General features: G+C 73.7%; 51 protein-coding genes and 3 pseudogenes (1 of these 54 cut by a window edge). 26 read left to right on the top strand and 28 right to left on the bottom strand.

The features are described 5' to 3' along the window. A protein-coding gene (locus tag ABZZ38_RS19825; RefSeq protein WP_356741460.1) for a LysR family transcriptional regulator crosses the window boundary here: on the top strand, positions 1–15 show its end. 891 nt of this gene lie to the left of the window's left edge; the window shows 15 of its 906 coding nt (coding positions 892–906); the start codon falls outside the window, past its left edge; the stop codon is at positions 13–15. A gap of 398 nt (positions 16–413) precedes the next feature. On the opposite strand, the gene ABZZ38_RS19820 is transcribed toward ABZZ38_RS19825, so the two are convergent. Then, entirely contained in the window at positions 414–884 is a 471-nt protein-coding gene (locus tag ABZZ38_RS19820; protein ID WP_356741457.1) for a Rieske (2Fe-2S) protein, read from the bottom strand. A gap of 64 nt (positions 885–948) precedes the next feature. After that, complete coding sequence (locus tag ABZZ38_RS19815) at positions 949–3,078, bottom strand: prolyl oligopeptidase family serine peptidase (RefSeq protein WP_356741455.1); 2,130 nt, start codon at positions 3,076–3,078, stop codon at positions 949–951. A gap of 40 nt (positions 3,079–3,118) precedes the next feature. Here ABZZ38_RS19815 and ABZZ38_RS19810 point away from each other — a divergent pair, with 40 nt between their 5' ends. The 7 genes from ABZZ38_RS19810 (at position 3,119) to ABZZ38_RS19780 (ending at position 9,154) form a co-directional block, all read left to right on the top strand. After that, positions 3,119–3,964 carry a HipA family kinase gene (locus ABZZ38_RS19810; protein ID WP_356741453.1) on the top strand — a complete coding sequence of 282 codons (846 nt, stop codon included), beginning with the start codon at positions 3,119–3,121 and terminating at the stop codon, positions 3,962–3,964. Beyond that, positions 3,961–4,344: a DUF3037 domain-containing protein gene (locus ABZZ38_RS19805; RefSeq protein WP_356741451.1), complete on the top strand. Its 384-nt coding sequence runs from the start codon at positions 3,961–3,963 to the stop codon at positions 4,342–4,344. Before ABZZ38_RS19810 ends, ABZZ38_RS19805 begins: the two co-directional genes overlap by 4 nt. A 169-nt stretch (positions 4,345–4,513) precedes the next feature. Beyond that, complete coding sequence (gene fabG, locus ABZZ38_RS19800; protein WP_356741449.1) at positions 4,514–5,275, top strand: 3-oxoacyl-ACP reductase FabG; 762 nt, start codon at positions 4,514–4,516, stop codon at positions 5,273–5,275. A gap of 19 nt (positions 5,276–5,294) precedes the next feature. Then, complete coding sequence (locus ABZZ38_RS19795) at positions 5,295–6,062, top strand: SDR family oxidoreductase (protein WP_356741447.1); 768 nt, start codon at positions 5,295–5,297, stop codon at positions 6,060–6,062. A gap of 117 nt (positions 6,063–6,179) precedes the next feature. Next, positions 6,180–7,757, top strand: coding sequence for an ABC transporter substrate-binding protein (locus ABZZ38_RS19790; protein WP_356741445.1), 1,578 nt, complete (start codon positions 6,180–6,182; stop codon positions 7,755–7,757). A gap of 68 nt (positions 7,758–7,825) precedes the next feature. After that, the gene (ung, locus tag ABZZ38_RS19785; RefSeq protein ID WP_356741443.1) at positions 7,826–8,512 is read left to right on the top strand and encodes a uracil-DNA glycosylase; all 687 of its coding nucleotides are present in this window, start codon (positions 7,826–7,828) and stop codon (positions 8,510–8,512) included. A gap of 198 nt (positions 8,513–8,710) precedes the next feature. Next, the gene (locus ABZZ38_RS19780) at positions 8,711–9,154 is read left to right on the top strand and encodes a hypothetical protein (RefSeq protein WP_356741529.1); all 444 of its coding nucleotides are present in this window, start codon (positions 8,711–8,713) and stop codon (positions 9,152–9,154) included. 124 nt (positions 9,155–9,278) lie between these two features. Here ABZZ38_RS19780 and ABZZ38_RS19775 read toward each other — a convergent pair whose 3' ends face one another. From ABZZ38_RS19775 to ABZZ38_RS19765, 3 genes are all read right to left on the bottom strand, one after another. Next, complete coding sequence (locus ABZZ38_RS19775; RefSeq protein ID WP_356741441.1) at positions 9,279–9,764, bottom strand: hypothetical protein; 486 nt, start codon at positions 9,762–9,764, stop codon at positions 9,279–9,281. An 88-nt stretch (positions 9,765–9,852) separates the two neighbouring features. Further along, positions 9,853–10,392, bottom strand: a complete 540-nt coding sequence (locus tag ABZZ38_RS19770) for a DinB family protein (RefSeq protein ID WP_356741439.1) — start codon at positions 10,390–10,392, stop codon at positions 9,853–9,855. Positions 10,393–10,423: 31 nt separating this feature from the next. Beyond that, on the bottom strand, positions 10,424–11,092 hold the full coding sequence (locus ABZZ38_RS19765) for a TetR family transcriptional regulator (RefSeq protein ID WP_356741436.1): 669 nt from the start codon (positions 11,090–11,092) through the stop codon (positions 10,424–10,426). A gap of 86 nt (positions 11,093–11,178) precedes the next feature. Between ABZZ38_RS19765 and ABZZ38_RS19760 the strand changes: the two genes are divergently transcribed. Both ABZZ38_RS19760 and ABZZ38_RS19755 read left to right on the top strand, forming a co-directional pair. After that, positions 11,179–12,408 carry an FAD-dependent monooxygenase gene (locus tag ABZZ38_RS19760; protein ID WP_356741434.1) on the top strand — a complete coding sequence of 410 codons (1,230 nt, stop codon included), beginning with the start codon at positions 11,179–11,181 and terminating at the stop codon, positions 12,406–12,408. Positions 12,409–12,418: 10 nt separating this feature from the next. Continuing rightward, positions 12,419–13,324, top strand: a complete 906-nt coding sequence (locus ABZZ38_RS19755; protein WP_356741432.1) for a Gfo/Idh/MocA family oxidoreductase — start codon at positions 12,419–12,421, stop codon at positions 13,322–13,324. Here the strand turns inward: ABZZ38_RS19755 and lnt are convergent. The 5 genes from lnt to ABZZ38_RS19730 form a co-directional block, all read right to left on the bottom strand. Beyond that, on the bottom strand, positions 13,248–14,840 hold the full coding sequence (gene lnt, locus ABZZ38_RS19750) for an apolipoprotein N-acyltransferase (protein ID WP_356741429.1): 1,593 nt from the start codon (positions 14,838–14,840) through the stop codon (positions 13,248–13,250). The genes ABZZ38_RS19755 and lnt overlap by 77 nt on opposite strands. A 44-nt stretch (positions 14,841–14,884) precedes the next feature. After that, the gene (locus ABZZ38_RS19745) at positions 14,885–15,343 is read right to left on the bottom strand and encodes a nuclear transport factor 2 family protein (RefSeq protein WP_356741425.1); all 459 of its coding nucleotides are present in this window, start codon (positions 15,341–15,343) and stop codon (positions 14,885–14,887) included. Between the two features lie 84 nt (positions 15,344–15,427). Next, the gene (locus tag ABZZ38_RS19740) at positions 15,428–15,643 is read right to left on the bottom strand and encodes a hypothetical protein (protein WP_356741422.1); all 216 of its coding nucleotides are present in this window, start codon (positions 15,641–15,643) and stop codon (positions 15,428–15,430) included. Positions 15,644–15,919: 276 nt separating this feature from the next. Continuing rightward, positions 15,920–16,795, bottom strand: coding sequence for an undecaprenyl-diphosphate phosphatase (locus ABZZ38_RS19735; protein ID WP_356741418.1), 876 nt, complete (start codon positions 16,793–16,795; stop codon positions 15,920–15,922). Positions 16,796–16,925: 130 nt separating this feature from the next. Beyond that, complete coding sequence (locus tag ABZZ38_RS19730) at positions 16,926–17,639, bottom strand: TVP38/TMEM64 family protein (protein ID WP_356741414.1); 714 nt, start codon at positions 17,637–17,639, stop codon at positions 16,926–16,928. A 495-nt stretch (positions 17,640–18,134) separates the two neighbouring features. Between ABZZ38_RS19730 and tuf the strand changes: the two genes are divergently transcribed. Together tuf and ABZZ38_RS19720 are read left to right on the top strand one after the other, a co-directional pair. After that, entirely contained in the window at positions 18,135–19,322 is a 1,188-nt protein-coding gene (tuf, locus tag ABZZ38_RS19725) for an elongation factor Tu (protein ID WP_356741410.1), read from the top strand. A 106-nt stretch (positions 19,323–19,428) separates the two neighbouring features. After that, on the top strand, positions 19,429–20,283 hold the full coding sequence (locus ABZZ38_RS19720) for a fused MFS/spermidine synthase (protein ID WP_356741408.1): 855 nt from the start codon (positions 19,429–19,431) through the stop codon (positions 20,281–20,283). Here ABZZ38_RS19720 and ABZZ38_RS19715 read toward each other — a convergent pair. Both ABZZ38_RS19715 and ABZZ38_RS19710 read right to left on the bottom strand, forming a co-directional pair. Continuing rightward, positions 20,245–21,570, bottom strand: a complete 1,326-nt coding sequence (locus ABZZ38_RS19715) for an MFS transporter (RefSeq protein WP_356741527.1) — start codon at positions 21,568–21,570, stop codon at positions 20,245–20,247. The two genes, ABZZ38_RS19720 and ABZZ38_RS19715, sit on opposite strands and share 39 nt — an antisense overlap. A gap of 86 nt (positions 21,571–21,656) precedes the next feature. After that, positions 21,657–22,748 (bottom strand): hypothetical protein, encoded by a 1,092-nt coding sequence (locus tag ABZZ38_RS19710; protein WP_356741406.1) that lies wholly within the window; start codon positions 22,746–22,748, stop codon positions 21,657–21,659. A 94-nt stretch (positions 22,749–22,842) separates the two neighbouring features. Here ABZZ38_RS19710 and ABZZ38_RS19705 point away from each other — a divergent pair, with 94 nt between their 5' ends. From ABZZ38_RS19705 to ABZZ38_RS19695, 3 genes are all read left to right on the top strand, one after another. Further along, entirely contained in the window at positions 22,843–23,295 is a 453-nt protein-coding gene (locus tag ABZZ38_RS19705; RefSeq protein WP_356741403.1) for a DUF4442 domain-containing protein, read from the top strand. A gap of 167 nt (positions 23,296–23,462) precedes the next feature. Next, on the top strand, positions 23,463–25,931 hold the full coding sequence (locus tag ABZZ38_RS19700; RefSeq protein ID WP_356741401.1) for a glycoside hydrolase family 3 C-terminal domain-containing protein: 2,469 nt from the start codon (positions 23,463–23,465) through the stop codon (positions 25,929–25,931). A gap of 103 nt (positions 25,932–26,034) precedes the next feature. Further along, positions 26,035–26,730, top strand: coding sequence for a DedA family protein (locus ABZZ38_RS19695; protein WP_356741399.1), 696 nt, complete (start codon positions 26,035–26,037; stop codon positions 26,728–26,730). 198 nt (positions 26,731–26,928) lie between these two features. Here the strand turns inward: ABZZ38_RS19695 and ABZZ38_RS19690 are convergent, their stop codons facing one another. Continuing rightward, positions 26,929–27,459 (bottom strand): gamma carbonic anhydrase family protein, encoded by a 531-nt coding sequence (locus ABZZ38_RS19690; protein ID WP_356741397.1) that lies wholly within the window; start codon positions 27,457–27,459, stop codon positions 26,929–26,931. Between the two features lie 139 nt (positions 27,460–27,598). Here ABZZ38_RS19690 and ABZZ38_RS19685 point away from each other — a divergent pair, with 139 nt between their 5' ends. Further along, positions 27,599–28,366, top strand: coding sequence for an acyltransferase (locus ABZZ38_RS19685; RefSeq protein ID WP_356741395.1), 768 nt, complete (start codon positions 27,599–27,601; stop codon positions 28,364–28,366). A 12-nt stretch (positions 28,367–28,378) separates the two neighbouring features. Here ABZZ38_RS19685 and ABZZ38_RS19680 read toward each other — a convergent pair. After that, positions 28,379–28,834 (bottom strand): annotated as a pseudogene (locus tag ABZZ38_RS19680) (hypothetical protein); the annotation flags it as partial. Positions 28,835–28,942: 108 nt separating this feature from the next. Between ABZZ38_RS19680 and ABZZ38_RS19675 the strand changes: the two are divergent. Continuing rightward, on the top strand, positions 28,943–29,515 hold the full coding sequence (locus tag ABZZ38_RS19675) for an XRE family transcriptional regulator (protein WP_356741393.1): 573 nt from the start codon (positions 28,943–28,945) through the stop codon (positions 29,513–29,515). Positions 29,516–29,559: 44 nt separating this feature from the next. Further along, positions 29,560–30,118, top strand: a pseudogene (locus ABZZ38_RS19670) (YbaK/EbsC family protein). Positions 30,119–30,127: 9 nt separating this feature from the next. On the opposite strand, the gene ABZZ38_RS19665 reads toward ABZZ38_RS19670, so the two are convergent. Continuing rightward, on the bottom strand, positions 30,128–30,535 hold the full coding sequence (locus ABZZ38_RS19665; protein ID WP_356741391.1) for a CoA-binding protein: 408 nt from the start codon (positions 30,533–30,535) through the stop codon (positions 30,128–30,130). A 146-nt stretch (positions 30,536–30,681) separates the two neighbouring features. On the opposite strand from ABZZ38_RS19665, the gene ABZZ38_RS19660 reads away from it, so the two are divergent. The 3 genes from ABZZ38_RS19660 to ABZZ38_RS19650 are packed head-to-tail and all read left to right on the top strand — an operon-like array spanning position 30,682 to position 35,585. Beyond that, complete coding sequence (locus ABZZ38_RS19660) at positions 30,682–31,308, top strand: YigZ family protein (protein ID WP_356741389.1); 627 nt, start codon at positions 30,682–30,684, stop codon at positions 31,306–31,308. Between the two features lie 42 nt (positions 31,309–31,350). Further along, a complete protein-coding gene (locus tag ABZZ38_RS19655; protein ID WP_356741387.1) occupies positions 31,351–32,520 on the top strand; it encodes an exonuclease SbcCD subunit D in 1,170 nt (389 codons plus the stop codon). After that, on the top strand, positions 32,517–35,585 hold the full coding sequence (locus tag ABZZ38_RS19650; RefSeq protein WP_356741385.1) for an SMC family ATPase: 3,069 nt from the start codon (positions 32,517–32,519) through the stop codon (positions 35,583–35,585). The genes ABZZ38_RS19655 and ABZZ38_RS19650 overlap by 4 nt, the downstream gene beginning before the upstream one ends. On the opposite strand, the pseudogene ABZZ38_RS19645 reads toward ABZZ38_RS19650, so the two are convergent. The 4 genes and pseudogenes from ABZZ38_RS19645 to ABZZ38_RS19630 form a co-directional block, all read right to left on the bottom strand. Continuing rightward, positions 35,575–35,730, bottom strand: a pseudogene (locus tag ABZZ38_RS19645) (Lrp/AsnC ligand binding domain-containing protein); the annotation flags it as partial. The gene ABZZ38_RS19650 and the pseudogene ABZZ38_RS19645 overlap by 11 nt on opposite strands. 19 nt (positions 35,731–35,749) lie before the next feature. Beyond that, the gene (locus ABZZ38_RS19640) at positions 35,750–36,625 is read right to left on the bottom strand and encodes an ATP-grasp domain-containing protein (RefSeq protein ID WP_356741383.1); all 876 of its coding nucleotides are present in this window, start codon (positions 36,623–36,625) and stop codon (positions 35,750–35,752) included. Further along, complete coding sequence (locus ABZZ38_RS19635) at positions 36,622–38,358, bottom strand: DUF885 domain-containing protein (protein WP_356741381.1); 1,737 nt, start codon at positions 38,356–38,358, stop codon at positions 36,622–36,624. Before ABZZ38_RS19635 ends, ABZZ38_RS19640 begins: the two co-directional genes overlap by 4 nt. Before the next feature lie 32 nt (positions 38,359–38,390). Next, positions 38,391–38,903, bottom strand: coding sequence for an Lrp/AsnC family transcriptional regulator (locus ABZZ38_RS19630; protein WP_356741379.1), 513 nt, complete (start codon positions 38,901–38,903; stop codon positions 38,391–38,393). Positions 38,904–38,962: 59 nt separating this feature from the next. On the opposite strand from ABZZ38_RS19630, the gene ABZZ38_RS19625 reads away from it, so the two are divergent. Beyond that, complete coding sequence (locus ABZZ38_RS19625) at positions 38,963–40,177, top strand: PLP-dependent transferase (protein WP_356741377.1); 1,215 nt, start codon at positions 38,963–38,965, stop codon at positions 40,175–40,177. Here the strand turns inward: ABZZ38_RS19625 and ABZZ38_RS19620 are convergent. The 5 genes from ABZZ38_RS19620 to ABZZ38_RS19600 all read right to left on the bottom strand — a co-directional run bounded on the left by ABZZ38_RS19620 (position 40,110) and on the right by ABZZ38_RS19600 (position 48,634). Next, positions 40,110–41,519 (bottom strand): GNAT family N-acetyltransferase, encoded by a 1,410-nt coding sequence (locus ABZZ38_RS19620; RefSeq protein WP_356741375.1) that lies wholly within the window; start codon positions 41,517–41,519, stop codon positions 40,110–40,112. The genes ABZZ38_RS19625 and ABZZ38_RS19620 overlap by 68 nt on opposite strands. Before the next feature lie 76 nt (positions 41,520–41,595). Next, on the bottom strand, positions 41,596–44,331 hold the full coding sequence (locus ABZZ38_RS19615; RefSeq protein ID WP_356741373.1) for a DUF6493 family protein: 2,736 nt from the start codon (positions 44,329–44,331) through the stop codon (positions 41,596–41,598). After that, on the bottom strand, positions 44,328–45,704 hold the full coding sequence (locus tag ABZZ38_RS19610; protein ID WP_356741370.1) for an SWIM zinc finger family protein: 1,377 nt from the start codon (positions 45,702–45,704) through the stop codon (positions 44,328–44,330). The genes ABZZ38_RS19615 and ABZZ38_RS19610 overlap by 4 nt, the downstream gene beginning before the upstream one ends. Before the next feature lie 154 nt (positions 45,705–45,858). Then, positions 45,859–47,478: an alkaline phosphatase D family protein gene (locus ABZZ38_RS19605; RefSeq protein WP_356741368.1), complete on the bottom strand. Its 1,620-nt coding sequence runs from the start codon at positions 47,476–47,478 to the stop codon at positions 45,859–45,861. A 325-nt stretch (positions 47,479–47,803) separates the two neighbouring features. Beyond that, on the bottom strand, positions 47,804–48,634 hold the full coding sequence (locus ABZZ38_RS19600) for an alpha/beta fold hydrolase (RefSeq protein WP_356741366.1): 831 nt from the start codon (positions 48,632–48,634) through the stop codon (positions 47,804–47,806). 156 nt (positions 48,635–48,790) lie between these two features. Between ABZZ38_RS19600 and ABZZ38_RS19595 the strand changes: the two genes are divergently transcribed. Next, the gene (locus ABZZ38_RS19595; protein ID WP_356741364.1) at positions 48,791–49,687 is read left to right on the top strand and encodes an RNA polymerase sigma-70 factor; all 897 of its coding nucleotides are present in this window, start codon (positions 48,791–48,793) and stop codon (positions 49,685–49,687) included. A gap of 275 nt (positions 49,688–49,962) precedes the next feature. After that, complete coding sequence (locus ABZZ38_RS19590; protein WP_356741362.1) at positions 49,963–50,718, top strand: GntR family transcriptional regulator; 756 nt, start codon at positions 49,963–49,965, stop codon at positions 50,716–50,718. Positions 50,719–50,795: 77 nt separating this feature from the next. On the opposite strand, the gene ABZZ38_RS19585 is transcribed toward ABZZ38_RS19590, so the two are convergent. Next, positions 50,796–51,953, bottom strand: coding sequence for an ROK family transcriptional regulator (locus ABZZ38_RS19585; RefSeq protein WP_356741359.1), 1,158 nt, complete (start codon positions 51,951–51,953; stop codon positions 50,796–50,798). Positions 51,954–52,187: 234 nt separating this feature from the next. Between ABZZ38_RS19585 and ABZZ38_RS19580 the strand changes: the two genes are divergently transcribed. Continuing rightward, entirely contained in the window at positions 52,188–52,625 is a 438-nt protein-coding gene (locus ABZZ38_RS19580) for a hypothetical protein (RefSeq protein WP_356741356.1), read from the top strand. A 209-nt stretch (positions 52,626–52,834) separates the two neighbouring features. On the opposite strand, the gene mug is transcribed toward ABZZ38_RS19580, so the two are convergent. From mug to ABZZ38_RS19565, 3 genes are all read right to left on the bottom strand, one after another. After that, on the bottom strand, positions 52,835–53,437 hold the full coding sequence (gene mug / locus ABZZ38_RS19575) for a G/U mismatch-specific DNA glycosylase (RefSeq protein WP_356741353.1): 603 nt from the start codon (positions 53,435–53,437) through the stop codon (positions 52,835–52,837). Positions 53,438–53,456: 19 nt separating this feature from the next. After that, positions 53,457–54,890, bottom strand: coding sequence for an adenylosuccinate lyase (gene purB / locus ABZZ38_RS19570; protein ID WP_356741525.1), 1,434 nt, complete (start codon positions 54,888–54,890; stop codon positions 53,457–53,459). 65 nt (positions 54,891–54,955) lie between these two features. After that, positions 54,956–55,762 (bottom strand): SGNH/GDSL hydrolase family protein, encoded by an 807-nt coding sequence (locus ABZZ38_RS19565; RefSeq protein ID WP_356741350.1) that lies wholly within the window; start codon positions 55,760–55,762, stop codon positions 54,956–54,958. A gap of 113 nt (positions 55,763–55,875) precedes the next feature. Here ABZZ38_RS19565 and ABZZ38_RS19560 point away from each other — a divergent pair. Further along, the coding region (locus ABZZ38_RS19560; RefSeq protein ID WP_356741345.1) for a hypothetical protein at positions 55,876–56,080 on the top strand (205 nt) is incomplete at its 3' end.

Below are 56,080 nucleotides of genomic sequence, written 5' to 3'. Positions count from 1 at the left end.
GCGGCGGGCAGCTGACCCGCCGGCCGGGCGCCCGAGCCCGGCGCCGGGAGGCATCGGCTGCTGCCGGACATACCGCCGCCCGCCGGCGCCTCCCCGCTGCCGGGGCGCCGCCCGCATGGCCCGGCTGTCCGGGGCCGCCCGGTGTGCTGCCGGTCCAGCGGCACACCGGGCGGTCGTCCGGATCGCCGAGCCCGTGCCGGGCGGCCTGCGCGGCGTCGTCGTGCGGTGCCGCGCGGCGGCCTCCCGACGTCGGCACGGACGGACGTGCGATGGCCGGGGCGGACCTCATCGTCGGGGATCCCCTCCGTGCACCCCCGCGACGACGTCCGTCCCGCCGCCCCGTCCTCGGCTTGTCCCGGGTGGAGCCGCCGCTGCCCCCGGCCCGAGGGGACGTGGCCGCGGCGGCCCCGGGGTCACACCAGCTTGATCGAGTCGCCGTCGACCGTGATCGACGCCGCCGCCAGCGGAGCCGTGGCCGGACCCGCCTTGACGCTGCCGTCGGACGCGTCGAACGTGGAGCCGTGGCAAGGGCAGTTGATGACCCCGTCGGCGACGTCCTTCACCGCGCACCCCGCGTGGGTGCACTTGGACGAGAACGCCTTGAACTCGCCCGCCTTCGGCTGCGTCACCACCACTTCGCCGAAGACCTTCCCGCCGCCCTCCGGGATGTCGGCCGTCTTGGCGAGCACCTGGCCGCCGCCCCCGGCGCCTGAGCCGGTCGTGCCGCCGGTGGCGCCCCCGCCCGCCGGCTGCCCGGCAGCGGACTCGGCCGGGCCGTCCGAGCCCCCGCACGCGGTGAGCACGGCCGCCAGCCCCGCGCCACCCGCCGCCGCGACGACGGTACGGCGCGCCACCGCCCTGGTGGTCCCCTGCGATCCGGTCATTCCGGCTTCCCTTCCACGATGGTCGTGCTGTCACCAGGGGGTACGGGACGGGAGCGCCGGCCGTTCACCTGCGCAACGACGTTTTCAGGAACTCGACTTCGAGCAGCAGCTGGTTGCCCACCGCGTCCTCCTGGGCGACGTGGTGGGTGGCGCCGGAGAGCGGCAGGACCGTGTGGGGCCGTCCAGCGGCGAGCAGGGCGGCGGAGAACCTCAGCGTGTGGGCGGCGACCACGTTGTCGTCGGCGAGTCCGTGGATCAGCAGCAGCGGCCGGGACAACCGGTGCGCGTACGGGATCAGGGAGGAGCGTTCGTAGGCGGCCGGGTCGACGTCCGGGTGACCCAGGAAACGCTCCTCCCAGTGGGTGTCGTACAGCCGCCGGTCGGTCGGCGCCGCGCCCGCCACCGCCGCGTGGAAGACGTCGGGGCGGTGGAGCACGGCCCCGAGGGCGAGGTAGCCGCCGTACGACCAGCCCCGGATCGCCACCCGCTCCAGGTCCAGGTCCGGATACGCCTCGGCCGCCGCGTGCACCGCGTCGACCTGGTCCTCCAGAGGCGCGGTCAGCCGGTCACCGCGGATCGCGGTCTCCCACGCGCGCCCGCGCCCCGGCGTTCCGCGCCCGTCCGTGACCAGCACGGCGAATCCCTGCTCCGCGAACCACTGCGCCACCGCGCCGGGCCAGCCGCCGGCCCGCACGGCCAGCTGCAGCCCGTACCCGGCGTACGGGCTGAGCAGCACCGGCAGCCTGCCCGAGCCCGGCTCGTGCCATGACGGCAGGTGGAGGTGGCAGCGCAACTCCCGCGCGCCGAGCGACAGCCGGACGGGCCGCGGCGTGACCAGCGGCGTCTCGGCGAGGACGGCGATGCTCCCGGCCGGCTTCCCGCCGCGCAGCACGGTCACCGTGCGCCCGTCGGGCGTGCTGCTGTCGAGGACGACGGTGTCACCGCCGATCGCGGCCGTGTGGACGCCCGGCTCCTCGCTGACGCGGCGGAACCCGCCCTCCGGGTCGTACGCCCACACATGTGTCTCGGTGGGCTCCTCACTCGCGGTGAAGTACACCCGCTCGCCGGCCGTCCCGAGCACGGCGCGGACGTGGAGACCCGGGGGAGTGCAGGTGTCACCGACGCGCAGTCCGCGTACGTCGTCGCGGTACCGGGTCACGACCGGCGTGCCGGTACCGGTCCGGTGCGGTGCGCCCGGTGTGATCTCCGTCCACGCGAGGTCGCGGTGGTGGTGCAGGGGCAGCGTGCCACCGGTGGCCGGGTCGATGGACAGGAGCTGGGCCGTCCGCTGGTCACGGGTCTGGACCTCGACGAAGGGGCCGCACCCGTCCCAGCCGGCGGCCGTGACGTACTCGAACCGGCGATCCGTCCAGACACCGGGGAGGTGGAGTTCCGGGTCGGCCTCGGCGGGGGTCCGGACGGCTGTCCGCTCTCCGTCCGGGCGGAGGATGTGCAGCGACAGCTCCGCGTTGGCCGTACCGGCGGCCGGGTACCAAAACGCCCTCGGTGGCTTCGCCGGATCCGCCGGGTCGCCGAGATACCACCGCCGCACGCGCGCGTGGTCCGCCCGTACCACCAGCAGGGCATCCCCGTCGGGCGACCACCAGTGGCTCCGTGGCCGCCCGATCGACTCCGCCGACACATGGTCGGACAACCCATAGGTGACGTCCGGCCCCTCCGGCGCGGCCAGCGGCCGGTCCTCCGTCCCGTCGGCGCGGACGACGTGAAGGGCGCCCCCGGTCACGTACGCCACCAGCGACCCGTCCGGAGAGGGGCGCGGATCCACGGCCGGCCCCGCCGTCGGGACGCGCCAAGGGGAGCCGCCGTCCGTCCGCACCGCCCACAGCTCGCCGCCCAGCGTGAACACCGCCAGGCGCGCGTCCCGGTCGCTGGCGTAGCCGACCACACCGGTCGAGGTCACCCGGGCGCGCTCCCGTCGCACTCGCTCCGCCTCCGGTACCTCCTCCTCCCGGGCACCGGCCGACGCGGCGGGATCGGCCAGGAGCCGCTCCCCGCCGTCCTCGTACAGCCACAGCCGCCCGACCGTGTCGGAGCCCGAACCGGTCCGTACGAACAGCACCCGCGCGCCGTCGGGAGAGACGGCGAACCCGCCGGGAACACCGAGCGAGAAGCGGCGCGTACGGGCGAACTGGCGGGGGAATCCCGGCGCGTGCACCGGGGCGATGGTGGGCATGGGGCAGAGCATGACAGGCCCGCACACGTAACCTGGAGGGATGCTCTCCGAAGTCACAGCGACCCGCTACGTCACGCCCCTGCGTGAGGGCGGCTCGCTCCCCGGGATCGTCGAGGCGGACGACCTCGGTACGTACGTCATGAAATTCACCGGCGCCGGTCAGGGCCGCAAGACCCTGGTCGCCGAGGTCATCTGCGGGCAGCTCGGCCGCCGGCTCGGGCTGCGCGTCCCCGAGCTGGTCACCATCGAACTCGACCCGGTCATCGGCCTGGGCGAACCCGACCAGGAGGTCCAGGAGCTGCTCAAGGCGAGCGGCGGGCTGAACCTCGGCATGGACTACCTCCCGGGTTCGATCGGGTTCGACCCGCTCGCCTACGAGATGGACCCCAAGGAGGCGGGACGGGTCGTCTGGTTCGACGCGCTGATCAACAACGTCGACCGCTCCTGGCGCAACCCCAACATGCTCGTGTGGCACGGCGAGCCCTGGCTGATCGACCACGGCGCGACCATGATCTGGCACCACAACTGGCCCGGCGCGCAGAGCTCCGCCGCCAAGCCGTACGACGCCACCGACCACGTCCTGGCCACCTTCGCTCCGGACATCGCCACCGCTGCCGCCGACCTCGCCCCGCTCGTCACCGAGGAACTGCTGACCGAGGTCGCGGCCGACGTGCCCGACGCGTGGCTGGTCGACGAACCCGGCTTCGAGACCGCCGACGCGCTGCGCCGCGCATATGTGGAGGCGCTGCTGCCGCGCGCCGCCACCATCCACGAGCGGATCACCCTCGGCGAGCGGACGGCGCGCAGGCCCTCCCAGGCGCCCGGCTGGCTGACCGACCACCTGACGCCCTGGCCGCACCCCACCAGGAAGGGCACCGAGAAGTGAGCGACCGGCACGTCTTCGAGTACGCGCTGCTGCGCGTCGTACCCCGCGTCGAGCGCGGCGAGTGCTTCAACGCGGGTGTGGTGGTCTACTGCCGCGCCGCGTCCTTCGTGTGCGCCCGCACGCACCTGGACGAGGGCAAGCTGAGCGCGCTGGACCCGCGGGCCGACGTGGTCGGCGTACGGGCCGCCCTGCACGCCGTCGAGGAGGTCTGCGCGGGCGGTGAGCACGCCGGACAGGCCGCGCGCGACGACGCCGGGCGCCGGTTCCGCTGGCTGATCGCACCGCGCTCCACGGTCGTCCAGCCCGGTCCGGTGCACACCGGTCTGACGACCGATCCTCAGGGCGAGGTCGAACGGCTGCTCGACCTGCTGGTGCGCTGAACCGGGCGGCCGCGCCGCGCCGCGTGATCGGAGGCACCCGGTGGGCCGTTGACACCGGGTGCCAGGGCTTCTAGCGTCTCGTCTGCTGAAGGTACTAAGCGGTCGCTCACCGGCATGGACGTGTCGGGGAGCCGCATCCACCAGGGATCCAAGGGCGAGGAGAACCAGCATGTCCACCACAGAGCAGCGCGTCGCGGTCGTGACCGGGGCGGCGCGGGGCATCGGCGCCGCCACCGCCGTCCGACTGGCGGCCGAGGGCCGCGCCGTCGCCGTACTCGACCTCGACGAGGCGGCCTGCAAGGACACCGTCGAGAAGATCACCGCGGCGGGCGGCAGGGCCATCGCCGTCGGCTGCGACGTCTCCGACAGCGCCCAGGTGGAGGCGGCCGTCGCGCGCGTCGCCGCCGAGCTCGGCGCGCCCACGATCCTCGTCAACAACGCGGGCGTCCTCCGTGACAACCTGCTCTTCAAGATGAGCGAGTCCGACTGGGACACCGTGATGAACGTGCACCTCAAGGGCGCGTTCCTGATGGCCAAGGCGTGCCAGAAGCACATGGTCGACGCCGGTTTCGGCCGGATCGTGAGCCTCTCCTCGTCCTCGGCGCTCGGCAACCGCGGCCAGGCCAACTACGCCGCCGTCAAGGCCGGACTGCAGGGCTTCACCAAGACCCTCGCCAAGGAGCTCGGCAAGTTCGGCATCACCGCCAACGCCGTGGCCCCCGGCTTCATCGTCACCGAGATGACCGCGCAGACCGCCGCGCGCGTGGGCATGGGCTTCGAGGAGTTCCAGGCAGCCGCCGCCACCCAGATCCCGGTGCAGCGGGTCGGCCGGCCGGAGGACGTCGCCCACGCGATCGCCTTCTTCGCGGGCGACGACGCCGGCTTCATCTCCGGCCAGGTCATGTACGTGGCCGGCGGCCCGCTCAACTGACGCGGAAGGGATCACGGACATGACCGCACAGGAACTCCCCGAGCTGTCCGGAAAGGTCGCCCTCATCACGGGCGCCAGCCGCGGTATCGGGTACGGCATCGCGGAGGCGCTCGTCGCGCGCGGCGACCGCGTCTGCATCACCGGCCGGGGCGAGGACGCCCTCAAGGAGGCCGTCGAGCGGCTCGGCGCCGACCGGGTGATCGGCGTCGCCGGCAAGGCCCACGACGAGGCCCACCAGGCGCTGGCGGTGGAGCGCACGATGGAGGCGTTCGGCCGCGTCGACCACCTGATCAACAACGCCGGCACGAACCCGGTCTTCGGCCCGATCGCCGAGCTCGACCTGGGCGTGGCCCGCAAGGTCTACGAGACCAACGTGATCTCGGCGCTCGGCTTCGCGCAGCAGACCTGGAAGGCGTGGCAGAAGGAGAACGGCGGCTCGATCGTCAACATCGCCTCGGTCGCCGGCGTCTCCGCCTCGCCCTTCATCGGCGCGTACGGCATGAGCAAGGCCGCCATGGTCAACCTGACGCTCCAGCTCGCGCACGAATTCGCCCCGGCCGTCCGGGTCAACGCGATCGCCCCCGCCGTGGTGAAGACGAAATTCGCCGAGGCCCTTTACGAGGGCCGGGAAGCGGAGGCGGCGGCTGCTTATCCGCTGGGCCGGCTCGGTGTCCCGGCGGATATCGGCGGCGCCGCCGCATTCCTCACCTCCGGGCAGTCGGACTGGATCACCGGTCAGACTCTCGTCGTCGACGGGGGAATTTTCCTGAATGCCGGAGTCGGCTGAGGCGAATTGTCTCTGATTGACCGCTGATCGCCCAAGTGCCCCGCCGGGCCACCGCATTGACCTGGCGGGGCCCTGCGGTATGGTCGGCCGACCCATGGCTGAATGAGGAGCGTGCGCGTGTTCAACCGGACCAGTCTGCAGGCCGCTGCAGCCCTTGCGTCCATATCCCTTCTGGCGGGCTGCGGTCTCTTTTCCGACGAGGGCGCCAATGGGGAGAACAAGATCGTTGTAGGTACGACGAGCGCTCCCAGTACGCTCGACCCCGCAGCCGCGTGGGACGGTTCATGGGAGTTGTACCGCAATGTCTTCCAGACGCTGCTGAGCTTCCCGACCGGGACCACGACTCCTCAGCCCGACGCCGCCGAGTGCAGGTTCACCGACGCGTCGAGCAGGGTCTACCAGTGCCAGCTGCGGGACGGGCTGACCTTCTCCGACGGGGGCAAGCTGGACGCGCAGGCCGTGAAGCACTCGATCGACCGGATCCGGAAGATCAACGCGAAGGGCGGCCCGAACGGACTGCTCGGCTCCCTCGACCGGGTCGCGACGAACGGTGACGCCACCATCGTCTTCCACCTGAAGGAACCGGACGCCACGTTCCCCTTCATCCTGGCCACCCCCGCGATGTCGATCGTCGACCCCAGGAAGTACCCGGAGGACAGCCTCCGGGAGGACGGCGAGCTGACCGGATCCGGCCCCTATGTCCTCGAATCGTATGAAGAGGGCGTCAAGGCCGAACTGTCGAAGAACCCGACCTACAAGGGCTTCGCCAACCACAAGAACGACGGCGTCACCATCCGTTACTTCGGTGACTCCGACGCGATGGTCACCGCCCTGAAGAAGAAGGAGATCGACGCCACCTACCGCGGTCTGACCGCGGACGAGGTCGTCGACCTGCGGGAGAAGAAGCCCGCCAACGAGGGCCTGCAGCTCGTCCAGTCCACCGGCGCCGACATCCGCTACCTGGTGTTCAACGCCAAGGACCCGTCGGTGAACAAGCTGCCGGTACGGCAGGCGGTCGCCCAGGTCGTCGACCGCAACGCGCTGGTGGCCAAGGTCTACCGGGGCACCGCCGAGCCGCTGTACTCGATGGTCCCCAAGGGCATCGCCGGCCACACCACCGAGTTCTTCGACCGTTACGGCGAGCCGGACGTCGCCAAGGCGAAGAAGATCCTGCGCGAGGCGGGGATCGACACCCCGGTGCCGCTGACGTTCTGGTTCACCACCGACCGGTACGGCTCCGCCACCGCGCCCGAGTTCGCGGAGCTCAAGCGGCAGCTGGACTCCTCCGGGCTCTTCCAGGTGACGCTCAAGAGCAAGCCCTGGAAGGACTTCCAGGCGGGCTACCAGAAGGGCGAGTTCCCGGTCTTCGGCCGTGGCTGGTTCCCCGACTTCCCCGACCCGGACAACTTCATCGCGCCGTTCGTCGGCAAGGAGAACGTCCTCTCGACGCCGTACGAGCGGCCCGAGATCACCGACCAGCTGCTGCCGCTCTCCCGGCGCCAGAGCGACCGCGGAGCGGTCACCAAGCAGTTCGAGAAGGCCCAGGAGATCCTCGTCGACGACGTGCGGCTCCTCCCGCTGTGGCAGGGCAAGCTGTACGTGGCGGCGAGCGAGGAGATCGCGGGCGGCGAGCGGGCCCTGGACCCGCAGACCGTCATGCAGATGTGGGAGCTGCACCGGAAGGCCAGCTGGTAGGACCGGTTGTCAGTGGTCGCAGGTAGGTTCTGTGCCCGACAGGCGATCACACACCGGAGGTTGTTGACGTGACCGACACCGACATGCTGCCCGAGTCCTGGCGCGGCGTCCTCGGCGACGAGCTGCAGAAGCCGTACTTCAAGCTGCTCACCGAGTTCGTCGAGGAGGAACGGGCGAAGGGGCCGGTCTACCCGCCGCGCGAGGAGGTGTTCGCCGCCCTCGACGCCACCCCGTACGACCGGGTCAAGGTCCTCATCCTGGGCCAGGACCCGTACCACGGGGAGGGCCAGGGGCACGGGCTGTGCTTCTCGGTGCGGCCGGGCGTCAAGACGCCGCCCTCCCTGCGCAACATCTACAAGGAGATGCGGGAGGACCTCGGACACCCGGTGCCGGACAACGGCTATCTGATGCCGTGGGCCCGGCAGGGTGTCCTGCTGCTCAACGCCGTCCTGACGGTGCGGGCCGGCGAGGCCAACTCCCACAAGGGCAAGGGCTGGGAGAAGTTCACGGACGCGGTGATCAGCGCCGTGGCGTCCCGGCCCGACCCGGCCGTCTTCGTCCTGTGGGGCAACTACGCGCAGAAGAAACTGCCGCTGATCGACGAGACGCGGCACGTGGTGGTGAAGGGGGCCCACCCCTCGCCGCTCTCCGCCAAGAAGTTTTTCGGCTCCCGCCCGTTCACGCGCATCGACGAGGCGATCAAGGCGCAGGGGCACGAGCCGATCGACTGGCGCATCCCGAACCTGGCCGCCTGACGGCGCCTGCCCGCCGGGACAGGGGCCGGTCTCGTGGACCGGCCCCTGCCCCGGCGGACCGGTCCCACGGGGGCGGGGCGCGAACCTCCCCGGCCTGACCGGGAATGTCGGTGGCTGCGGCTAGCGTCGGAACACGACCGACGAGCGGAGGCCGCAGTGCGCGAGCAGCAGCAGGAGGAGGCGTCCGAGGACGCCGTCATGACGAGGATCGGGCAGGCGATGATGCTGCTCCACGGCGGGGACCGCGAGGAGGCGCGCAACCGCTTCGGGCAGTTGTGGGAGCAGATCGGCGAGGACGGGGACCCGCTCCACCGCTGCACGCTCGCGCACTACATGGCCGACGCCCAGGACGACCCCGGCGACGAGCTCGCCTGGGACCTGCGCGCGCTGAACGCGGCGGAGGGACTCGGCGAGGAGCGGCTGGCCCGCCACGACGCCGCCGTGGCGCTGCGCGCGCTGTACCCCTCGCTCCACCTCAACCTCGCCGCCGACTACGCGAAACTCCACCGCCCGGACGCGGCCCGCGCCCACCTCGACCGCGCCCGCGCCGCCTCGGACGCCCTGGACGACGACGGGTACGGCAACGGCGTCCGCGCGGCCATCGAGCGCCTGGACCGCAGGCTGCGGGGCGCCGGGGGGTGACCGGTGGCGGGGGCTCGCGCGTCGGCCCGTGCTCCGGGACGGTGCGCGTGCCGCCGGCGCCGCGCGGGCATGCCTGTGCCCGTGCTTCGGGGCCGGGGCGCGGGGAACGGCCGGGCCCGGGCGGTCAGTGGCCGTAGGCCTCGCTGCAGAGGCGGGCCTCCTCACCGCTGCCGTCCCAACCGCCGTAGCCCTCGTCCAGGGCGCAGGCGTCCGGGACGGTGAGGGGTACGGACGGCAGCGCCGGCGGGCGGACCCCGGGGAGCTGCTCGCGCAGCTCGTCGGCGGACGGCACGCGCGGCGCGCGAGGCACACCCGGCGCGCGCTCCTCGCGGCCCTCCGGCGCGGCGGCGCCGGACGGGCCCCGGTGCGCGGGGCGGTCGGGCTCCCCGGGCGGGCGCGGCGCCGGGGACCCCGTCGGCGACGGCAGGGCGGCCTCCAGGGCGTCCCGCGCCGGGCCCTCGACGATCTGCGGCGCGACGTCCCGCGCGGGACGGCTCGCCTCCGGGGCGGCTGGTGCGGGACCGGCGGGCGGATTCACCGACACGCAGCCGGAGACGGCCGCCATCGCCACGGTGGCCAGGACCTTCGCTGTGGTTCTCGTTCGATGCACCCCGTAACTGTGGTGGTTCCGGGGTGCGTTCGGGATCCCTACCCGCGGTTATTGATCCACACGGGTGATGGGTGTGACGGGCGGATGATCAGTCACCCGTCGCGCCGTCGATCCGCTCCCGCAGGAGGTCGGCATGGCCGTTGTGGCGCGCGTACTCCTCGATCATGTGGGTGTAGATCCAGCGGAGGTTGAACGGTTCGCCGCTGCGGTGCCTGCCGATGGCCCGGTCGTCGAGCGAGCGGGTGGCGGCGAGCTCCCGGGCGCGCGCGATCTCGGCCTGCCAGGTGGCGTGGGCCTCCTCCCAGGTGTCGGTCGCGGCGGGGTGGAAGTCCCCGTCCGGGTCCTCCTCCGAGTAGTGGATCGGCCCGGCGTCCTCGTCGGCCAGGGTCCGCCGGAACCAGCCGCGCTCCACCTCCGCCATGTGCCGTACGAGACCGAGCAGTGAGAGCTCCGACGGCGGCGCGGACGCCTGCCTCAGCTGCTCGTCGCTCAGCCCCTCGCACTTCAGCGCCAGGGTCGCGCGGTGGTACTCCAGCCAGCCCTCCAGCATCTCGCGTTCACCGGCGAGCCCGGAGGGCTCCGTGCGCTCGGTCCGGTCGGGTCGTTCCGTTGTCGTCATGGCGGGCATCCTCGCCCACCCGCGCCGGGCCCGCCAGCGGTTAACGGCCCAGCATGCCGCGCAGCAACTCGTCGAACCCCGCGCGCAGTTCCTCCCTGCTCGGTACGGCCGAGTGGAACGAGCCCACGGCGCAGGAGAACATCAGCCCCTCGCACCACGCCACCAGCGACAGCGCGTGCCGCTCCGGCTCGCCCGAACCGGACGCCCGCATCAGGGCGACGAGCGGGTCCCGGAACCGGCGGCCGGTCGTGTCGTAGAAGGCGCGCAGCTCGGGCCGCCGGGTGGCTTCGAGCCCCAGCTCGTACCGGGCGACGAGAAGGTCGCCGTGACGGGTCAGATAGCGGTGCAGGGCGAGTGAGAGCGTGTCGAGCAGCGCGTCCAGCCCGCCGTCCGGCGCGGGCGCAGCGTCGGGCCCGCCCGGCGCGAACAGCGCGTCCGTGGCGAGCATCTGGGCCTCACGCTCGGCCAGTCGTCGTACCGCCGCCTCCAGCAGGGCCTGCCGGGTGCGGGCGTGGTTGGACGTCGAGCCCTGCGGCAGCCCGGCCCGCTCGTCCACCGCCCGGTGGGTCAGGCCCCGCATGCCCCGCTCGGCGAGCAGGGCGAGGGCGGTGTCGGCGATCAGCTCGGCGCGCCGCGAGACGCGTACGGGCGCGGACGGGCCGGAGCGGCCGGAGGAGGCGGACGGGCCGGAGGTCGGGCGAGGGGTCATGCGGACAAACCTACCGGCGTGACTACACCTGTAGTAACGTGACCCACGGCGTCACTACAGATGTAGTCCCGTTCCCCGGAGGAGCCATGGACCACCGCACCGCCCCATCCCGAGCCGTCGTCATCGGCAGCGGCATCGGCGGACTGACCGCCGCCGTGGCCCTGCACCAGCGCGGCTGGCACGTCACCGTCCTGGAGCGCGCCGCGTCGCTGCGGCCCGTCGGCGCCGGCATAGGACTCGCGCCGAACGCCCTGCGGGCCCTCGACGTCATCGGCCTCGGCGACGAGGTCCGCGCCCTCGCCGTCTGGCAGGGCGACGGCGGCATGCGCACGCCGGGCGGCCGCTGGCTCGCCCGTACGAACGCCCGCGCGGCGGCGGACCGGTTCGGCGGGCCGCTCGTCGCGGTCCACCGCGCGACACTGATCGACACCCTCGCCGCCCGCCTCCCCGACGCGGCCATCCGCACGGCCACTCCCGCATCGCTCGCCGACCCGGGCGCGCCCGACGGCTCCCGCGCCGTCGTCACCACACCCGGCGGCGCCCTCGAAGCGGACCTCGTCATCGGCGCCGACGGCATCGACTCCGCCGTGCGCGGCGCCCTCTTCCCCGCCCACCCGGAACCCGCGTATACCGGGCTCACCGCGTGGCGCCTGCTCATCCCGGCCCCCGAACGCCCCTTCCACCCCCACGAGACCTGGGGCCGCGGCGCCCTGTGGGGCACCCAGCCCCTCAAGGACGGCCGGGTCTACGCGTACGCGGCGGCCGTCGTCCCCGCCGGAGGCACGGCACCCGAGGGCGAGAAGGCCGAGTTGCTGCGCCGCTTCGGCACCTGGCACCACCCCGTGCCGGCCATCCTCGCCGCGGCCGACGACGGGCGCGTCCTGCGGCACGACATCCGCCACCTCGCCACCCCCCTGCCCGCCTTCCACCGCGGCCGGACTGCGCTGCTCGGCGACGCCGCCCACGCCATGGCCCCCACCCTCGGCCAGGGCGGCAACCAGGCCATCGAGGACGGCATCGTCCTCGCCCACCACCTCGCGCCCGGGAGCGACATCGCCGCCGGACTCGCGGCGTACTCCGCCGACCGCGTGCCCCGCACCACCGCCATCGTCCGCAAGGCCGCCCGGATCGTACGGCTCCAGACCTGGACCAGCCCCCCGGCCGTCGCCGTGCGCCACACCCTGATGGCGCTCGCCGGACTCGCCGGGCCCGGCATCGCCCTGCGCACCTTCGACGGCATCGCGGACTGGCACCCGCCGCAGCGCACCCCCGCCCCCCGGACATACGATCGCCGGGACCGTCAGGCACTTCGATAGGGAGACCCCCGTGAAGATCGGCTGTATCGGGCTCGGCGACATCGCGCAGAAGGCGTACCTGCCGGTGCTCACGACCCTGCCCGGCGCCGAACTGCACCTGCAGACCCGCACCCCCGCGACGCTCACCAGGGTCGCCGAAACCCACCACGTGCCGGCCGGGCGACGCCACACCGACCTCGACTCGCTGCTCGCCGCCGGGCTCGACGCCGCGTTCGTGCACGCCCCGACCGCCGTCCACCCCGAGATCGTCACCCGGCTCCTGGAGGCGGGCGTCCCCACGTACGTCGACAAGCCGCTCGCGTACGACCTCGAGGACTCACGCCGCCTGGTGGACCTCGCCGAACTGCGCGGCGTCGGCCTCGTCGTCGGCTTCAACCGCCGCTACGCGCCCGCCTACGCGCAGTGCCAGGACCACCCGCGCGAACTGATCCTCATGCAGAAGAACCGCGTGGGCCTGCCCGAGGACCCGCGCACCCTCGTCCTCGACGACTTCATCCACGTCGTCGACACCCTGCGCTTCCTGCTGCCCGGCCCCGCCGACCACATCGACGTACGCGCCCGGATCCGCGACGGGCTCATGCACCACGTCGTGCTCCAGCTGTCCGGCGACGGCTTCACCGCCATCGGCATGATGAACCGGATGAGCGGCTCCACCGAGGAGGTCCTCGAAGTGTCCGGCCAGGACACCAAGCGGCAGGTCGTGAACCTCGCCGAGGTCATCGACCACAAGGGCCAGCCCACGGTGCGGCGGCGCGGCGACTGGGTGCCCGTCGCCCGTCAGCGCGGCATCGAGCAGACCGTGCTCGCCTTCCTCGACGCCGTCGCGGCCGGGAAGGCGCTCACCGCCCGGGACGCACTGCGGACGCACGAGCTGTGCGAGCGGGTGGTACGGGACGCCCTGGACCAGGCCGCCTGAACGACCGTACGGCCCCGGTGGCGCACAGCGCGGACAGAACGGCGAGCGCCCCGTACACCGGCCAGTCCCCGAGGCGCGCGTACGGCGTCGTCGCGCTCGCCAGGGGGACGTCGTACACGGCGGACGCACTGCGCTCCGTACCGAGCGGGGCGCCGATCACCTCGCCGCCGGGCCCGTGGACCGCGCTCACCCCGGTGAGCGTCGCGTGCACCATCGGCCGCCCCGTCTCGGCGGCCCGCAGCGCCGCCAGCGACGCGTGCTGCTCCGGAGCCCAGCTGTCCTGGAACGTCGAGGTGGCGGACTGGGCGATCAGCAACTGGGCCCCGCCGCGGGCCAGGTGGCGGCTCATGTCGGGGAACGCCGACTCGAAGCAGACCAGCGGGCCCAGCCGCAGCCCCTCGTCCCCGACGGTCATCACCACCGGCCCGGCCCCGCGCCTGCGGTCCTCGGTCGCCGCCTTGCCGACCGACGTGGCCCAGCCCAGCACCGAGCGGAACGGGACGTACTCACCGAACGGCACCAGCCGCATCTTGTCGTAGCGGTCACCGGTCGGGCCGTCGGCGCCGACCAGGACACTGCTCTTGTAGATGCCCGGGCGGTCCGAGCGGCGCGCGTCGACATTGACCAGCAGCTCCGCCCCGACCTGCCGGGACAGCGCGGCGAGCCGGCGCGCGAAGTCGGGCCGCGCCGCCAGGTCCGCCCCGACGCTGCTCTCGCCCCACACCACCAGGTCCACGTCCTGGCCGGCCAGCTCGCGCGTGAGCTCCTCGCCGCGCGCGAACCGCCGTTCGGCGCCACCGACCCCGTTGATGACCCCGGGCTGGACCACCGCCACCCGGACCTCCCCGGCCGGCTGCGGGCTGCGTACCCACAGCCACGCCGATCCCATGGCGACCGCGCACACCACGAGGCCCGCAACAGCCGCCGTACGCACGGAGGGGACCGACACCCACACGGTCACCGCCGTGTTGACCGCCACCACCAGCAGGCTGACCAGCCAGACGCCGCCCAGCGACGCCACGCGCAGCGCGGCGTCCACCTGCCACTGACTCGCGCCGAGCAGACCCCAGGGCCCGCCCAGCCCCTCCCACGACCTGACCAGCTCCACCAGCAGCCAGCCGGACGGCACGACGGCGAGAGCGGCGAGCGCCCGTGCCGGAGACGGAACGCCCGCCAGCATCAACCGCACCACCAGGCCCCACGGCGCCCACAACAACCCGAGCAGCGCGGCCAGCACCACGATGAACACATGCAGACTCGGCATGAGCCAGTGGTGCACGGCCAGCATGAAACCGAGGCCGCCCAGCCACCCCTCCACCGCCGCGCGGCGACCGGTCCCCGCCGTACGGATCAGCAGCATCCAGGGCACCAGCGCCACATAGGCCAGCCACCACAGGCCCGGCGCGGGAAACGCGAGCGCGGGCAGCGCCCCGGCGACGACGGCGCCCGCCGCGCGCCACCGGCGCGAGGCGAGCAGGCGCTGAACCGCGTCCCGCCGGCCGACCGGACCCCGCATGCCACGCCTCCTCGGGTGAACGCCCCTCCAGTGTGCGGGAGACGTCAGCCCGTCGACGGTACGCCGGTGGCGCGTCGCCACTTCTCGAGCGCCACCACCGACCGCAGCCGCCATCCGCCCTCCGTGCGGGACAGCGCGAAGGTGTACCGCCCGCCCGCGAGGACGTCGTCACCGGACTCCAGCCGCGCGGCATGGAGGTAGTCGGCCAGCACCTCGGCGCTGTCGCCCGGGTAGCCACCCAGATCCTCGATCCGCACCTGCCGGTTGGCGATGAGGTGCTGGCGCACCGGGGACCGGTGTGACGTTTCCGCCAGCCAGTCGGCCACCTCGCCCGCCGCGCCGGCGATACCGCCCGCGCCCCGGTGGTCGACGCGCCCGTCGCCGGTGAACAGCTCCCGGTACGCCGTCCAGTCCGCGTCGTCCACGGCCACCGCGTAACCGGTGATCAGCTCATCGATGGTCAGCCGGTCCATCACGGTCGCGAGATCCACGCGCTGCGTCATTCGATCAGTGTCGAGCAGGCGGGGCCGCAGGCCAAGAGCCCTGCACACTCCGTGGCGCGCGGTCGCCGGTGCGGGGCGGCCCGCTCACGCGGCCTCCCAGTGGTGCGCGCGTCCGCCGCGCCACTCCACCAGGTGCGGATCGTCGAGCGAGAGGTCGGTCTCGTCGAGCCCGGCGCGCCGCAGGAACTCCAAGAGGTCCGCGTCGTTGTGGGCCAGCCCGACGATCCGTCCGCGTATGGTGACGCGCCGCCCACCGCCGGGGGAGGGGCGGTGCACGACGATGGGTGCCTGCCGGTCCATGGCACCAGGGTGCGCCGGGCGCCGCGTGATCGCACACCTGTGGCCCACCGGCTTCTCGCGTCGCGACCCACGCATTCCCGCCCGTTCACACGGGGTGCGAACGGACTACGCGCATATATGCGGCGCGCGCCCTCGCGCGCGTGCGGCCGGACGCGGGACGCTTCTCTCGCGTGTTCGGGCCGGAGGACCCGGGCCCGGGGCCGCCGGTCACCCCCCCCGGCCGGCGGCCCTCGCTCGCGCCCGCCCGGTCACCGGGACAGGGCGCCGCGGCAAGTGTCAGGCGGCCGACTCGCCCGCGTGCGGGCTGAGCACGCCCAGGGCGACCAGGACGAACAGCACGATGCCCAGCAGGACCCGGTAGATCACGAACGGCATGAAGCTCTTGGTGGTGATGAACTTCATGAACCAGGCGATGACCGCGTATCCGACGCCGAAGGCGATGACCGTCGCGAAGATCGTCGGCCCCCACGCCACATGCCCGCTCTCGCTCGCGTCCTTCAGTTCGAACAGGCCGGAGGCCAGTACCGCCGGGATGGCCAGCAGGAACGAATAGCGGGCCGCCGCCTCCCGCGTGTAGCTCATCAGCAGGCCACCGCTGATCGTCGCACCCGAACGGGACACGCCGGGGATCAGCGCCATCGCCTGGCACAGGCCGAAGATCAGGCCGTCCCTCACACCCAGGTCCCGCAGCGTCTTCCGCTCCGGCGCGGCGCGGTGCTTGCCGCCCTCCTCGACGCGGGCCGCCAGACGGTCCGCGATGCCGAGCACGATGCCCATCACGATCAGCGTCGTCGCGATCAGGCGCAGGTCGCGGAAGGGGCCCTCGATGTGGTCCTTGAGGGTGACGCCCAGCACGCCGATCGGGATGGATCCGACGATGACGAGCCAGCCCATCCGGGCGTCGTGGTCCCCGCGCATCGACTTGTCCGTCAGTGAGCGGAACCACGCGGACACGATCCGCGCGATGTCCTTCCGGAAGTAGATCAGCACGGCCGCCTCCGTACCGATCTGGGTGATCGCGGTGAAGGCGGCACCCGGGTCGGACCAGCCCGCGAAGGCGGCGGTGAGGCGCAGATGGGCGCTGGAGGAGATGGGGAGGAACTCCGTCAGCCCCTGGACGAGTCCGAGGATGAACGATTCGAACCAATTCATGGGGCTAGGGCCGTCCCGAAGGTGCTCGTGCGGTCATGGCGGCAGCAGCGATCAACGCGGTCAAGATTGATCGGCGCCCGGTCGGTGCGCAGCGTACCGTCCCAAGGTGAATGGACGGTTCGCGGGCGGGTCAGCGGGCGCGCAGGCGGTGCCGCTTGCACCAGGCGACGACCGCCGCGGCCAGCCCGGTCAGCACGATGAACCCCATCGCGAACAGGAACGCGGGCGACGTCGGCGACGCGGCCTCGCTGCCCGCGACCACGTACGCGGCGGTGTTCGGGATCGAGCCGATGGCCGTGGCGAGCAGGAACGGCGCGTACCCCATCCGGGAGACCGCCGCGCAGTAGTTCGCCGCGGCGAACGGCACCCCCGGGAAGAGCCGGATCGCCAGCATCGAGCGGAACCCGTGCCGGCTCAGCTGCCCGTCCGCCGCCTTGAGCCAGCGTCCTCGCACCAGCGGACGCAACGCGTCCTGGCCCAGTAGGCGGCCCAGCGTGAAGGCGATGCCCGCCCCCAGAACCGTTCCCGCGACCGCCGCGACGAGCCCGGCCTGCGAGCCGAAGAGGGCACCCGCCGCCAGGTTCAGGAGGGGCCGCGGCACGAAGGCGGCCGTGCACAGCCCGTACGCGAGGGCGAACAGCACCACCGAGCCCGCGCCGCTGATCTGCGGCGGCCAGCCGGCCGAGAGCAGCCGCTGGGGTTCGTACAGCACGACCGCCGCCGCCGCGGAGGCGAGCATCGCGAGGAGCAGCGACAGCCGTGACCAGGGCGACATGAGCGCGCGGGAGCAGCGGATGGCGAGGGTGGAGGGGGTGGCCCGGGGCCGCGTGACGGGGTCGAGCATCCGGGGAGACTAACCGACAAAGGCGAATGATCGCCGTAACGCGGGCCTCACCCCGCCCGGTCGCCGACGTCCGGTCGCCGACGTCCGGTCGCGGACGCCCGGTCGCGGACGCCCGGTCGCCGACGCCCGGTCGCCGGGGACGGTCCCCGGGGGCGGGACCGGGCGGACGGCACTCCCGGGAGGGCCGGGGGAGCCCCGGAAGCCGCGCCGGGACGACCCCGCGCCCCCGCACCGGGGACCGGCGCCCGCGGAAAAACCATTCGACGCCCGTCCGCCCCTGAGCCATGATCAGCGGCATGTTCCGGTACGCCTTCCTCGCAGCGCCGTCCGCAGTCGCGGACGCGCCGAAGGCTGCCGCTGCAAACTTCCCGGCCGATCTCGGCGGCGCCCGAAGCTGACCCTTCCCGGACAGTCCGGTGGACCCCACAGGGGGAGGGTCGGCAAGGCCCAGGGGTCCCGTCGCACTTCACGTTCCGGGAAGGAACCACACCAGCCATGCCCAAGACGGCATATGTGCGCACCAAGCCGCACCTCAACATCGGCACCATGGGTCACGTCGACCACGGCAAGACCACCCTGACCGCCGCGATCACCAAGGTCCTCAGCGCGCGTGCCGGCAGCGGCACGTCCTACGTCTCCTTCGACCGGATCGACCGGGCGCCGGAGGAGGCGCAGCGCGGCATCACCATCAACATCGCGCACGTCGAGTACGAGACGGACACCCGGCACTACGCGCACGTCGACATGCCCGGCCACGCCGACTACGTCAAGAACATGGTCACCGGCGCCGCCCAGCTCGACGGGGCGATCCTCGTCGTCTCCGCGCTCGACGGGATCATGCCGCAGACCGCCGAGCACGTGCTGCTCGCCCGGCAGGTCGGCGTCGACCACATCGTCGTCGCGCTCAACAAGGCCGACGCCGTCGACGACGGCGAGGACACCGTGCTGGCCGACCTCGTGGAGCTGGAGGTGCGCGAGCTGCTCACCGCCCACGGGTACGGCGGCGACTCCGTCCCGGTCGTACGGGTGTCGGGGCTCAAGGCCCTGGAGGGCGACCCGCGCTGGACCGGCGCCATCGAGGCGTTGCTGGACGCCGTGGACACGTATGTGCCCATGCCCGAGCGGTACGTGGACGCCCCGTTCCTGATGCCCGTCGAGAACGTCCTGACCATCACCGGCCGCGGCACGGTGGTCACCGGCGCCGTCGAGCGCGGCACGGTACGGGTCGGTGACCGGGTCGAGGTGCTCGGGGCCGACGTGGAAACGGTCGTCACCGGACTCGAGACGTTCGGCAAGCCGATGGAGTCCGCCCAGGCCGGTGACAACGTGGCGCTGCTGCTCCGCGGCGTCCCACGCGACGCCGTCCGCCGGGGCCACGTCGTGGCCGCGCCCGGCAGCGTCGTACCGAGCCGCCGCTTCACGGCGCAGGTGTACGTCCTGTCGGCGCGCGAGGGCGGCCGGACCACGCCGGTCTCCACGGGCTACCGGCCGCAGTTCTACATCCGCACCGCGGACGTCGTCGGGGACGTGGACCTCGGTGGGACGGCCGTCGCGCGCCCCGGTGAGACGGTCACCATGACCGTCGAGCTGGGCCGCGACGTACCGCTGGAGCCGGGGCTCGGCTTCGCGATCCGCGAGGGCGGTCGCACCGTGGGCGCCGGGACGGTGACCGAGGTGGAGTGAGCCGGGTATCCGCCTCCGCCGGGGCGGCGTCCCGGCGGAGGCGGGCACGTGGCTGCGCGCCGGACCGGCCTCCAGCGGCGTACGGCCACAGGGGCACAATGGGGCGGTGAACGAGCCGCCCTCCGCCCTGCCCGTGCTCCGCGACGTCGACCAGGGCACCGCCAAGCTCATGCCCGACGTGGACCGGGAGCGCGCCTGGCTGCTCACGATCGACGGTGCGCCGCAGTCCTACGTCGACCTCGACGACCCGGCACACCTGGAGTTCGAGTACGCGCGCCGCCTCGCGCACGCCGTGGACTGCGCGGTGCCCGAGGGCGGGGCACCGCGCGTCCTGCACCTCGGCGGCGGGGCCCTCACCCTGCCCCGCCGCATCGCCCTGACCCTGCCCGGCGCGCGGCAGGACGTGGTGGAGGCGGACCGGGGGCTGATCGCCCTGGTCGACGAGCACCTGCCGCTGCCCGGGGGGTCGGGGATCACCGTGCACGCGGCGGACGCCCGGGCCTGGCTCGAAGCGGCGCCCGAGCGGTCGGCGGACGTGCTGATCGCGGACGTCTTCGGCGGCTCACGGGTACCCGCCCACCTGACGTCGGTCGGGTACGCGCGCGCCGCCGAGCGGGTCCTGCGCCCGGACGGGACCTACCTCGCGAACCTCGCGGACGGCGCGCCCTTCACCTTCCTCCGCTCCCAGCTCGCCACCTTCGCCACCGTCTTCGAGGAGCTCGCGCTGATCGCGGAGCCCGCGGTGCTGCGCGGCCGGCGGTTCGGCAACGCGGTGCTGGTCGCCTCGCACCGGGAGATCGACACGGCGCGGCTGGCCCGCCGTACGGCCGCCGACGCGTTCCCCGCGCGCGTGGAGCACGGTGCGTCACTGGCCCGGCTCATCGGCGACGCTCGGCCGGTACGGGACGAGGACGCGGTCGCGTCACCCCGGCCGCCCGACGGCGCCTTCGGCATCGGCTGACGGCTCCGCGGCCGCCGGGGTGCGGCCGGTGACCTCCTTCGTACGCCGGGTCAGGTTCCGTACGTCCGGCACCAGCAGCACCAGCGCGGTCACCACCACGATCAGCGCCGAGCACCCCCACAGCGCCTGCGAACGGCCGACCCATCCCTCCACGGGACCGGCCAGCGCCGTCGACAGCGGCAGCATCGCGGTGGAGCCGAACCAGTCGTACGCCGAGACCCGCGACAGCTTCTCCTCCGGGATCTCCTGGTGCAGCGCCGTCATCCACGCCACCCCGAAGACCTCCAGGGTCACACCGCTGACGAACATCACCGCCGCCAGACCCGCCACCGGCAGCGGCACCGCCAGCGCCGCCGACGGCAACGCCAGAGGGAAGACGCACACCGTGCCGACCAGCAGCATCCGGCGCGGCTTCCAGCGCATCATCAGCACCGCCCCGCCCAGCGTGCCGACGCCGAACGCGGCGAGCGCCAGACCCCAGGGCCGCGCTCCGCCCAGCTCGTCCCTGGCGACCAGCGGCCCGTACACCGACTCGGCCGCGCCGATCACCGCCACGACGACCGAGAACTGCGCGACGATCGACCAGAGCCAGGGCCGGCTCACGAACTCCGACCAGCCCTCGCGCAGGTCCTTCAGCAGCCCGCCCCCGGGCTGCCGCGGGGGTATGTGGCCGACGTCGAGGAAGGCCCGCAGCGCGCCCGCCACCGCGAACGCCGCGGCGTCGATCGCGAGGACCCAGCCGGGTCCCACGGCGGCGACCAGGGCCCCGCCGAGCGCGGCGCCGCCGATGCTCGCGCCGTTCATCGCCATGCGGAAGAGCGCGAACGCGCGGCTGGCCTGCTCGCCACTGACGCTGGACATCAGCATGCCCTCGGCGGCCGGGCTGAAGAACGCCTGACCGGTGCCGCCGAGCGCGGACAGCAGCATCATCTGCCACAGCCGCGCGTCGCCCGTCAGGACGAGGACGGCGAACAGCCCCTGGGAGACGAAGTTGAGGGCGTTCGCGGCCACCATCACGCGGTGGCGGGGCAGCCGGTCGGCGATCGCCCCGCCGACGAGGAGGAAGAGGACGAGCGGCAGCGTGCGGGCGGCCGTCACCAGGCCGACGTCGCCGCCGTCGCCGCCGGACTCCAGCACGGCGAACGCCGCCGCGATGAGGGCGCCGTGCATCCCCAGGCCGGTGACGACCGCGGCGGCGGTCAGCAGGGTGTAGTTGCGGCCCGCCCACTCCGGGCGGCGGGTCCGGCGGGCACGACGGGGCCCGGGTCGGGGCGCGGCGGCGGGAATGGTCACCCCGGGACTATGCCCACCGCCGCGCCCCTGCGCAAAACCGTTGTGGCGTGAAACCGCTCCGCGCGGAGCCGTGCCACGACCTAGGAGGCGGGTTCGGCCAGTCGCACCGTGCTGAGGATCCGCTGGACGGTCGCGTCCGGCAGCTGGTCCTTGACGCCCGCGGCGCCGTACAGGACGAAGGTGGCGAAGTCACCCCTGGCGTTCTTGAAGGAGAACGCCAGGGCCTTGCCGTCCGTGTCGCACTTGCCGCTCGCCTTGGAGTTGCGCGCGGTGGCCGTCGAAACGTGCCCGGAGAGCCCGGACTTGGTGGTGTAGGGCTTGCCGTCGGAGGGCTTGACCGCGCTCTTGGACTCGTCCTGCGCGTAGCCGCCGTACACCCACCAGGCGGCCTCGTTGCGGGCCAGCTCCTGGGTGTTCTTGGCGCCCTGGCCGCCCTTGGTGCCGGCGGTGCTCAGACTCCAGGTCTCGTCGCGGCCGTCCTTGTCGACGTCGTCGGCGCACCACTCGTCCTTCAGATACGCCGGTGACGACATGGTGACGAGCGGGGAACCGTCGCCCTTCTTCTCGTCCTCGAGGCCCATGATGGTGCCCGGGCCGGCGACCTCCCAGTCCGCCGGGACGTCGAAGAGGGTGCCGTGCTTGGGGTTGGAGACGACCTTCCACCCGGGGATCGTGGGCTTGGCGGCGTCGGAGCCGTCGCGCGGGTTGTCGATCGCGCTGGGGCTGGACTCGGTGGACGCGCTCTGCGAGGGCTTGTCGTCCCCACCGGCCTTCGTCTTCGTGCCGTCGTCCTTCAGGACGAGGAAACCGGTGACGCCGGCGGCCACGACGACCGCCGTGGCGGCGGCGATCGCGATGACGGTGGTCTTCTTCCCGCCACCGCCCCGCGGGGGCATGGGCGAACCGGGCGGGTGGCCGGGCACGGCGTACTGCGGCACGGTCGGCTGCTGGTACGGGTTGGGCTGCGGGTAACCCGGCTGCTGGGGATGGGCGGGCTGCGCGTAACCGGGCTGCTGCTGGGGCTGCGGCGGGTGGCCGGGCACGGCGTACTGCGGCGCGGTCGGCTGCTGGTACGGGTTGGGCTGCTGCGGGTACCCCGGCTGCTGGTACGGGTTCGGGTTCTGGTCCTGCGGGTTCTGCTCGCCCCCGGGCGGCTGCTGTCCTGGCCACATGGCGAGTAACCATAGAGGTGCGGGGTGCCGGGTGCCACGCCCGCCCCTGTGGCGGTGGGTTCCCGTCCTTGCTACTGCCTGGTAACTTCGGGGCATGTCCGAGACCCTGCCGAACATCGGCGAGATGCTGCTGGCCACCGTTCCCATGGCCAAGACCCTGAACCTGGAGGTCGTGGAAGCGACCGCCGAGCGCGCCGTGCTCCGCCTGCCCGACCAGGGTGACTTCCACAACCACGTCGGCGGCCCGCACGCGGGCGCCATGTTCACGCTGGGCGAGTCCGCCAGCGGCGCCATCGTCATCGGCGCCTTCGGCGACCAGATGGAGCGAGCCGTGCCGCTCGCCGTCAAGGCCGAGATCGGCTACAAGAAGCTCGCGATGGGGGTCGTCACCGCCACCGCGACGCTGGGCCGCACCAAGGCGGAGGTCGTCGCGGAACTGGACGCCGGGCAGCGCCCCGAGTTCCCGGTGCACGTCGCCATCACGCGCGAGGACGGCGCGGTCACGGGCGAGATGACCATCGTCTGGACCCTGCGCCCCCACGCGTGACACCCGGCACGCGCGCGTGAGGCCGCCCCCGCACCCCTCCCTCGGGTACGGGGGCGGCCCCGTTGCCGGCCGGCGCTGCGGGGCGGCACGCCGGCCGGCGGTCCGTTCGGCGGCGCGCCCCCGCGGTCTGACACCGCGCCAGGTGAATTCTCACGCATAGTGCGCTTATGTCAGAAGAGTCCGAACCCCTCTCGCGGAGAACCACCCTCCGCCTGTTCACCGGAGCCGTCGCCGCCGCGGCCGCCACCGGAACCGGTCTCCCCCCGGCCAAGGCCGCGCCCGGCCACAGCCGCGTCGACGAGCTCCTCGCGCGGCTCACCCTCGACGAGAAGCTCTCCCTCCTGCACGGTGCCAAGGACCCCCGCGGCCTCGGCCAGGCCGGGTACGTCCCCGGCGTACCGCGCCTGCGCATCCCCCCGCTGCGGCTGGCCGACGGCCCCGCCGGCGTACGGCTCCGAACGGCCCGCGCCACCGCCCTGCCCGCGCCCGTGATGCTGGCGAGCAGCTTCGACCCCGCGCTGGCCCGTGAGTACGGCCGGGTCATCGGCCACGAAGGCCGGGCGCTCGGTCAGGACGTCCAGCTGTCACCGATGGTCAACCTGATCCGCACCCCGTACGCCGGGCGGAACTTCGAGACCTTCGCCGAGGACCCGCTCCTCTCCGCCGACCTCGCCGCCGAGGAGATCCGCGGCATCCAGGGCGAGGGACTGATCGCCACGGTCAAGCACTTCGCCCTCAACAACCAGGAGACGGACCGCACCACCATCGACGTACGGGTCGGCGAACAGGCCCTGTACGAAACGGAACTGCGCGCCTTCGAGGCCGCCGTCGCGGCGGGCGCCGGAGCGGTGATGGGCGCGTTCAACAAGGTCGACGGCGTCCACGCCTGTGAGAACCCCGCCCTCCTCACCGGCGTGCTGCGCGAGCGGTGGGGCTTCGACGGCTGGGTCATGAGCGACTGGGACGCCACCCACAGCACCGCCCCCGCCCTCACCGCGGGCCTCGACATGGAGATGCCGTCCGGCCGCTGGTTCGGCGAGCCGCTGCGGCGCGCCGTACGGGACGGCACCGTGCCCGAGGCCACCGTCGACCGCGCCGTACGCCGCGTCCTCGTCCTCATGGACCGCTTCGGGCACCTCGACGGCACCGCGCCCGCGCGCCCCGTCCGCGACGCGCAGGCCGGCGCCCGGCTCGCGTACCGGGTCGCCGTCGCGGGCGCCACACTGCTGCGCAACGAGCACGCCACCCTGCCGCTCACCGGCCCCGCCGCCCGCTCCCTCGCCGTCATCGGCCCGACCGGCGCGCGGCCCCTCGTGGGCGGAGGCGGCAGCGCCCACGTCGTCCCCGACCGGGCCACCGCCCCGCTCGACGAGATCACCGCCCGGGCGGGAAGCGGTGCCCGGGTCACGTACGCCCTCGGCGAGGACCTGTACGGCAAGCCGCTCCCGGGCACGTCCCACGGCGCCGGGTTCGAGGGCGGCACCGTGCCCGCCGGCGACACCTGGACGTACGACGGCACGCTGACCGTGGGCGAGGCCGACGAGTGGACCTTCCTGGTCCACTACAGCGGCGAGCGGCCCGAGGTGCACCTGGACGGCACGGAACTCTTCCCCGTACGGGACCCCCTGGACGAACTCTTCGACGGCTTCGGACTCGCCGCCACCGCCCCCGACGGCCTCAAGGTCCGCCGCACGACCCTCTCCCTCCCCGCCGGCCGCCACCCCCTGCGCGTGGCCGCGAAAGGCGGCACCAAGGGGCAGGTCTTCCGGCTGCGCCACATCACGGGCGCCACGCGCGCGGTGGACGTCGCCGAAGCCGTACGCGCCGCCCGCGCCGCGGACGGCGTGGTGCTGTTCGCGTACGAGGACGCCGTCGAGGGCCGCGACCGTGCCACCCTCGCGCTGCCGGGCAATCAGGAGGCGCTGATCGACGCGGTCACCGCCGCCAACCCCCGTACCACCGTCGTCCTCAACACGTCGTCCGCCGTCACCATGCCGTGGCTGGAGCGGGCCGGGGCCGTCCTGCAGATGTACTACCCGGGGCAGGAGGGCGCCGCCGCGACCGCCGCCGTGCTGTTCGGCGACGCCGACCCCGGCGGCCGGCTCACCCAGACCTTCCCCGTCTCCGACTCCCGCCACCCGACGGCCGGCGACCCGCGCCGCTACCCCGGCACCGGCGGCGTCCAGGAGTATTCGGAAGGGATCAACGTCGGCTACCGCTGGTACGACGCGGAGGGCGTGCAGCCGCTGTTCCCGTTCGGGCACGGCCTGTCCTACACCACGTTCGCGTACACCGGGCTCGTGGTGACGCCCGCGCGCGGCGGCGGCCTCACGGCCAGCTTCACCGTACGCAACACCGGGCGGCGCACCGGAGTCACCGTCCCCCAGCTGTACGTCGGCCCTTCCCCGGACCTCGCGCTGGAGCAGGCGCCGCACGTACTGGCGGGCTACCGGCGCCTGGAGCTGGCGCCCGGCCGGATGCGCCGCGTCACCATCCCCATCGCCGCCCGCACCCTGTCCTCCTGGGATCCGGCGCGGCACGCCTGGGTCCTCGGAACGGGGACCCGCACGGTACGGCTGGGGACCTCCGCCCGGGACCTCCGGCTCACCGCGCGGGCGAGGGTGCTCCCACTGTGACGAGGTAGGCTGCCCGGGCGTGCGCGCCGTCGCCGCGCACGCCCGGGCAGCCCGCGCCGTCACGGCACGCGGCACACAAGTCGATTTTTCGGAGGAGCCGGCGTTGCACGTCCAGGAGTGGCTCGAGACGGTTCCACCGGTCGCCATCTACCTCCTGGTGGGGGTGGTGATCGGGCTGGAGAGCCTCGGCATCCCGCTGCCCGGCGAGATCGTCCTCGTCAGTTCCGCGCTCCTCGCGTCCCAGCACGGGGACATCAACCCGTACGTCCTGGGGGCCTGCGCGACCGCGGGCGCGATCATCGGCGACTCGATCGGCTACGCCATCGGCCGCAAGGGCGGGCGTCCCCTGCTCGCCCGGCTGGGGCGGAAGTTCCCCAAGCACTTCGGCGAAGCCAATATCGCCATGGCGGAGCGGTCCTTCGAGAAGTGGGGCATGTGGGCCGTCTTCTTCGGCCGGTTCGTGGCGCTGCTGCGGATCTTCGCCGGCCCCCTCGCGGGTGTGCTGCGCATGCCGTACTGGAAGTTCGCCATCGCCAACGTCTTCGGCGGGATCCTCTGGGCGGGCGGCACCACCGCCGTCATCTACTCGGTCGGGATCGTCGCCGAGGCGTGGCTGAAGCGGTTCTCGTGGCTGGGCCTCGTCCTGGCGGTGCTGGTGGGCCTGTCCTCCCTGCTCGTCCTGAAGAGCCGGGCCAAGAAGGCGGCGGCGGGCGTGGAGGCGGCGGTGGCGGCAACTGCGGTGGCGGTGCCCGACTCGCCGGCCGCGGGCCGGGAACCGGTGCCGGCGGCGGCCGACTGATCCCGCGCGGCGGCCTGCCGCGCGTGGTCCGCTGCGCGGGGGCCTTCCCCTACCCGCCCCTTCCCGAACCGGGGCTTCGCCCCGGACCCCGTACGGCCTTCGGTCGTGTCCTCAAAGGCCGGACGGGCTGAACCCAGCCCCGTCGGCGTTGAGGCGCGGGCACCCCGGCCTCCGGGGGCGAGGCCGGGCCGGAGCGCGTCAGGACTCGTGGGCCTCGCGGTGTCCCTCGGCGAGCTCCAGGTACATCGCGGCGTTCAGCCTGATGCCCTCCCGCTCCTCGTCGGTCAGCTCCCGCTTGACCTTCGCGGGCACGCCCGCGACCAGCGAGCCGGGCGGGACCCGCATCCCCTGCGGCACGAGCGCCTGGGCCGCGATCAGCGAACCGGCGCCGATGTGGGCGCCGTTGAGGACGGTGGCGCCCATGCCGACGAGTACGTCGTCCTCGACCGTGCAGCCGTGCAGCACCGCGTTGTGACCGACCGACACACGCGCGCCGACCGTGACGGGGAAGCCCGGGTCGACGTGGACCGTGCAGTTGTCCTGGATGTTGCTGTCGGCGCCGAGGACGATCGGGCCGCAGTCGGCGCGCAGCACGGCGTGGTACCAGACGCTCGACCCCGGGGCCATCGTCACGTCACCGACCACCACGGCGGTCGGTGCGGCGAACGCCTCCGGGTCGACCCTCGGTTCCTTGCCGCCCACGCCGGTGATCAACGCCCGCTCGGCCATCGCCTGCTCCCTCGCTGCCCATGTGCTGGTGGTCGCGCCAGGGGAACCGTAAGCCACGGCCCTGGCGGCGGTGACGGTGGGGCGAACATCACAGGCCCGTGCGCCGGTCCGCCATGACCTGGCCGATTACCGTGTGCGGGTGCCGAAGAACAGAAACACGTTCTCCTCGCTGGCCGCCTGGCGGCGGCGGGTCCTCACGCGCGCCGTGCACGGCGGCTGGCGCTGGGTGCAGGAGACGGGCGCCGTCACCGCCGAGCGGCCCGGGCGGCTGCGGTTCCGCAGACTCGGCGCCGGCACCCGGCTCGCCTTCCCGCAGGGCACCGTCTTCGGCGAGGCCTGGATCGAGGTCGGCGACCACTGCATCATCGCCGAGCAGGTGACGCTCACCGCCGGGATGATGCCCGGCCTGGACCTGGGCCCCGAGCCGGTCCTCACCCTCGGCAACGGCGTGGTCCTGGGGCGCGGCAGCCATGTCATCGCCGACGCCGCGGTGACCATCGGAGCGGACACGTTCTGCGGCCCGTACGTCTACATCACCTCGACCAACCACAGTTACGACGATCCCCACGAGCCGGTCGGGCGGCAGTGGCCGCGCACCCAGCCGGTGGAGATCGGCCCCGGCAGCTGGCTCGGCACGGGTGCGGTGATCCTGCCCGGCGCCCGGCTCGGCCGCAATGTGGTGGTCGCCGCGGGCGCCGTCGTACGGGGAGAGGTGCCCGACCACGCGGTGGTGGCCGGGGCGCCGGCCCGTGTCGTACGCCGCTGGGACGCCGAGACGGGCTGGCAGCCGCCGCTGCGTACGCCCACGCCCCGGCCCATTCCGGAGGGCGTCACACCGGAACAACTGCTGGCGCTCGCGGAGCTGGAACCGGAGACTCTCGCCGCGCTCGAACCGGGGAAGGGCTGAAAGGGCCGAGCACCCGGCGGCCGGCAGGACGGTGCCGACCGGCGCCGGCCCCGCTCCGGCCGCCCGCACCGCGCGGAGCCGCTCCTTGAGCACGCCCCGCGCGGCGAGCGCCGTCACCACCGGGTGGAGGCCGGCCAGTACGGCGGCCACGGTGACCGGACCGCTCTGCGCGGCGATCGCGTACCTGCCGTTGGCGGCGACGTCCGCCGGCCCCGCGGAGGCGAGGGCCGGCAGGGAGCCCGTGATCACCCGGATTCCGCCGTCCTCGGGCAGGGCCCGCCCGCGACCACACCGAGGGAGCCGAGCCGGCAGACCACGCCCGTCGGGCCCGGCGCAGCGCCTTGTGGAAGGCGAGCATCGCCGCGGGCCCCACGGCGCCCGCCGTGACCGCGTACCGGAGCCGCGGGCCGGCCTCGCTCCAGCGCCGGTCGCGACGGCGACGGCGACGGCGCCGAGGATGATGACGGCGCCGGCGACGACCGAATGGCTTCCTCGCAGTACAGTGCGGTGAACAGTGAGTGCACCACACCGTAGTGCAGTCTGTTGAACGCTGTCATCCAGAATATTGGACGGAATGTGTCGGACCTCGATCAGCTCACCCAGTCGCTCGCCCGCAACCTCAAGCGCTGGCGCGGGGAGCGGGGCTTCACGCTGGACGCGCTGGCCGCGCGGGCAGGGGTGAGCCGCGGCATGATCATCCAGATCGAGCAGGCCCGTACGAACCCGAGCGTCGGCACCACCGTGAAGCTGGCCGACGCGCTCGGCGTCTCCATCACCACACTGCTCGACTACGAGCAGGGCGCCCACGTCCGGCTCGTGCCGGAGGAGCAGGCGGTGCGCATGTGGTCCACGGACAAGGGCAGCCACACCACCCTCCTCGTCGGCGCCGAGGCGCGCGGACCGCTGGAGCTGTGGTCATGGACGCTCATGCCGGGCGACGCCCACACCTCCGACCCCCACCCGGACGGCACCACCGAACTGCTGCAGGTCACGGCGGGGGAGCTCACGCTGGTGGTCGACGGGACCGGCCACCGGGTGCCGGCGGGGACGTCCGCGGTCTTCGAGTCCAACGTCCCGCACGCGTACCGCAACGACGGACAGGAGACGGTGGAGATGACGATGGCGGTCTCCATCCCGCCCGCCCGCTGAGACGGGGAAAACCCCCTCGGGGCACCGCTGTTGGCGTGGCACGCCTGCGTGCACCCGTCGGAGACTTCGACGACGCCAGGCCCGCGCCCGACTGCCTCGACCAGCTCACGGCGCCCGTCGCCGACGCCGTACGCGCGTGGCAGGGGGACGTGCCCGCCGATCAGCTGCCGTACGTCGACACCGACCCGGAGATCGCCGACACGGCCCTCTCCGTCGAGCACCACGGGCGGGCGTTGCTCGACACCTCCGCCAACTGCGTCGTCGTCGCGGGCAAGCGGGGCGGCGAGACCCGGCTCGCCGCGGGCCTGGTCCCGTCCGGCACCCGGGCCGAAACGTCAACGGCGTCGTGCGCGAGCACCTCGGCGCCCGCGAGGCGTCGTTCGCGCCGATGGACGCCGCGACCGGCGGCACCGGCATGGAGTACGGCGGGATCACCCCGATCGGCCTGCCCGCCGGGTGGCCGCTGCTCGTCGACTCCACGGTCGTCGACACGGAGTGGGTGCTGATGGCAGCGGCCGGCGCCGGGGCGAGCCGATCGTGCCCGGCAAGGCCTTCGCGGGACTGCCGGGGGCGGTGGTCCTCGACGGGCTGGGCGTCGCCTGACGCCAGGGGTCAGCCCAGCTTCGGGATCTCGATGGCGGGGCAGCGGTCCATGACCATGTCGAGACCGGCGGCGCGCGTGCGCTCGTACGCGTCCCGGTCGATCACGTCCAGCTGGAACCAGACGGCCTTCGCGCCCTTGGCCACCGCTTCGTCGGCTACGGCCCCCGCCAGGGAGCTGTTGACGAAGACGTCCACGACATCCACGGGGAAGGGGATGTCCGCGAGCGACGCGTACCCCTGCTCCCCGTGGACGGTCTCCGCCTTCGGGTGCACGGGCACGATCCGCTTGCCGAAGCGCTGCAGCACGGCGGCCACGCCGTAGGCCGCGCGGGACCGGTTGCCGGACAGCCCGACCACCGCCCAGGTGTCCCCGGACTCGGTGAGGATCTTGCGGATGGTCTCCGTATCGCTCTGCACGCTCTGGCCTCCTGCGGATAGCTGTCTGTGGGCGGTAACCGGCGGCGGGGACGATTCCTTCCCGTGTCCCGCCGATGCTCCCGGTCTCCCGTCCCCGCTCCTTCCCGGTGTCCTGCCCCCGATCCCGCCCCGCATAGGGTGGCGGTATGCAGGAGCAGTACCGGACGGTCGCCCGTGAGGGTGTGCACGAGACCGAGATCAACCGCTCGCGCTTCCTCTGCGCGCTCGCGCCCGTCGCGACCGAGCAGGAGGCGCAGGACTTCGTCGCGCGCGTCCGCAGGGAGCACCCGACCGCCACCCACAACTGCTTCGCGTACGTCATCGGCGCCGACGCCTCCGTACAGAAGGCGAGCGACGACGGCGAACCGGGCGGCACGGCCGGGGTGCCCATGCTCCAGATGCTCCTGCGGCGCGAGGTGCGCTACGTCGCCGCCGTCGTCACCCGCTACTACGGCGGCGTCAAGCTCGGCGCCGGCGGACTGATCAGGGCGTACGGCGGTGTCGTCGGCGAGGCGCTGGACGCGCTCGGCACCCTCACCCGCCGCCGCTTCCGCCTCGCCACCGTCACCGTCGACCACCAGCGGGCCGGGAAGCTGGAGAACGATCTGCGCGCGACCGGGCGGGCCGTGCGTGACGTGCGTTACGCCGAGGCCGTCACCATCGAGGTCGGCCTGCCGGACGCCGACGTGGACAACTTCCGTGCCTGGCTGGCGGATGCGACGGCCGGAACCGCGGCCCTGGAACTCGGTGGCGAGGCGTACGGAGACGGCTGAACGCCCACGCGTTGTCATACCCCACCGTTAATCTCAGGGATCATGAGACTCCTGCACACGTCGGACTGGCACCTGGGACGGTCGTTCCACCGGGTCGGCCTGCTCGACGCCCAGTCCGCGTTCCTCGACCACCTGGTGGCGACGGTACGCACGCGTGACGTGGACGCGGTGCTGGTGGCAGGGGACGTCTACGACCGCGCGGTGCCGCCGCTGCCCGCCGTGGAGCTCTTCGACACGGCTCTTCACCGGCTCGCCGAAGCCGGCGTACCGACCGTCATGATCTCCGGTAACCACGACTCGGGACGCAGGCTCGGCGTCGGAGCGGGACTCATCGGCCGCGCGGGGATACACCTGCGCACCGACCCGGCCGGGATCGGCACCCCCGTCGTACTGGCGGACGCCCACGGCGACGTCGCCCTCTACGGCCTGCCGTACCTCGAACCCGCGCTCGTCCGCGACGAGTTGGGGGCAAGTAAGGCGGGGCACGAGGCGGTCCTGACGGCAGCCATGCGGCGCGTGCGCGCCGACCTCGCCGAGCGGCCCCCCGGCACCCGCTCCGTGGTCCTCGCCCACGCCTTCGTCGCGGGCGGCGAACCGAGCGACAGCGAGCGCGACATCACCGTCGGCGGCGTGGCCGCCGTCCCGGCCGGCGTCTTCGACGGCGTCGACTACGTCGCCCTCGGCCACCTGCACGGCAGCCAGACCCTCACCCCGCGCGTGCGCTACTCCGGCTCCCCCCTCGCGTACTCCTTCTCCGAGACCGGCCACCGCAAGACCATGTGGCTCATCGACCTGGGCGCGGACGGGGAGATCACCGCCGCCGAGCGGATCGACTGCCCGGTGCCGCGCGCCCTCGCCCGCATCCGGGGGCGCCTCGACGACCTGCTCGACGACCCGGCGCTGACCCGCCACGAGGATGCCTGGATCGAGGCCACCCTCACCGACCCGGTCCGCCCGGCCGACCCCATGGCCAGGCTCAGCGAGCGCTTCCCGCACACCCTCAGCCTGGTCTTCGAGCCCGAGCGGGCCGACGACGCGACCGCCGACTCCTACGCGCGGCGGCTGCGCGGACGCAGCGACCAGCAGATCGCAGAGGACTTCGTGGCCCACGTACGGGGCGGGGCGGGCCCGGACGAACCGGAACGCGCCGCGCTGAACCGCGCCTTCGAGGACGTCCGGGTCGACCTGGCACAGCGCGAGGTGACCGGGTGAGGCTCCACCGGCTCGACATCACCGGCTTCGGCCCCTTCTCCACCACCCAGAGCGTCGACTTCGACGCCCTGTCCGAGGCGGGCCTCTTCCTGCTCCACGGCCCGACCGGCGCCGGCAAGACATCCGTTCTCGACGCCGTCTGCTACGCCCTGTACGGAGCGGTGCCCGGCGCACGCCAGAGCCCCGGCGCCTCCCTGCGCAGCGACCACGCCCCGGCCGGGTCGGTCACCGAGGTCGTGCTCGACCTGACCGTGGCCGGGCGGCGGCTGGAGATCACCCGGCGGCCCGAGCAACCGCGCCCCAAGAAGCGCGGCTCCGGCTTCACCAGGGAGAAGGCCCAGACCTGGCTGCGCGAGTACGACCCGCAGAGCGGTACATGGCGGGGGCTCAGCCGCTCCCACCAGGAAATCGGCGAGGAGATCACCCGGCTCATCGGCATGAGCCGCGAGCAGTTCTGCCAGGTCGTGCTGTTGCCGCAGGGCGACTTCGCCCGCTTCCTGCGCGCCGACGCCGAGGCACGCGGCAAGCTCCTCGGCCGCCTCTTCGACACCAGGCGCTTCGCCGCCGTGGAGGAACACCTCGCCGGGCTGCGACGCGCCGCCGAACAGCAGGTACGGGACGGCGACGAACGGCTGCTCGCCCTCGCCCACCGGATGGCCCAGGCCGCCGGCACGGCCGCCGCGGACTTCCCGGCGCCGGACGGCAAGCCCGGCGACCCGGGCCTCGCCGAGTCCGTCCTCGCCTGGGCGGCAGTCGCCCGCGTGGGAGCGCGCGAGGCGCTGGACCTCGCCACGTCGGCGCTCGCCACAGCGGAGAGCCGGCAGGCCGCCGCCCGACACGCGCTGGACGAGGAGCTGGACCTCGCCGCCCGGCAGCGGCGGTACGACGACGCCCGCCGCCGCCGCGAGGAGCTGGATCTGCGGCGCGACGAGCGCGACGCGTGGCAGGCCCGGCTGGAGCGGGGCCGCCGGGCCGAACGGGTCGCCGGGCCGCTCGGCCTGCGCGCCGACGCCGAACGGGAACACCGCGCGGCGCTGGCCGCCCATGAACGGGCCTCGGCGGAACTGCCACAGGACCTCGCCGACGCGAGCGCCGAGCAACTGGCCGCGCTCGCCGGGCAGTTGCGCCAGGAACTCGGCGGCCTCGAAACCGCCCGCCGGGCCGAGCGGCGCGCCGCCGAGATCGCCCGCGAGCGCGCGGAGCTGGACCGGCAGGCCCGCGCCGACGACGACACCCTCCGAGAGGCGGCCGGATGGCTCGCCGACTGGGAGAGCCGCCGCCGCGCCCTCCAGGACGCGGTCGAAGCCGCCCAGGAGGCGGCGACCCGCGCCGAACACCTCGCGGGCCGCCTCGAACCGGCGCGCCGCCGACTGGCCTCCGCCCGCCGCCGCGACACGCTGGTACGCGACCTCGCCGCCGCCGACACCCGCCTCATGGCCGCGCGGGAGCAGGCCAACGCCGCCCACGAAACCTGGCTGGACCTGCGGGAGCGCCGCCTGCGCGGCGTTGCCGCGGAACTCGCCGCGGGCCTCACCCCCGGAAAGCCCTGCGCCGTCTGCGGCTCCCGCGCTCACCCGGACCCTGCCCGCGCCGACGCCGACCACGTCGACCGCACCGCCGAGGACGCGGCCTACGAGGCCCACACCCGCGCGGACGAGGCCCGCTCGGCCGCGGAACGCGAACGGGCGGTGCTCCACGAAGCGCTGACCGCCGCCCGCGCGGACGTCGCTTCCGCGCACCGGAACAGCGAAACGGACGAAGCCATTCCGTACGCCGGGGCCGGTGACCGGCCGACCGTCGCCGAACTCGCGGAAATCGTTCGGCGCCTGGAAGAGGAGTACGGCGAGGCCCGCGACGCGGCTGCCGGGACGCACGCCGCACGGGAGGCGCTGGACCGCGCCGAGGGCGAGTACCGGCGGCGGCTCGACGTACGTCAGCACGTGGAGCGCCGCGCCGCCGCGCGCACGTCGCAGCGGGAGGCTATCGACCGCGAGCAGACCGTCATCGACGCCGAGCTCGCCTCCGTTCAGGGAAGCGTCGTGGAGCACGCCACCCTGCTGGAGCGGCGCATCGCCCGGATGACGGAGGCAGCCACGGCGGTACGGACCGTCGAGGAGACCGCCCGGCGCCTCAAGGACGCCGACGGCCGGCTCGCCGACGCGGCGTTCCGCGCCGGGTTCGACACACCGGCCGCCGCGTCCGCCGCCCTGCTTGACGACGCGCACCACCGCGACCTGCAGCACCGGCTGGACGACTGGCAGGCCGAGGCCGCCGCGGTCGCCGACCGGCTCGCCGAACCCGGGACACGGGCCGCGGCGGAACGCCCGCCGGCCGACCCGGCGACCGCCCGGGCCGCCCACGACGCGGCCGACCGCGCCCTGCGCGACGCCACGTCCGCCCTGGCCGCCCACCGTGACCGCCTCGACCAGCTCACCCGGCTCTCCCGCGAGGCGGACAGGGAGGTCCGGCGGCTGGGGCCCCTGCGCCGGGAGTACGACCGCATCGCACGGCTCGCGGGGCTCACGGCCGGTACCTCCGCCGAGAACGAGCGCAAGATGCGGCTGGAGTCGTACGTGCTGGCCGCCCGGCTCGAACAGGTCGCCGCCGCCGCCACCGCGCGCCTGCAGCGCATGTCGTCCGGCCGTTACACCCTCGTTCACTCCGACGCCCGCAGCGGCGGCAAACGGGCCGGCCTCGGCCTGCACGTCGTCGACGCGTGGACGGGCCGGGAGCGCGACACCGCCACGCTCTCCGGCGGTGAGACGTTCTTCGCCTCGCTCGCCCTGGCCCTGGGCCTGGCCGACGTCGTCACCGACGAGGCCGGCGGCGTCCGCCTCGACACCCTCTTCATCGACGAGGGCTTCGGCAGCCTCGACGACCAGACCCTCGACGAGGTGCTGGACGTCCTCGACTCGCTGCGCGAACGGGACCGCAGCGTCGGCATCGTCAGCCACGTCGCCGACCTGCGCCGCCGCATCCCCACCCAACTGGAGGTCGTCAAGGAGCGGGGCGGCTCGGCGGTGCGTCTGCGCACCGGCTCCGCTCCCCGGGGTGTCAGGGGCTGATCGGGCGGCGCGGCAGCGGCGACGAGTGGACGACGCTCGTCGTCACCGAGATCACCGCGCCGACCTTGCCGGAGATCTCCTCCAGGTGCCCCATCGACCGGGCGGCGACCCTCAGCACGGAGCAGCCCTCGCCCGTCACACGGTGGCCGCTGCCCACCGCCCGCCTACCGACCCGCGGGGCCGTCCCCCGCGCCGAGCAGCGCACGGAACAGGGCGGTCCCGTCCGCACCCGCGGGGAGGCCGCTCACCTGGCCGTCGCCCACCTCGACCACTCGCCACACCCCGTCGGCGCGCAGCGCGAAGTCCGTGGTGACGAAACGGCAGCCGAGCGCCCGTACCGCCGTACGCGCCGTGTCCCACCGTGGCGCCGGGAGCCGGTCGGGGGTGTCGGGATGCGCGGTGGCCAGGGCGGGCTCGCCGTCCACCCACCACACCCGCGCCTCGGCCGTGCCGCCGGTGAACTCCTCGTACCGCCTGATCACCAGCCCGCCCGCGAGGTCGTCCCCCTGGAGCTCCAGAAAGCGGCCGGCCACCGCGGCGAACCGCCCGCGGTCGGAGAGTTCGGGGACGTAACACGCCTCGTCCCACTCGTGCTTGCGTGACTTCACGTAGTCCTTGACGACCGCCGGGCCCGGCCCGAGGGGTGAGACCAGGGACGTCACGTCGGGCAGCGGCGCGCCCGGACGCAGCGGCAGCCACACGCTGGGCGGCGTCAGCCCCTCGAAGTGGGCGTACCAGCCCGGCAGTTCATGTGCCCGCCGGTACGCGTCCGCGGAGGTGAACAGCGCGCACCCGCGAGCCGCCAGAGCCCGCTCGCACTGCGCGTACCGCCCGGACGGGATCATCCAGCCCCGGTACCAGTACGGTCCCGACCCGGCCGGGACCCGCGCCACCGCCGTCGCCATGTCGCCCGCCACGAGCGCGTCATGGTCGACGAGCGCCACCGCACCGCCCAGGGCGCGGACGGCCGCGACCTCCTCGGCGTGGACGGGGTCGGGCCGCCCGGCCCGGAGCGGATCGGCGGGGAAGAGCACCCTCACAGCCGCGACAGCTCGTCCACCAGGTCGTCCAGCCCCAGCGGGCCCTGCGACAGGGCGGCCATGTGCCACTTCTTCGCGTCGAAGGCGTCACCGTGCGCCTTGCGGGCGTTCTCCCGGCCCAGCAGCCACGCACGCTCGCCCAGCTTGTAGCCGATGGCCTGCGCGGGCATCGACAGATAGCGGGTGAGCTCGCTCTCCACGAAGGCCGGGGGCCTGCTGCTGTGCCGCTGGAAGAACTCCTGCGCCAGCTCCGGCGTCCACCGCTCGCCCGGGTGGAACGGCGAGTGCGCGGGGATGTCCAGCTCCAGGTGCATGCCGATGTCCACGATCACACGGCACGCCCGCATCATCTGGGCGTCCAGATAGCCGAGCCGGCGCTCCGGGTCCGGCAGGAAGCCCAGTTCGTCCATGAGCCGCTCCGCGTACAGCGCCCAGCCCTCGGCGTTGGCGCTGACGCCGCCGATGGTCGCCTGGTAGCGGGAGAGCCGGTCGGCGACGTGCACCCACTGCGCGATCTGGAGGTGATGCCCGGGCACGCCCTCGTGGTACCAGGTCGACACCAGGTCGTACACCGGGAAGCGCGTCTCGCCGTCCACCGGCAGCCAGGTGCGGCCGGGGCGGGAGAAGTCCTCGGAGGGGCCGGTGTAGTACGGGGCGGCGGCGCCGCCCGGCGGAGCGATCCGCGACTCCACCTTCCGTACCCGCTCCGCGAGTTCGAAGTGGGTGCCGTCCAGCGCCTCGATCGCCTCGTCCATCAGGCTCTGCAGCCAGACCCGCACCTCCTCGACGCCCTCGATGTGCGTACCGTGCTCGTCGAGGTGGGCGAGCGCCTCCCACGGCCCGGCGCCCGGCAGGATCTTCCCGGCCTCGACGCGCATCTCGCCGAGGATGCGGTGGTATTCGTCCCAGCCGTACGCGTAGGCCTCGTCGAGGTCGAAGTCGGCGCCGTTGAAGTAGCGCGACCAGCGGGCGTAGCGCTCGCGGCCCACCGTGTCCGGCGCGTCCTTCACCGCGGGGGCGTACACGTCCCGCATCCAGTCGCGCAGCTCGCCCAGCGCCCGGGTGGCGCCGCGGGCCGCGGTGTCCAGCTCGGCCCGCAGCGCGGCGGGCCCGGCGGCCACGAAGTCCTCGAACCAGCCGCGCCGCGCCCCACCGCCGCCCTCCGCGCCGGTGTCACCCGCGCCCCGCCCGCCGGCTTCGCCGCCGGTCCACTCCGTGAGCTGTCCGATGAAGGTGGCCGTGGCACGCGGTCCGCCGCGCAGGCCCCGCTCCAGGCCCGCTTCGAGCGACTGGCGGTAACCGTCCAGGGCGGCCGGCACGGCGCGCAGCCGCTCGGCGACCGCGGCCCAGTCCTCGTCCGTCTCGGTGGGCATCACGGTGAACGCGATGCGCACGCTGTGCGCGGGGGAGCGCATGTTGCTCACCGCGCACAGCCCCTCACCGGCCTCGTGGATGGCGAGCTCCGCCGTCAGGCGCTCCCGCAGGAGCCGTCCGCAGCGCCGCTCGGCGTCGCTGTCCGCCCCGGAAAGGCGCTCGGCCTCGTCGAGCCGGGCGAGCGTCTCGCGCGCCAGTACGGCGAGCTCCTCCTGGCCGGCGGGGGTGAAGTCCGGGAGGAGTCCGGCGCTTTCCTTGACGCCCAGGTACGTACCGGTGATCGGGTCGAGTGCGATGAGGGCGTCGACATAGGCGTCGGCGACCTGGCGGGGGAGGGCGCTGCTGGAGGTCTCTGGCATGAGGCCATCCTGGTATGCCAGAGGCCTCGGCGTCACCTCACCCGATCGCAGTCGGCCGACATATGAGCGGTCGGTACGGGCGGCAGCAGTGGGCCGCACTCCCACTGCTGGAAGATGAGCCGGGTCTCCACCCGGGCCACCTCCCGCCGGGAGGTGAACTCGTCCAGCACCAGTCGCTGCAGCTCAGCCGGGTCGGGGACGGCCACATGCACCAGGTAGTCGTCGGGCCCGGTCAGATGGAACAGGGCGCGTGACTCCGGCAGGGCGCGAACGCGTTCGACGAACGGACCGATCAACTCCCTTCTGTGGGGGCGCACCTGTACCAGGAGGAGCGCCTCCAGTCCCCGGCCGAGTTTGGCCGGATCGAGTCGTAGCCGGTGCCCCAGGACGATGCCCGTGCGGCGCATCCGCGCCACCCGGTCCAGACAGGTCGAGGGGGCCACTCCCACCTCGGCGGCGAGCTCGCGGTAGGTGGTCCGTGCGTCGCTCTGCAAAAGGCGAAGTATGTGCAGATCGACCGTGTCCAGTACGACAGATTCGGCCATCCGGCGAACGTAGCACGGCGGTTTGGGACGTCGCCCCGGAAAGTGTTCACAGTGCCGCCATGGATGCCATGGACCGCACCGCCGCGACCGTCCCCGGAACCCCGAGGGCGCTCGCCACCGAAGCCGTGCACGCCGGACGCGAAGACCTCGCCGCCCTGGGTCTGCACGCCGTGCCGCTCGACCTGTCCACCACGTACCCGTCGTACAACGCGAGAGCGGAGGCGGCGCGGATCGACGCGTTCGCCGCCACCGGCGCCCGGCCGGACGGGCCACCCGTCTACGCCCGCCTCGACAACCCGACCACCGCCCGGTTCGAGACGGCGCTCGCCCGGCTGGAGGGCACGGAGGCCGCCGTGGCGTTCGCCAGCGGCATGGCCGCTCTCACGGCCGTCCTGCTCGCGCGGGCCGGCGCGGGGCTGCGCCATGTGGTGGCCGTCCGGCCGCTGTACGGCTGCAGCGACCACCTGCTCACCGCCGGGCTGCTCGGTACGGAGGTGACCTGGACCGACCCGGCCGGCATCGCCGACGCCATCCGCTCCGACACCGGGCTGGTGATGGTCGAGACGCCCGCCAACCCGACGCTCGCCGAGGTCGACATACGGGCCGTCGCGCGCGCCTGCGGATCGGTGCCGCTGCTCGTCGACTCCACCTTCGCCACGCCCGTGCTCCAGCGGCCGGTGGAGCACGGCGCGCGGATCGTGCTGCACAGCGCCACCAAGTACCTGGGCGGGCACGGCGACGTGCTCGGCGGCGTGGTGGCGTGCGACGAGGAGTTCGCCGGGACGCTGCGGCAGGTGCGGTTCGCCACCGGAGGCGTACTGCATCCGATGGCGGCCTACCTGCTGCTGCGCGGGCTGTCCACCCTGCCGGTGCGCGTGCGGGCCGCGTCGGCGTCCGCCGCCGATCTCGCGCGCCGGCTGGCGGTGGATCCCCGGGTGGCGCGGGTTCACTACCCGGAGATCGGCGGGGCGATGGTCTCGTTCGAGGTGTACGGGGACCCGCACGACGTGATCGCCGGGGTTCGGCTGATCACGCCGGCGGTCAGTCTCGGCAGCGTGGACACGCTGATCCAGCACCCGGCCTCCATCAGCCACCGCATCGTGGAGGAGGGGGACCGGCGCGCGGCCGGGGTCAGCGACCGGCTGCTGCGGATGTCGGTCGGACTGGAGGACGTCGAGGACCTGTGGCGGGACCTGACGGAGGCGCTCAGTGCCCGGACCGGTCGGCGTGCTGCCGGGGGTATTGGGCGGCCAGGCCGTTCAGCCGTGCGGTGATCACCAGGGTGCCTTCCTCGATCTGGTAGTCGAGGGGCAGGTTCAGTCCGCGCATGGCCGCGACCATGCCGGTGTTGGACGACTGCGTCACGGCGTACACGCTCGCGCAGCCGGCTTCGGCGGCGAGGCCGATCAGACGGCCGAGCAGCTCCGAGCCGATGCCCCTGCGCTGCCAGTCGTCCTCGACGAGCAGGGCGACCTCCGTCTCGTCGCCGTCCCACAGCAGGTGGCCGAGGGCGACGAGGCGGCCGGACGCGGTCTCGACGGCGAGGGTCCGTCCGAAGCGCGGGCTGAGCAGGTGGTTGAGGTAGCGGTCGGCGTCGGCGACCGGCCCGTGGTAGCGCAGGCCGAGGGTGCGCGAGGAGCAGCGGTCGTGCATGGCCCGGGCGGCCCGGACATCGCCCTGGTCGGCGCGGCGGACCGTGATCTCGTTGCCCTCGGGGAGGGTGAGCACGTCCTGGCTGCGCGGGACGCGGGGGCCGAGACGGGCGTCGAGCTCGACGAGCGCCCGGGCGCGGGCGAACTCGGTGGGCGTGAACGGCAGGTAGGGGCGCTCGACGGTGATCACTCCGCCGTTCGGGTCACGCAGCCGCATCACGGTCTCGCCGTGCTCCAGGGCGCCCTCCACCGGGGCGGTCTCGCCCGTGGGGCGGCCGGTCAGCGAGACGGCCGGCAGGGAGTGGATGGTGCACCGACCGAGCAACTGGCGCAGCGCGAGCGGGAGTTCGGCAGCGTCGAGCGCGGTACGGGTGGCCAGGCCCAGCACGCGCGTCGGGGTGTCGACGAGGTCGTGCGTGTCGGCGCGCTCGATCCAGGTGGAGCCGCCACCCGCCGCGGAGATCTCCCGGGTGAGCTCCGCGGCCTGAAGCGGGGCCGGTGCGCGCAGCAGGAACTCGTCGACCGTGCCCCGCGCCAGCGGATGGGTCTGGAGGGTGAGGATGTCGACGGAAAGCCGGGCGAGCGCGGTGCACAGCGTGGCGAGGCTGCCCGGCTCGTCCCGCACGGTGGTCCGCATACGCCACAGAGCGGTTTCGGGGGCCCGGTCGCCCGACGATTCCGGCGCCTCCGGGTCGGGCGGCCCTGCGGGAGTGGCGGGGCCGCCCGTATCAGGCGCCGGCGGGGCATGGCTGTGGCGCCGTGCCCACCAGGTGTGGAACGTCGCCGTGGCGACCAGGACCACCGCGGAGACGGCCAGGAGGTAGGGGCCCTCCGGGCCGTGCGCGATGGTGTTCGCCACCGCGTCCGCGACGGCCACGGCGGTGAACAGGGCGGCCAGCTCGACGAGGTCCCGCCGCCAGTGGTGCGGGCGGCGGGCGCTTTTCGCAGATGTCACATCAGTCATGGCATCACTGTGACCCAGTGGTGTTGCGTGATCACGAACCCTTTGTGACTGATGGGTTAAGCATCCATCTGGACCACTAATGACTGGTTTCTATCATTTCTGGCGTGGACTGTTCGGTTGACAGCCCTGATATGTCGTCGGGTGTCGATACGGCTCCCAGCGCCTTCGCCAGCCGGTGCGCCTGTACGACGAGCTGCGAGGAGCCACGCCGTGACGCGAGCGTGTCGAGCCCGGGTATCGCACCTGTCACGCCGGCGGAGAGGCCGGCGGCGTCGGGGGTGCCGATGGCCGCCCCGCACCGCTCGACGCAGTCCGCGGCCACGGCCAGTATCTCCCCGAGCCCGCGCACCGGTTCACCGCCGGCCAGCAGCCCGGGCAGCGCACCCGCGAGCACGGCCCAGGTGGTGGCGTACGCACCGGTCGCCGCGGCCGTGCGGACCGAGTCGGCCAGCCGGTTGGGCTTGACCGTGCCGAGACGCACCAGCTCCCCGAGGTCGCGGCCGAGCCGCGCCGCGTCCAGGTCACCGCGCGCCGCCAGCACCAGCAGGGCGTCCACCGCCACGAGCCGGTCCTCGGCGTGCCGGGCACCGAGTCCGGTGGCCAGCGCCCGGTGCAGGGCGGGCCCCGCCTCGCCACCGGCCTCGGCGAGGGGCGACAGGAACCAGGTGCCGCCGCGTACCTCGTCGGTGGCCCCGACCGTGATCGGCAGCAGCCAGGACGCGAGCGCCTCGCGGTCCTCCGGAAGCACCGCCGTCCAGTGCCGGTCGCCCCCCACCCAGTGGAAGCAACCCCGGCCGGTGGCGGTCTGCGCGTCGGCCAGGAAGCGGAAGGCGGACGGGAACTCCCGCCGGATGACCCGCTGTTCCCTCGGCATCAGCACGATCCGCCTGGGCAGCGCGCGGGCCCGCGCCCACAGACCACGATCGGCCGGACGGTCACGGCCCTCGACCTCGCCTTCCTCCTCTGCCTCATGGCGCAGCGCGGGCGCCAACGGCTCCGGCGCGGTCAGCCACCGCGCGAGCCGCTCGCCCTCCCGGGTGCCGAGCAGGACGGCCGCCTCGGCGGCCCCCGCAGCCTCCGGACCCGACCGGCGCACCCGCAACAGGGCCTGCGCGAAGTCGATCTCCATCGGCTCGGCGCCCAGGCTCCGGTACGCGCGCAACCGCTCCACCAGCTCACCCGGGTCCACCGCGCCCGTGTGCCAGGTCGGCGCGGCCAGCAGAAACGGCACGGGCGCCTTCAGCACCGACAGCGCCGCCTCCTGTGCCCGCACCGCCAGGACGCGGTCGAGCGTCCGGTGCACGCACCCGTGCACCCGCGTCCCGAGCGCCGCGTGCAGCTGGCCGGTCGTCACCTTCCCGACCAGCGCCCCGACGAGGGTGTCCACCGGCTGCAGGTACTGCATGATGCCCGTGTCACGCCGGTACCACCACAGGTCGGTGACCAGCGGCAGCAGGGCCTCGGCCAGCGCCGCGCGGTCCCGGTACGCGAAGCGCACCAGGCCGTCCAGGGCCCGTTCGACGCCGATGGCGTCGTCACCCGCCTTCAGCAGCGCGGCCACGTCCTCGACCAGTTCCGGCAGGCTCCCCGCGACCGGGGCCGTGCGGCGCGACCCGGGCACGGGCGGCAGGACCTCCTCGTACGGCTCCGCCTCCCCCTCCTCGGGCAGCGCGTCACCGAACACCCCGGCCGCCGCCGCCCGCTGCGCCGGGCCCAGCGCCGCCGCCTCCTCCGCGAGCCGCGCGCGGGTCCCCTCGTCCACCGCGGACAGATGACGTCCGACGAGCTTCAGCGCCCGCTCCCGCACCTCGGTGTCCTCGTGCCCGAACGCCTCGGTCACCGCGGGCAGCAGCTCCGCCGCCACGTCCGCTCCGCCACGCCGCAGCGCCTTCCCCAGAAGCACCAGCTGGGCTCGTACCAGCTTCTTCTCCGTACGGAACAGCACCGGCCCGGACACCTCGGCCAGCTGCCGCGCGGACAGCTCACCCGACTCCACCAGCCGGGCCAGCACCCCTTGGGCGTGACCGGCCACGGTGGACGGACCGTCGGCCGCCATGCCCATCCAGTCGGCCGTACGCGTCCGCTCCTCGGCGGCCGACAGGTCCAGCCGCCGCAACAGGTCCAGGAAGAAGCGGACGGCCCCCGGTTTGCCGCCGCGCAACAGCCGCGCCACGCACGCGTCGACCAGTTCGCCGCGGTCCACCACCCCCTCGGCGGCCAGGGTCACGAGCGCCGCCTGCCAGTCGTCGGGGCGCCACGAGAGCGTGGCGGCCGGCTCTGCGGTCACGAAGAGCCGGGGGACGAGCACCCGCACATGGGGGTCGGTCCGCAGGAACGGCAGGATGCCCCCGTGGGCCGCGGCGTCCACCCAGCCGTACACGTAACCGTCCGTCACCGGCACCGGGCAGCCGGAGCGCCGGACCAGCTCATGGATCAGCGGGTAGTCCTGCTCGGCCGTGGCCGGCCGCCCGGCGAGCCGGTGCGCGACATCACCCAGCCACCCGGGCTCCCGGTCCGCGAGCAGGTCGAGCAGCATGTCCACCGGCAACCTTTCCCAGTCCCGCAGATCCCGGGCACCGATCCAGGCCGCCGCTGCCGCGGCCCCCGTGTGGCAGCCGGCCCCCGCCACCAGCAGGGCCCGCGACATCGCGCGCCGCTGCTGCCAGCGGTCCCAGTCCCAGCCGCGCAACTCCTTGCGCAGCTCCTTCAACTCGGCCAGCGCCGCCCTGCGCCCCGCCCCGTCCAGCGCCTTCACCAGGGCCGGGACGTCGTCGCGCCGCCCCTCCCGTACGGCCTCCAACAGCTTCGTCATCGCGCACCCCCGGCGACCAGGGCGCCACGGCGGACCATCCGGACGGCCAGGGCGTGCTTGCACGGGCCCCGCCTGCCCCGGTAGTCCGCCCACCACTGGCACGTGCAGCTCAGCACGCCGCCCCGCGACTCCCGCACCTGGTAGCGGCGTTCACCCGACGTCACCCACGCGACCTCGCCGGCCGGCTCGACCGCACCCGACGCCACCAGCTCCCGCGCGGCCACCAGCCGCGGATTGTGCCGCTCCGCGCGGTCCGCGTCGTACGGCAGCTCGCGGTGGAAGTACGCGGCGTCCGCCACGTCGTACCCGACGCGCCCCGCCGTGCCCAGCCGGGTCAGCGCCGCCCGCACCCGCTCCGGCGACAGGCCCGCCCGCGCGGCCAGTTCGCCGAGGTCGATGCGCGGCTCCCACGCCAGCAGCACCGACACCAGCTCCGCGTCCCGCGCCGCCTCCTCCGTGGCCAGCGCCTCCAGCACACCACCCTCGCCGGAGAAACCGCGCGACGCGTCCGGCGACAGGGTGAGCGTCAGCCGCATCCCCGGCAGGGACACCTCCCAGGCGCTCGCCGTCGCGGCCCCGTCCGCCACCGGCCCGTACACCCGCAGCGCCGTGGCGTGCCGCAGCACCCGCTGAAGGGCGACCAGCCGCTCCGGGCCCGGCAGGCACACCGCGCCGGCCACGGCCCTCGTCGTCGGGCGCAGCGTCTTCCCGGCCGGCACCACCCACAGCGGGCCGCGCGCCATACCCCCCGGGGTACGCGGCAGGGCACGCAGGAACCGCACGGCCTCGGCCGCGGACAGCTCCGCCCGCAGGTCGAAACCCGCACACGCCACCTGCGCCTCGGCGAACCCACGCAGCCAACGGTCGGGCAGCGGCACCTTCTTCTCCACCACCGCGCCGCCCAGCGTGGTGACCGCCAGCTCCTCCGGCCCCACCCGCAGGTGCAGCGGATCGTCACCGGTCAGCCGGGAAAGCGCCTCACGCAGCGGGTTGTTGACGTCGACGTTCGTCGTGCCGTGCCCGGTCCGGGCGCCGTCCAGGCCCTCACTCAGCACGTCCAGCCGCGCGTACACCCCACCGCACCCCGAGAACGACTCGAACCGGAGCCGGTCGCCGTTCCCCGTCACCACCGGGTCCAGCGACGCGGGACGCAGCCGCTGGTAGTAGCGGGCGGCCGCGACGTCCGCGACGGCCAGCAACCCCCGCGCCGCTATGCGAGGTGACGTCAGGAAGCCCGAGAAGAACCGGGGATGGGCCTCGGGCCCGGTGGGTGTGAGCCCGCCGGAGGTCTCCAGGCCGAGCAACCGTCCGACCTGCGAGGACTCCAGGGCGGACGGGCGGGAGTAGGCGAGTGCCTGCACGGATCGCGTCATGAGAACGACGGTAGGACCCACCACTGACAATCACCCCGGGCCCGGTCCGCCACCCGCGCCTGCCACCCGCGCCTGCGACCCGGTTCACCCCGCGACCCGGTTCACCCTGCCACCCGGCCTCCGCCACCGAAGCCCTCGTCTTCCCGGGCCTCCGTCACTGGCCGACGCGCCCCGGCTGGAGGACCTTGCCGAACAGCACCGTGCCGCCCTCCGCCCGCAGCCGTACCGTCAGCTCACCGCTGTCGCCGTCGATGTCCACCTCGCCGAAGTACTGCGGTGACTCCATGGGCGAGACGTTGCTGCGATGCGGCGCCCGCACGAACACCCGCTCCGGTCCGAACGTGCCGTCCAACGCGTTCGCCGGGAAACCGCCCGCGGCCAGCGGCCCGGACACGAACTCCCAGAAGGGCGCGAAGTCCTTGAACGCCGCCCGCTCCGGCGCGTAGTGCTGCGCCGACGTGTGGTGCACGTCCGCCGTCAGCCACAGCGTGCCCGTGATCCGCCGGTGCTTGATGAACCGCAGCAGCTCCGCGATCTGGAGCTCGCGGCCCAGCGGCGCGCCCGGATCGCCCTGCGCCACGGCCTCGAAGTTCGTCGCCCCGTCCGGCACGACGAGCCCGAGCGGCATGTCCGCCGCGAGGACCTTCCACACCGCCCGCGAACGGGCCAGTTCCCGCTTCAGCCAGTCCAGTTGCCCGGCGCCCAGGATGCCCGTCGTGTCATCGGCCTGCCGACCCGGTGAGTTGGCGTTGCGGTACGTCCGCATGTCCAGGACGAACACGTCCAGCAGCGGGCCGTGCCGCACCACCCGGTGCAGGCGCCCCTCGCCGACGGACGGCCGGAGCGTCGACACGGGGAAGTACTCGCCGAACGCCCGCGTCGCGCGAGCCGCCAGCACGTCGACGTCCTTGTCCGTGTAGCGCGGATCGTCCAGGATCTGACCGGGATACCAGTTGTTGCGCACCTCGTGGTCGTCCCACTGCGCGATCGTGGGCACCTGCGCGTTGAAGGCGCGCACGTTGTGGTCGAGCAGGTTGTAGCGGAAGGCGCCCCGGTACTCGGCGAGGGTCTCGGCGACCTTCGCCTTCTCCTCCGTCATGACGTTGCGCCAGATCCGCCCGTCCGGGAGGGTCACGCTCGGCTGGAGCGGCCCGTCGGCGTAGATGGTGTCGCCGCTGCACAGGAAGAAGTCGGGGTCGAGACGGCGCATCTCGTCGTACGCGCGGAACCCGCCGACGTCCGGGTTGATGCCCCACCCCTGTCCGGCGATGTCCCCCGACCACAGGAACCGCACCCCGTCCCGGCGCCGCGCCGGTGCCGTACGGAACGTCCCGTACACCGGTTCGCCCGTCCGGCGCGGGTCGTCGGGGTCGGAGAGCGTGACCCGGTAGTGGATCTGCTCGCCCGGGGGCAGGCCGCGCAGCGCGGTCGTCCCCGTGAAGTCGCTGCCCGGGCCCAGCAGTGGTCCCTCCCAGCGGTGCGCGCGGCGGAAGGAATCGGTCGCCGAGGTCTCGACGACCATCCGGGCCGGCCGGTCCGACCGCACCCACACCAGACCGGACGACGCTGTGACGTCACCCGCCTGCACGCCCCACGCGGCGCTCGGCCGCCCCGACCGGACCAGCGCCGGCGCGGCGGCCGACGCCGCACCTCCGACTCCGGCCAGGGAGAGTGCCGCCGAGGCGGCCAGCGAACCGCGCAGCAGCGTACGGCGGTCGGGCGGCGGACCGGGGCGGGCGCCGGTACGCGGACGGGGAGCGGGGCTGTGCGTCATCGACGCGCCTCCAGACGGGAACGGGCGGGCGGGTTCGGGCGACCCGGGCCAGGAGGAACGGGTCGCCCGGCCATGCCTAGCGTCCGGTGGCGGCGCGCAACCGAACCGCATGTGAACAACGGCCCACGGGGGTGGCCCGGCCGTGCGTCGCGTGGTCCACCCGTGGACGCGGCGCCACCCGCCCGCGCCCGCCGGCTCCGGAACGGCCTCGTCGCCACCGGTTCGTACGGCCCCGCCCGGAACGGCGGCAGCGCGCTCGTCGGCGCGGAGGACCCGCCCGGTCAGGGGTGTCTTCGCGCGCGTGCCCCGGCGTCACGCGCGGCCTTCAGCGGCTCCCGTCGAGGAGTACGCGCGCGACGAGAGCGGGATCGTCGTTCATCGGCACATGGCCGCACCCCGGCAGGCGCACCAGCCGGGCGGCCGGGACGGTGCTCTTGGCGCGGACACCCTGGCGGCGCAACAGCAGCCGGTCACGGGTGCCCCAGGCGATGGTGACCGGCAGGCCCGGGATGTCATGCCTGAACAGCACGTCCCGCCCGGCGGCGAGGGTCTGGTGGAAGCCGGTGGCCCGGCGCAGCGCCAGGGTTTCCGCGACGACCGCCTCGGGCGAGCGCCGCCCCGGCCGGGCGTAGATGGTGCTGGTCAGAGCGGCCCGCCCGGCGGCCGACCGGGACATCCGTTCGATCACCGGCAGCGGCAGGGACTCGGCACCCGTCCGCATGGCGCGCAGCGTGGTGAAGGCGTACCGCCGCTCGCTCTCGTTCCAGAAACCGGCGGGCGCCAGGGCCGTCACCGACCGTACGAGCTTCTCGCGCCCCAACTCCAGGGCCAGCAGCCCGCCGAGGGAGTTGCCCGCCACATGGGGCCGGTCGATGTCCAGGCTCTCGCACAGCGCGCCCAGCACGCGGCCGACCGTGGGCAGGTCGTAGGGCAGGCCCTCGGGCAGTGCGGGGGACGCGCCGAACCCCGGCAGGTCGACGGCGATGACATCGCGCTCGGCGGCGAGGATGTCCAGTACCGGCTGCCAGGCCTGCCAGTGGTGGCCGATGCCGTGGAGCAGCAGCAGCGGTTGCCCGGATCCGGCCCGTTCGTACTCCAGCGACAGTGTGCGGGGCCCCTCGGGGGACGCGATGGTGAACGAGACCTGTCCGGCCATGCTGGTGCTCCCTGCCGTGTTTTAGACGCCCTGTCAGCAACAATTACCGCTCAGTATCTTCCGGTTCAAGGGGCGCGGCCGTGCGAGGGCCTCATGTGTTCCGCACCGCACCCCTCCCCGCTGGACACACGCGCGCGCGTGGGCTGGGATGAGGGCGTGGGAACCGACACCGACACGGAGGCCGGCGCCGCCGACGTCTTCGAAGCGCACCGGCCCGTCCTGACCGGCGTGGCCTACCGGATGCTCGGCCGCGTCTCCGACGCCGAGGACGTGGTCCAGGAGTGCTGGCTGCGCTGGTCGGGAGCCGACCGCTCGGCCGTCCGGGACCCGCGCGGCTACCTCGTGCGGATCACCACCCGGCTCGCCATCGACCGGCTCCGCCAGGCGCAGGCGCGACGCGAGTCCTACGTCGGGCCGTGGCTGCCCGAACCCCTCGCCACCGACTTCGGGCCCACCACTCCCGACACGGCCGAGCGGGCGGTGCTCGCCGATACCGTGTCGCTCGCCCTGCTGGTCGTCCTCGAATCGCTCTCCCCGCTGGAGCGCGCGGTCTTCGTGCTGCGCGAGGCGTTCGGCTTCCCGTACGCCGAGATCGCGGCCACCCTGGACCGCTCCGAGGCGGCGGTACGCCAGATCGCGGGGCGCGCCCGCCGCCATGTCGACGAGCGCAGGCCCCGGTACGACGTGGAACCGGCCGAGCGCCGCGACCTCACCGAGCGCTTCCTGGCCGCCGCGTCGGGCGGCGACCTGGGGGAGCTGCTCGCACTGCTCGCGCCCGACGTGCGGCTCGTGGGGGACAGCGGCGGCAAGGCGAAGGCGCCACTGCGCGTCATCGACAGCGCCGACAAGGTGGGGCGCTTCCTGTTCGCCGTCACCAAGGGGCCCGTCCCCGGCTCGGACATCCGCCTCGTCGAACTCAACGGAGGGCCCGCGCTGCTGGTCCTCGCGAACGGGCGGCCCGACACCGTCATCCAGCTCGACGTGCTGGACGGCCGCGTCCAGTGCGTCTACATCGTGCGCAACCCTGACAAACTCACGTCGCTGGCGGCGTAGCCGACACCGTCACTCCCGACGCCGGAACGACCGGCACCACGTCACCCCACAGGCCCACGCCGTCCAAGGGGGCAGCGGGGTCGTCGGCGTCCGTGCGGGCGCGAACGTCCTGTGAACGCTTCGCGACAGAGCGCCATCCCGCCACGTAACCGCCCATGATTGGTCTTGACCAAGGTGCGGCGCCCCTTTATGGTCGGTCGCAGGGTTAGTGCAAGAACCTTTAATAAACAAGGCACGGAAAGCAGCCGGGGACACGGCGATCGCGGAGGATCAGGGTGGGGACCACGCAGCTGGAATCGGTGCCGGAGCCGAAGTACTGGCACCTCAAGACCGTGCTCGCCGAAGCACTGGACTCGGACTTCGCGGTGGGTGAGATCCTGCCCAACGAGCGGGAACTGGCCGCCCGCTTCGGAGTCGCCCGGGCCACGCTCCGCCAGGCGCTCGAACAGCTCGAACTCGAAGGCCGCCTCCAGCGCCGCCGCGGCGTCGGCACCACCGTCGCCCCGCCGCGTATGGGCGTGGACGTCTCCACCACCGGGCATCAGTGGCCCGCCCCCGGCGAGGAGGCGTGGCAGCCCGTCGACTGCGCCGCCGCCGTACCGCCCGCCGCGGTCGCCCGCCTTCTCGACCTCGACCCGGAGGCCGGCGAGAGCGTCCACACCGTGCGCCGCCTGCGAGTGTCACACGGCCAGCCGGTCGCGGCCGAGCAACTCTACGTCCCCGCCGCCTCCGTGCCCGGCCTCACCGCCATCGACGCCCCGTCCGGCGCGGCCCGCGCCCGCGGCGTCCTGCGGGAACTGCAACACCTCACCCTGGAGGGCCAGGACCGCGCCGTCGAGCTGGGCTCCGCCCGCGCGGACGACGCCAAGGAACTGGACCGGCTGCCCGGCGCGCCGGTCCTCGTCGTCACCACCCGGTACTTCTCCGAGGGCCGCACGGCGGCCGTCTCGATCGCGACCTACCGCGCCGACACCTGCCGCCTCACCTTCGGCGGACCGGGCGAAGCGGGCGACTTCCAGATCGCCTCGTAAGCGCCCGCAGGCCCCCCTCGGACCCCGGCAAGTCCACCCGCACCACCCACGGCCCGTCGCCACCCCGCACACCGGGGTCAGCGGCGGGCCGTCACCGTGCCCTCCACCGCGAACAACTGCTCCTCCACGTGGTCGAGCGCCAGCCGCAGCGCGCCCGTCGCCACGGCCGCCTCGCCCAGCAGCGACAGCGCCACCCGGGGCGGGCGCAGACAGAACCGCGCCAGCTCCTCCCGCAGCGGCGGCAGTATGCCGTCCAGACCGGCCGCCCAGCCGCCGATCACCACCAGCTCCGGGTCCAGCGCCAGCACCAGCGCCGCCACATCGTGCACCAGCCGCTGGATGAACCGCTCCACCGCCGCCTGGGCCCGCGCGTCGCCCTTGCGCGCCAGCGCGAAGACCTCCGCCACCGCCTGCTCGTCGAGCGGGTGCAGCGGCTCGTCCGTCGTCGACAGCAGCTTCTCCGGCGTCGCCCCCTGCCCCAGCAGGTGCAGCGCGCCGATCTCCCCGGCCGCCCCGCCGAACCCCCGGTGCAGCCGCCCGCCGATCAGCGACCCGGCGCCCGGACTCAGCCCGGCCAGGACGAAGACGATGTCGTCCGAGTCGGTCGCGGCGCCCTTCCACTGCTCCGCGACGGCCGCCGCGTTCGCGTCGTTCTCGACCAGCACCGGGCAGCGGAACGACCTCCGCAGCCGGTCGCCCAACGCCAGCCCCGTCCAGCCGGGCAGCGCCGTACCCAGGCGTACCGTCCCATCCGCTTCCACGATGCCGGGCGTGCCGACCCCGACCGCCCGCAGGTCGCCCCGCGACACCCCGGTCCGGCGCAGCACGTCGGCGACGACCGCCCGTACCCGCTCCAGCCGCTCGTCGGCCGACGCGGTCTCGGCGACCTCACGCGAGCCCGCGCCGATGATCCGCCCGTCCAGCCCGGACATGAGCGCGGCCACCCGGTGCGGCCCGATCTCGATCCCCAGCAGGTGCCCGGCCTCCGCACGGAACCGGAACCGGCGGGCCGGCCGCCCCTGACGCCGCGCCTCGCCCTCCTCGGGCGCGGCCTCGACCACCAGGCCGTTGTCGATGAGTCCTTCGATGACACCCTCGACCGTCGGCCGGGACAGGCCCGTGATGCGGGTCAGGTCCGTGAGTGTGCGCGCGTCGGAGCCCCGCAGCGCATGGAGTACCACCGCGGAATTGATCCGCCGCAGCAGCGACGGATCCCCGCCGGTCAGCCGCCCCACCGTGTGTCCTCCCAGCTCGAGCGCGTGTGTGCCCGGATGGTACTCAATGACCGGGCCTCGCGGGCGGCCAGGGCGGCCGTGGCGCCGGGCGGACACGGGCACGGCCGCCGCCGCGGGTCGTCTCTCGTTCACCCCCAGTGCGGATCCCCGAGGACGAAGGGCACCCCCTCGGTACGAGGCTGCTCCGCTCCTGACGGAACGCCAATTGTCAGTGGCGGGGGCTTTACTGGATCCATGACCACCGCACGGCATCTGGTGACCATCGATCAGCTGCGCTCCCGCCCCTTCCCCGGGCGGCGCGGCAGATCGGACGTGGGTGACAGCGGTCCGGGCTATCACATCGTGGAGCTCGCCACGAGCGAGGAGTTCTGGGAGGACGACGGCACACGACGCGAGCTCGTCGCGGACCAGTACGAGGCGGAGCGCGACGCGTTGGCGGCGCTGCTCGGCGGACGCTGGGGCCAGGCGCAGGTGTTCAGCCTCTGGTCGCTGCTGCGGCGCGGTATGGAGGGCGAGGAGATACCCGAGCCCTGGAGCGTCCTGAGCGGCTCCGTGCCCGACGTCCACCTCTGGCGCGCGGACGGCCACTGGATAGCCCTGGGCGTCTCGCAGTGGGACAAGGAGCTGCCGTTCCAACTGCTCGTCGTGGTCACGGAGATCGACCCGCCCTAGGTCGTTCAAAGTCCCGTCTGCCCGTCGGTGCCCGGCGCGCACTCCCCCAGAGCTTCGCCTGGGGGTACCCCCAGGCGCGTTGTCGTCAGTCGCCGATGTCCCCCGTAGCCCTTCGGGCACGGGAGGTGCCCCCACCGCGGTGGCTCCTTCCTCCGCCTTGCGATCGCACGCGCCAGACGCCGCCAGGCCCGCCCTTCGGGCGGACGACGCTACTGTGAAGACACTCCCTGGCTCCCTCGGTTTCCCCGGCGCCCCTGGTGCACATGGTTCACCTGGTCCTCCTGGGCCGCCAGGCGCAGACGGGCGAACTCCTCCGCCATCGTCTGCACCGTCCAGTGGGCGTTGAGACCGCTGGGGTTGGGCAGCGCCCAGATCCGGGTGTCGCCGATCATCCGGTCCTGCGGGCCTATCCGCGCCTTGCGGTCGTGGAACGCCGTGCGGTACGCGGTGACCCCGGCCACCGCGAGCCAGCGCGGTCGCAGCCGCTCCACCTTCAGGGCCAGCAGCCGGCCGCCCTCGCGGAGCTCCTCGTCGCTCAGCTCGTCGGCCCGCGCACTCGCCCGCGCCACCACGTTGGTGATGCCGATCCCGTACGACAGCAGTTCGTCCTGCTCGGACGGTTTCAACTGGCGCGGCGTGAAGCCGGAGCGGTGCAGCACCGGCCAGAAGCGGTTGCCGGGGCGGGCGAAGTGGTGGCCCGTCGCGGCCGACATCAGGCCCGGGTTGATGCCGCAGAACAACACGGACAAGCCGCCCGCGATCACATCGGGGACGACGCGGTCGCGAGCGGCTTCGAGTTCCTCAGGGGTCATACGGGTCGTGTGCCCCGGATCAGAGGATGGCACCGGGCCGGTAGCCGGCGGCGTCCGGGTGCCGCTTGACGATCTCCTCGATCCGGGAGACCACCAGGCCGACCTGGTCGGCGGCGGCGCCGGTGAACGACAGCTTGTCGGCCATGGCCGCGTCCAGCTGCGCCCGGTCCAGCGGGATGCGGTCGTCGGCGGCGAGCTTGTCGAGCAGTTCGTTGCGCTCGGCGCCCTGCTCGCGCATGGCCAGCGCGGACGCGACCGCGTTCTCCTTGATGGCCTCGTGCGCCACCTCGCGGCCCACGCCCGCGCGCACCGACGCCATCAGCACCTTGGTGGTGGCGAGGAACGGCAGGTAGCGGTCCAGCTCGCGGGCGACGACCGCGGGGAACGCGCCGAACTCGTCGAGCACGGTGAGGAAGGTCTCCAGCAGCCCGTCGAGCGCGAAGAACGCGTCGGGCAGCGCCACCCGGCGCACCACCGAGCAGGAGACGTCGCCCTCGTTCCACTGGTCGCCCGCCAGCTCGCCGGTCATCGACGCGTAGCCGCGCAGGATGACCATCAGGCCGTTGACGCGCTCGCAGGAGCGGGTGTTCATCTTGTGCGGCATCGCGGACGAACCGACCTGACCGGGCTTGAAGCCCTCGGTGACCAGCTCGTGGCCGGCCATCAGCCGGACCGTCTTCGCCAGCGACGACGGCGCGGCGGCCAGCTGCACCAGGGTGGTGACGACTTCGTAGTCCAGGGAGCGGGGGTAGACCTGGCCGACCGAGGTGAAGGCGTGCGCGAAGCCCAGGTGCTCGGCGATCCGCCGCTCCAGGTCCGCCAGCTTCGAGGCGTCGCCGCCCAGCAGGTCGAGCATGTCCTGCGCCGTGCCGACCGGGCCCTTGATGCCGCGCAGCGGGTAGCGGCCCAGCAGCTCCTCCAGCCGCGCGTACGCCACCAGCAGCTCGTCCGCCGCGGTCGCGAACCGCTTGCCCAGCGTCGTGGCCTGCGCGGCCACATTGTGCGAGCGGCCGGCCATGACGAGCTCGGCGTACTCTCCGGACAGCTTGCCGAGCCGCGCCAGCACGGCGACCGTGCGGTCGCGCATCAGCTCCAGCGAGAGCCGGATCTGGAGCTGCTCGACGTTCTCGGTGAGGTCGCGCGAGGTCATGCCCTTGTGGACCTGCTCGTGGCCCGCGAGCGCGTTGAACTCCTCGATCCGCGCCTTCACGTCATGGCGCGTGACCTTCTCGCGCTCCGCGATCGACGCGAGGTCGACCTGGTCGAGCACGCGCTCGTAGTCGGCGAGCGCGGCGTCCGGCACCTCGATCCCGAGGTCCTTCTGCGCGCGCAGGACGGCGAGCCACAGCCGGCGCTCCAGCTTCACCTTCTGCTCGGGGGACCAGAGGACGGCGAGCTCCGCGGAGGCGTAGCGGCCGGCCAGAACGTTCGGGATGCGGGGCTTCGCAGACACAGTCACGTGACCGGATTCTACTGGCGGTTTCTGCAGGCCGGCGCCACGGTCCCCTTTGTCGCTTGCTACGAACCGGGCTGCGCGCCGTCCCCCCGGCCGGTGTCCGGCGGATACGGCAGCAGGTCGGGGCGCTTGCCGGGCCGGCCGTCGCCCGAGGAGCGGCCCGTCAGCCGCCGCGCCATCCAGGGGCCGAGGTGCTGCCGTGCGAACCGTACGTCGCCGGCCCGCCGGGTCACCCAGCGGGCCGGCACGGCGGGCGGCAGCGGCGCCCGCCAGTCGTCCTCCGCCTCCATGCCGAGCGTCTGCCACACGGCTTCCGCCACCCGCCGGTGCCCCTCCGCGGTGAGGTGCAGCCGGTCCACGTCCCACAGCCGCCGGTCGCCCAGCACCTCGGCACCGTACAGGTCGACCACCAGCGCGCCGTGGCGGGCGGCGAGCTCGTCGACGTACGAGAAGAGCTCCTCCATGCGTGGCCGGAACCGTTCCATCACGGGGCCGTTGCGGCCGGGGCTGCGCATCAGCACCAGTTGCCCGCAGGACGGGGCGAGGCGTTCCACGGCCTGCTCCAGCAGCCCGCGGACCCGGCCCATGTCGCACTTCGGGCGCAGTGTGTCGTTGAGCCCGCCGACCAGTGTGACCACGTCCGCCTTCATGGCCGCCGCGAGGTCCACCTGCTCCTCGACGATCTGGCCGATGAGCTTGCCGCGCACGGCGAGGTTGGCGTACCGGAATCCGGGCGTCCGGGCGGCGAGGCGGCTCGCCAGCAGGTCCGCCCAGCCCCGGTAGGAGCCGTCGGGCAGCAGGTCCGACATCCCCTCGGTGAAGCTGTCGCCCACCGCGACAAAACTGTTGTATATGGCATTCATCTCCATGGCGGTGTGATCGTATCGCGTGGGGTCGCGCGGGCCGGAGGGGAACCGGCACAGGGGGAGCCGGCCATGAGCCGGGGCATGAGCGGGGGCATGGGCCGACCACGAGCGAGGCCGTGGAGGCCTGCTCAGGCCGGGACGCCCACGGGCGCGCCGGCACGCCGGGGCCGTCGGGTTCGCGCGGACTCGGTCACGACGGCACCACCCTGTGCCTGACCGCCACCGCCAGTGGCGCGGCGGTCACCGGCGAGCTGCCGCTCCTCCTCCGCGGCCGGTACGCGGCCGACGGCCGGCGGCTCACCGTTTCCGGTGAGCGATCGG

It is taken from the genome of Streptomyces sp. NPDC006368, from assembly GCF_040612535.1.
Taxonomy (GTDB): Bacteria; Actinomycetota; Actinomycetes; order Streptomycetales; family Streptomycetaceae; genus Streptomyces.
Note: the sequence above shows the minus strand (reverse complement) of the source record. Positions and strands in the feature narration are given on the sequence as shown.

What these genes read in the sequence shown, in the direction of transcription:
- ABZZ38_RS19735 (WP_356741418.1), bottom strand. Translation starts at nt 16,795, where the DNA reads ATGAATTGGTTCGAATCGTTCATCCTCGGACTCGTCCAGGGGCTGACG.
- ABZZ38_RS19610 (WP_356741370.1), bottom strand. Translation starts at nt 45,704, where the DNA reads ATGACGCGATCCGTGCAGGCACTCGCCTACTCCCGCCCGTCCGCCCTG.
- ABZZ38_RS19780 (WP_356741529.1), top strand. Translation starts at nt 8,711, where the DNA reads ATGACGAGGATCGGGCAGGCGATGATGCTGCTCCACGGCGGGGACCGC.
- ABZZ38_RS19690 (WP_356741397.1), bottom strand. Translation starts at nt 27,459, where the DNA reads ATGGCCGAGCGGGCGTTGATCACCGGCGTGGGCGGCAAGGAACCGAGG.
- ABZZ38_RS19770 (WP_356741439.1), bottom strand. Translation starts at nt 10,392, where the DNA reads ATGCCCGCCATGACGACAACGGAACGACCCGACCGGACCGAGCGCACG.
- ABZZ38_RS19795 (WP_356741447.1), top strand. Translation starts at nt 5,295, where the DNA reads ATGACCGCACAGGAACTCCCCGAGCTGTCCGGAAAGGTCGCCCTCATC.
- ABZZ38_RS19705 (WP_356741403.1), top strand. Translation starts at nt 22,843, where the DNA reads ATGTCCGAGACCCTGCCGAACATCGGCGAGATGCTGCTGGCCACCGTT.
- ABZZ38_RS19815 (WP_356741455.1), bottom strand. Translation starts at nt 3,078, where the DNA reads ATGCCCACCATCGCCCCGGTGCACGCGCCGGGATTCCCCCGCCAGTTC.
- ABZZ38_RS19605 (WP_356741368.1), bottom strand. Translation starts at nt 47,478, where the DNA reads ATGACGCACAGCCCCGCTCCCCGTCCGCGTACCGGCGCCCGCCCCGGT.
- ABZZ38_RS19625 (WP_356741377.1), top strand. Translation starts at nt 38,963, where the DNA reads ATGGATGCCATGGACCGCACCGCCGCGACCGTCCCCGGAACCCCGAGG.
- ABZZ38_RS19620 (WP_356741375.1), bottom strand. Translation starts at nt 41,519, where the DNA reads ATGACTGATGTGACATCTGCGAAAAGCGCCCGCCGCCCGCACCACTGG.
- ABZZ38_RS19660 (WP_356741389.1), top strand. Translation starts at nt 30,682, where the DNA reads ATGCAGGAGCAGTACCGGACGGTCGCCCGTGAGGGTGTGCACGAGACC.
- ABZZ38_RS19615 (WP_356741373.1), bottom strand. Translation starts at nt 44,331, where the DNA reads ATGACGAAGCTGTTGGAGGCCGTACGGGAGGGGCGGCGCGACGACGTC.
- ABZZ38_RS19765 (WP_356741436.1), bottom strand. Translation starts at nt 11,092, where the DNA reads ATGACCCCTCGCCCGACCTCCGGCCCGTCCGCCTCCTCCGGCCGCTCC.
- ABZZ38_RS19820 (WP_356741457.1), bottom strand. Translation starts at nt 884, where the DNA reads ATGACCGGATCGCAGGGGACCACCAGGGCGGTGGCGCGCCGTACCGTC.
- ABZZ38_RS19700 (WP_356741401.1), top strand. Translation starts at nt 23,463, where the DNA reads ATGTCAGAAGAGTCCGAACCCCTCTCGCGGAGAACCACCCTCCGCCTG.
- ABZZ38_RS19740 (WP_356741422.1), bottom strand. Translation starts at nt 15,643, where the DNA reads ATGGACCGGCAGGCACCCATCGTCGTGCACCGCCCCTCCCCCGGCGGT.
- ABZZ38_RS19630 (WP_356741379.1), bottom strand. Translation starts at nt 38,903, where the DNA reads ATGGCCGAATCTGTCGTACTGGACACGGTCGATCTGCACATACTTCGC.
- mug (WP_356741353.1), bottom strand. Translation starts at nt 53,437, where the DNA reads ATGACCCCTGAGGAACTCGAAGCCGCTCGCGACCGCGTCGTCCCCGAT.
- ABZZ38_RS19565 (WP_356741350.1), bottom strand. Translation starts at nt 55,762, where the DNA reads ATGGAGATGAATGCCATATACAACAGTTTTGTCGCGGTGGGCGACAGC.
- ABZZ38_RS19635 (WP_356741381.1), bottom strand. Translation starts at nt 38,358, where the DNA reads ATGCCAGAGACCTCCAGCAGCGCCCTCCCCCGCCAGGTCGCCGACGCC.
- ABZZ38_RS19600 (WP_356741366.1), bottom strand. Translation starts at nt 48,634, where the DNA reads ATGGCCGGACAGGTCTCGTTCACCATCGCGTCCCCCGAGGGGCCCCGC.
- ABZZ38_RS19745 (WP_356741425.1), bottom strand. Translation starts at nt 15,343, where the DNA reads ATGACGCAGCGCGTGGATCTCGCGACCGTGATGGACCGGCTGACCATC.
- ABZZ38_RS19760 (WP_356741434.1), top strand. Translation starts at nt 11,179, where the DNA reads ATGGACCACCGCACCGCCCCATCCCGAGCCGTCGTCATCGGCAGCGGC.
- ABZZ38_RS19710 (WP_356741406.1), bottom strand. Translation starts at nt 22,748, where the DNA reads ATGTGGCCAGGACAGCAGCCGCCCGGGGGCGAGCAGAACCCGCAGGAC.
- ABZZ38_RS19730 (WP_356741414.1), bottom strand. Translation starts at nt 17,639, where the DNA reads ATGCTCGACCCCGTCACGCGGCCCCGGGCCACCCCCTCCACCCTCGCC.
- ABZZ38_RS19655 (WP_356741387.1), top strand. Translation starts at nt 31,351, where the DNA reads ATGAGACTCCTGCACACGTCGGACTGGCACCTGGGACGGTCGTTCCAC.
- ABZZ38_RS19810 (WP_356741453.1), top strand. Translation starts at nt 3,119, where the DNA reads ATGCTCTCCGAAGTCACAGCGACCCGCTACGTCACGCCCCTGCGTGAG.
- ABZZ38_RS19580 (WP_356741356.1), top strand. Translation starts at nt 52,188, where the DNA reads ATGACCACCGCACGGCATCTGGTGACCATCGATCAGCTGCGCTCCCGC.
- fabG (WP_356741449.1), top strand. Translation starts at nt 4,514, where the DNA reads ATGTCCACCACAGAGCAGCGCGTCGCGGTCGTGACCGGGGCGGCGCGG.
- lnt (WP_356741429.1), bottom strand. Translation starts at nt 14,840, where the DNA reads ATGCGGGGTCCGGTCGGCCGGCGGGACGCGGTTCAGCGCCTGCTCGCC.
- tuf (WP_356741410.1), top strand. Translation starts at nt 18,135, where the DNA reads ATGCCCAAGACGGCATATGTGCGCACCAAGCCGCACCTCAACATCGGC.